Genomic DNA, 57671 nt, shown 5'->3' with positions numbered 1-57671 from the left:
AGATGCTGGAGCACCACCTTAAGCACGGCAAAAAAGGGAACAGCCAAAATCAGGCCCGGTATCCCCGCCACTTCTCCGCCGACGAGCAGCGCAAAAATAATGAGCAGCGGATGCATATGTAAGGTCCGTCCCACAACCTGAGGAGATATTACGTTTCCCTCCAAAATTTGCACAATCGTATTGACTACGATAACAAGCAGGAGCATTTTTACGGAAACCGTCGCCGCCATAATAACAGCCGGAGCCGCCCCGAAGAACGGGCCCAGATAAGGAATAATGTTAAAAACCGCAACGAGCCCTGCCAGCAGCAGCGCATACGGCATCCCGATGGCCCAGTAACCGATATAAGCCAGCACCCCGACGATAACGCAAACGAGGAACTGCCCCCGGATATAGTTGCCCAGCGCCGTGTCGATATCGACCAGCACCTTGACCACCTGCCTGCGCCGCGATTTCGGAACAATGGCCAGCACGGTTTTCTCGATCAATTGAAAATCCTTGAGCATATAAAAAGCGAGAAAAGGAACGATGAAAGCGGTCAGAAGCATATTGATGGTGCCTCCGATGCCATGAATCGTGTCCGAAATTTTGAGAGACAGATTTTTTTGGAGTTTAAAAATCGCATCGTGGATACCCGACCGGACCGTATCCGGAAGGAGCTGGCTGTTTTTCATGCCGTCCACAAGCGATTGGGCCCTGATCGTCATTTCAGGCATATGCTCGTTCAGTTCCCCAAGCTGCTTGACGAACATCGGAGTCACATTCATAAAAATGACCGTAAGCGAGGTCAGAAACACGGCATAAATGAGCAGAACGGCAAACGTCCGGGGAACTTTGCGCGTACTCAGCAGATTGACGACAGGGTTGAGCACATAGGAAATAATCATCGCCATCAGAAAAGGGGTCAGCACCGCTTTCAAGAAATGAAAGACACTCCCCAGAATCGGTCTTATCTGCAGCAGGAAGAACAGGACCAGTAGTCCGAGAAGCGTATAAATCAGGCCGGCAAACCAGCCGTTTTTAAAAATCGAATTCATGGCGTTCCCTCCTGTTGACGCTGACAGACTTCGGCGAATGAATGTCCCTCTCCATTTCTTCAGTATATGTACTACCTTGGCAATTAATCCAAGCTCCTTCGGCACCGGAAGGTTCTCTTGTATCGGCCCAAACCAAAAAGCACCGCTCCTGCAGGGCCGAAGCGGTTAAGCTTGTCCCTGCAGAGGCAGTGCCTTTTATTTATTTCTCTTATTTCGGCTAATCAAGTTGTAAACCCTTATTGGGCATGAATTTGCGGCATTTCTTCTTCAAAAAACAGATCGTCGAGCGAACTCAGCGTACCGTCTTCCTCCACTTGATAAACGGACATTTTCTCCCCGTTCACAGCGAGTTCAATGAAGCAGCCCCAACAATAGAATTGATGGGATCCGATTTTACCGATATCCTTGGAACTGCAATTTGGACAGCGCATCATGTGCAATTTTCACCCTATTCTTCTTTAGATACGAAGATTTCCTCCGCCTCAAGCCGGGAGTTAAGCGGAACAATCACCGCATCCTCACCAATCGTTAGCGATACCGGCATTGGGAGCCACTTGCGACCTTCCATTAAATCGGATACGAAACCTTCGGACAGTTCAAAACCTATTATCTTTGTACCCAATTGTTCAAGCAAATAAACGTCCTCGATCGTTCCCAATTGCTGACCGTTTGCCGTAATTACGGGGAGTTCTTTGAGCTTGTGCTTGCCGCCGTTCAGCGGGATCAGCCCCAGGCTCTCCGCTTCCGCATAACTTCGTACGGATTTCATGTCGGCAATCGTGACCGCATCTTGTCCGCAGGCCGTAATTTCACCGGCAGGAATATACCGGCAAGAAGAATACCAATGCTGTGCGTCCAGCAAAACACCGAGAATCGTCCATTCACTGTCGAATAGAACGTCTCTCACCGTTCCTGCACGTTTGCCTGTGGACAAGCAGAATACAGGCAATCCGATAATGTCGCGGGCTTTACGCAAGGGGAATATTAAACCTCCTCGTGACAGCTTGCCGCCGCCAAAGGGCACGCCCTTCTCTTATCTACGAATCCGCTTCACAATGGTTGCGGTTTTACGGGCCGCCGTCTCAATTTGGTCTATAGAATTCCCAAAACCGAAGCTAAAACGGACAGCCGACTTGCATACAGATTCTGGAAGGTCCATGGCCCGCAGGACATGAGAAAGTTCAAGAGAGCCCGACGAACAGGCGGACCCGCTGGCAGCCGCGATACCTTCCAGATCGAGATTCATGAGCAGGGTTTCCGTATGACTACCCGGAAAGCTCACGTTAAAAATATGGGGAGCGGACACATCAGGATTGCCGTTGACCACAAAACCGTCAGGCCCTAGTTCCTCCAGGAAAATCCGCTCCATATGTTGGCGGTACTCGGAAGTTTGAATGTTGTATTCTTTGTAATTATTGTTATATATTTCCAACGCTTTTGTAAAACCGACCACTCCGGCCACATTTTCTGTGCCGGCTCTTTTTTTACGTTCCTGCGAGCCTCCCAATACTTGCGGAGCCAATTGAAGCTTACGGGAAGCAAAGAGAGCGCCGATGCCTTTGGGCCCGTTGATTTTATGAGCGGAGAAGCTCATGAGGTCTACGGGAAGCACGGACAGGTCGATCGGAAGCTTCCCCAGCGCCTGAACCGCATCCACATGAAAAGCGATGCCGCGGCTTCTGGCCAACTGTCCGATCTCTTCGATCGGCTGAATGGTGCCGACCTCGTTGTTCACGTACATTACGCTGATCAGAACGGTCTCGGGCCGGATGGCTTCCTCCAGGTCTTCCATTCGGATAAGACCGGTCATATCTACTGGCAGAAATGTAACGTCGCAGCCCATTCGCGCCAGACGTTCTGCCGGATGCAGCACCGCGTGGTGCTCGATCTGGGTTGTAATCACGTGAGCGCGTCTGCCCCCGAAGGTTTCGACGATCCCGTACAAAGCTGTATTGTTGCTCTCGGTTCCCCCGCTCGTAAACAGCAGATCGGCCGGTGAACAGCCGATTGCCGCCGAGAAAGCGCTCCTCGAACGGTCGAGCGCCGTCTTGGCGGCCCGGCCGTAGCTGTGGATGCTTGAAGGGTTGCCGAAATAGTCCGTATAGTAAGGCATCATGGCTTCCAGCACCTCCGGATGGAGAGGAGTTGTAGCGGCATGATCAAGATATATTCCCATAGTGGTCACCCTGCAATCAAATATAGAACATATAGCTGTCGCGTTTGCCTTCTTCTTGATAAGAAATCAAAGAAGCCAGAGTTGTGGAATCCAGAACCTCCGCGATGCTGTCCCGGATACGAATCCACAAATCCCGCTTGGCCGGATCGTCTTCTTCCGTAAAATCGACCGGTGAAATCGGCCCTTCCAGGACTCGGATCACTTCACCCGCGGTAATTTCTTCCGCGTTCTTCGAAAGGATATATCCGCCGTAGGCGCCGCGGATACTTTTAACAAGACCTGCGTTTCTCAGAGGAGCTACGAGCTGCTCCAGGTAATGTTCGGATAGTTGATGTTTCTCTGCGATACTTTTAAGCGAGGTCGGCCCTTCCCCGAATCTTGCGGCCAGTTCCATCATTATAGTGAGACCGTAACGGCCTTTTGTTGAAATTTTCAAATTAACACCTCTTCTACCCCTGCTTATGTGTAAGATTACTAGCTCTAGGGTAACCTATTTCTCTATGATTCATTCCATTTAGGCATGTTCTTTACTATGTTATCACAATTCCGATTAATTTGGTTACAAAACCATGACATCTTGATGAAATATTTTCACTTTGCGAAAAGCGCGTTATAATGGGTAGAACCCTGAGGTTCATACAGGTGTCACCAGCCACTTTTGGCAAGAAAGGATTAGAACCGGCCATGAGCAAACAGAGAGTCATTCTCGGTATGTCGGGCGGGGTGGACTCTTCCGTAGCGGCTCTGCAGCTGAAAGAGCAGGGCTATGACGTCATCGGCGTCTTTATGAAAAACTGGGACGATACCGACGAGTTCGGCCATTGTACCGCCGAGGAAGACGCGGAAGACGTACGGAGAGTCTGCGACCAGATCGACATCCCGTTTTATACGGTTAATTTTGAAAAAGAGTACTCCGAGAAGGTGTTCCAATACTTCCTGGATGAATACAAAAGCGGGCGCACCCCGAACCCGGACGTTATGTGCAACCGGGAAATCAAGTTCGGCGAGTTTCTGCAGAAAGGTCTTGATCTGGGCGCCGATTTTATCGCGACCGGCCACTATGCCCGCCTAGAGGAACGCGACGGCGAGTTCGTTCTGCTTCGCGGAAACGATTCGAACAAGGATCAGACTTACTTCCTGCACGCGCTGAACCAGTACCAGCTTTCGAAAGCCATGTTCCCTATCGGGCACATGCCGAAGCCTCAGGTCCGCGAAATCGCGGCGGCTGCAAGCCTTGCGACCGCCAAGAAGAAGGACAGTACGGGCGTCTGCTTTATCGGGGAACGGAACTTCAAAGAATTCCTGAGCCAATACCTGCCCGCCCAGCCGGGAGACATCCAGACGCTGGACGGTGAAGTGAAGGGCCGCCACGACGGCTTGATGTATTACACGCTCGGTCAGCGTCAGGGACTCGGAATCGGCGGATCGGGTACCGGCGAGCCTTGGTTCGTTGCGGACAAAGACCTTGAACGCAACATTTTGTACGTCGTTCAAGGGGACAAGCACCCGCGCCTTTACAGCAAAGGCCTGTCCGCCACGGACGTGAACTGGATCAGCACGCGGAGACCTCAGGGTGAGTTCGCCTGTACGGCTAAATTCCGTTACCGTCAGCCTGATCAGGGCGTTACGGTAACACTGGGCGAGGACGGGGCGGCCGAAGTGGTATTCCACGAGCCGCAGAAAGCGATCACGCCCGGCCAGTCCGTCGTTTTCTACGACGGCGAAATTTGCCTGGGCGGCGGAATCATCGATAAGGTGCACCGCTAAGATGGACCTTATCGGTCCGCCGGGCTCGCAAAAGCGGCCGCATGGCCGTGTACCCTGACGGAAGCATTCGCCCGTTGAGCAGCGGCGGCTCACGGAATGCAGACAGAACATGCCCTCCGGAATGTTGCCTGGGCGGCTCCGCTGCACCGCGGCCGCTCCGGCTTCAATCGGGCCCGGCTATCTGCTTGCGCGGCAGTTGCAGTCTAAACAGACTGCCTGCTCGGCAACGGCAGCAAAAAGAACGCGAATCCCTCCAAAAGGGATTCGCGTTCTTTTTGTAAGTACATGTATAGACCAAGCCTACTCACAATAGGTGCAGCATTGATTACCTGGGAAATAATTCACCCCGTTAGCTGTTCCGGCTCCAAAGCTGTGCTCACAGCCCTTTCTCGGGCGTAAGATCGGCAGGTTTGATGGTGGGGGATTCCTCATAAAAGATTTTCTTGACCTTTTCCCTCATCGGCTTCGAAACGAGCGTATACAGAAGGTCCCCTTCGATAAGCTCCGTATTCCCGTGAGGCGTTATAATTTTTCCTTTTCGGACGATGGCCGTAATGAGAACTTCTTCCGGAAGATTCAGGTCACTGATCAGCCTGTTGTTGACCGGACCGTTTTCCGTCACTTTAATTTCGATAATTTCCGCATTCGCTTTCCCGAGAGCCAGAAGCTCAAGGGTGTGGGCATCGTTCTTCGCCGACCCTTCGGTAAGACCGAGTTTTTTGGACAGGACGGAAATCGTTGAACCTTGAATCAGCGTCGATAGAAGCACGATGAAGAAAACGATGTTAAAAAACATGCGTCCGTGTTCCAGTCCCGCAAGCAGCGGATAGGTGGCGAGTACGATCGGAACGGCTCCCCTGAGACCGGCCCACGAGATCAGCAGCTTTTCCCGGTATTGAAATCCGGTGCCGAGCATGCTTCCGAATACCCCCACAGGTCTCGCAACGAACATCAGAATAAGGGCAAGAGCTACTCCCTGCCAGGCAATACTGATAAGATCGTCGGGGAACGCCAGCAGTCCGAGCAGCATAAACATCAGGATCTGCATCATCCAGGCAAACCCTTCATGAAACCTCGTGATCGAGAACCGGTAGGCAAAATCCGCGTTTCCGAGCCGCAGGGCCATCACATAGACCGCCAGCAGTCCGCTCCCGTGAAGCAGCGCCGTAGACCCGTATGTAAAGATGGCAAAGGCAAGCGCCAGAACGGGATACAGCCCGGAAGAATCCAAATCGATTTTGTTGAGGCTCCAGACGGCCAGACGGCCGATGACCAGTCCCAGCACAAGCCCCAAACCCATCTCCCATAAAAAACTGCCGATCAGAAGAAGGATGCTCGTGTCCGGCATTTGAATAAGCTCGATGAGGGAAACCGTCAGAAATACGGCCATCGGGTCGTTCGTGCCGGATTCCGCCTCCAGCGTCGAGGTCAGCCTTCTCTTTACGTTCTGATTGCCGAGAACGGCAAATACCGCCGCGGCGTCCGTAGACCCGACAATGGCACCAAGGAGAAGCCCTTCCTTAAGCGATACCTGCAAAATCCAGTAGGCGCTCAACCCTACGATAACCGTAGTCAGCAGTACGCCTACGGTAGCGAGCATCAGGGAAGGCCGGATCACTTCCTTCACGTGCGTCCACTTCGTGTGCATGCCGCCGTCGAACAGAATAACGATAAGCGCCATCAAACCGAACCACTGCGTCAGTTGGGCGTTGTCGAAATAAATAAAACGATTGAGCCCCATGCCCACCAGCATAAAAAAGACGAGAGCCGGAAGTCCGAAACGGGACGAAAATTTGGACATAAGCACGCCGGCGAACAGCAGGACGGCAATGAGAAAAATATATTTCTCCGTCATAATCGGTCTCCTTCAGCTACCTGCAGTTCCTGCCGGAAGCCGCAGGCTCTTCTAGAAGGGTCATCGGTTCCGGCGCTGCTGATTTATTTTCATCTTCTCTTCCATACCCTGTTCCGTGGCATTAAAAAACACCTCGCCCTCCAATTGTTCCGGCAAATACGCTTGTTTCACGTAATGACCCGGATAATTGTGGGGATACATGTAGCCTTTATGCCCTAATTGTTCCGCTCCCTTGTAGTGGGTATCCCTGAGATGCAGCGGAACCTCCGCCTTTCCGATGCTGTCCATGGCGGACATCGCACGTCCGATGGCAAGCGGGATGGAGTTGGATTTCGGACTCTCCACAGCGAACAGAATCGCCTGACAGACGATATATTTCGCCTCCGGCCAGCCGATCTTGTGGTAGGCCTCCATCGCCGAAACCGCCTGAACCATAGCCTGCGGATTCGCCAGGCCGATATCTTCGCTGCAGGCGACGGTCAGACGCCGGATAAACGTCATCGGGTCCATGCCGAGCTTCTCCACGGCGTATAGGAACCAGAAGAGAGCGGCGTCGGACGACCCCCGAACGCTCTTATGGAACGCGGAGAGGACGTCATACTGCGTCGACTCGTCCGCTTTGACGGTCGGCCGGCGGATGGATTCCTCTGCGATGTCCAGCGTGATGCGGACGACGCCGTCCGCATCCGCCGAGGTCGTCAGCGCGGCGATTTCCAGCGCATTGAGCGCACGGCGGATATCTCCGCCCGCCATGAACGCGATATGCGCAAGCGCCTCTTCTTCGGCTTCGATGTTCAGAAAGCCGAGTCCGCGCTCTTCATCGGAGAGGGCGCGCTCCATCGCGATGCGGGCATGCTTCTCGGTCAAGCCGTGAAGCTGAAACAGCGTGGAGCGGGAGAGCAGAGCCCCGTTCACGTAGTGGAACGGGTTCTCGGTGGTCGCTCCGATGAACACGATCGTGCCCTGCTCCACGGCGGGCAGCAGGGCGTCCTGACGGGCCGAGTTGAAACGGTGGACCTCGTCGAGGAACAGGATCGTCCGCCGGCCGTACAGCGCCTTGGCCGACTTGGCCTGCTCGATCACCTCGCGGACATCCTTGACCGAAGCGTCCACGGCGTTCAATCTTACGAAATCGCCGGACGTCTTCTCCGATATAATGTGCGCGAGCGTGGTTTTACCGCAGCCGGGAGGCCCGTACAGCACGATCGACGTGATCTGGTCGGCCTCGATCGCCCGGCGCAGCAGCTTGCCGGGACCCACGATATGTTCCTGGCCGATATATTCATCAAGAGTGCGGGGCCGCATCCGGTCCGCGAGAAGCTTTCCGCGGGAATCGTTCTCGGCAGCGGCACTGAATAAGTCCATTTCCATCTGCAATTCCGCCTTTCAACAGCATGTAGAGTATCTATCTATTATACTGTCGGCGCCTCATATTTGTCGAAGTACCCGGCCTAATGCGCCGTTCCCGCGGAGTGGATACGGACATGAGTGTCCACTTTGAATGTCAGCTTAGGGTATATTTTTTGCCAGTCTTCCCATTCCGATGCGTTATCCCAACGGCGGGACATATAATGCAGGCCGAAGCCGATCGGGTCCGTCTCATGTTTTTGGAGCCTCTTCAGGAATCGTTCCACCTGTCCGTTTATTTCCTTTGCCGTTGCGTCTTCGATAGTATCCAGAACAGACCGGGTCATGTTCTCATGGCTCTCGTTTTCTTCCAAAGTCGCTTTGATGTGAATTTCGTACGCGAGTACCGGCTCTTCTCCCGGCCGTGCGTTTATTTTATAAGATGCCCGCGAGCTTTCCAGATTCAGTTCGTACAAGTTTCCTTCCATTTTACCGCTCAGGTTCGTTTTTAAGTTTTTGGTCGTCAGCAGGTTATACAATTTCGTTTCATTGGGACTCAGCTCAATTCCGATCCGGTGTTTTTTCATGAGCGCCAGCTGATCGATTCTAAAATGATCTCCTTCGGCTTTGACGATCGGAAGAATGGGATCCATCCCTCTTTCCTCGAGCCGCCGCTGGTAATCGAATAAATACTCCGTTACGATGTAGGGCGATTCCGTTCCGCTTTTGGAAAGGCCGAGTATAAGGGCGTTGGAGGGAATACGCTCGGACTGGGGCTTGATTTTCTGGACGTCTAAGGCTGTTGGCTTGGCAATGGCCAGCAGCGTAATGAGCTGAATATCCCTGCGCCGCACCCCCCAGTTGATAATCTGATAAATATCATCGTGAGCCATATTTTCCCCGATCAGAAACACCTTCATATGACCGAAATCCAGCTCTTTGTCCACCTTGGACTTGGCTTTCCTTACCGCGTCCGCAACCGTCTCGGTTTCCTCGACTATAATGTCGAATTGCTCGGTCCCTTCTTTGGGATTCCCTTGGGGAATGGCCAGTTTCAGGCTGACCCGAAGGTTGTTTTTCTGATCATCCAACTTGTCTATCCCCATCGAGATCACAAAAATGCGTTTGTCGATGTCTTTGAAGTTGCAACCGCCGAGGAGCAGCGGGAACAGCAGAGCCGGAATAAACAGCAGCAGCTTGTACCTCACTTCTTCTTCTCCTTCCGATACATATAGAAAATCAGCAGCACGAAAATAAATTCAGCCACGAGCCTGATTTCAAGAAAGATCTCTCCGGATCTTATCAGCCCTTCCTGATTGAATTTGAGCATCCACATACTGGCTGTAGCGAAAACGACAACGATTCCTAATGGAAGATATTTAGACCCGCGCGCAGCGGCGGGAAACCGGATCAACCCCCTGGCCAGGTTCTGCGCCACATGCCAATGTACGATCGTGCTGATCAGAAAAAGGGAAATGTAAACCAGGTAAAAAACGAAAACGAGCCGTTCGACGAGGAACATATCGATCCGGATGGAATCCGCCAATGAAAACCACGGATACACGTACGTGGATACGCCCATGGAACCGTGCATTCCGATCGGCACGATCATCGTAAGCAGCAGAAGCAGCAGACCCGACAGCGAAATAAGCAGACAGCCTCTCATATAAAACTTTTCGAATACTCGGTTAAACACAACCAGATTGATATAACCGGTAAAAAGAAAAGTCGCCGCAGCCACCGCCTGAAACGAGGGCCACTGCAGACTGAATGTGAAGGTTTGCAGCACCGCGTCCCAGTCGAACATGGGTGACGTTATGGCCCGGATGATGAAGAACGCGACAATCGGACAATTCAGCACGAGCAAAATTTCGAGCCCGAACAAAATGGAAGCGGGATTGAGCGTACAGGCCCAGCACACCACAATCAAATAGCCGAGCATAACCAAAAAGGCGGGAACGTCCGGACTTATGTAACGGAGGGTGATATCCACAAAAGACAAAAGCGTAATGGCCCCGGCAAAAAACCAGAGCCCGATCATAAGCAGCTGGACGGACACGTTCAGCCACTTTGGCAGATACTGCTTCATCATTTCCGGAAACCCCTGCCGGGTGAAAGAAGCCAGCATGGTCGTGAACCATCGGATCAGCAGGTAGCTGATGACGACCGAGAGGAGAATCGAGGTCCACGCGCCGTCGAACCGGTGCTGCAGCAAAATTCTCGGCACATAAATGATAATGCTGATTAAAGCATTGATGGCGATCAAGTAGTACACATATCTATTGGTGACCATCCGTACCTCCGCTGCGCTGCTCGCGTATATGAAAGAGCCGCATGTAAGGGCGCCCGAAGCTGCGAAGATTGCATAAGTATAAAATACTGCCGATGACCCCGACGACTACGCCGAGCAATCCGAAAATAGCGGCCAGCAAGACGAACCAGTACTTCGCGAAACGGACCGAAAAGCTCATCATGTTGATCGGAATAACAAAGTTGGAGATGGCAACCGCGGCCACGAGAATAATCATGATGCTTCCGACCAGTCCCGCTTCCGTGGAAGCCGTCCCCAGAATCAGACCGCCGACCGTCGTCGCCGTAGGTCCGATGGCTTTCGGCAGCCGCAAGCTCGCTTCGATCAGAAATTCCATCATAACGAGCATAATCAAAACCTCGACAAAAGAAGGGTACGGCACGCTTGCCCGGCTTCCCGCGATAAGCAGCGTCAAGTTCATTTTCAAAATTTCGGGATTATAGGAAGTGAAGGCCACGTAAAGAGCAGGCAGGGTCAAGGTCATAAACAGGCCGACATAACGGAGAATGAGCAGAAAAAAACCGACGAACGGGAGCTGCACTTTATCGTCCATAGCCGTAAAAAAGTCAAAAAAGGTGGACGGCAGAATAAGCGCAAAGGGACTCGTATCGATCAGAATGATAATTTTGCCCTCGCTCAAGTTATCGATGACCCGGTCGGGCCGTTCCGTCGTCATCATCGTAGGCACCAGCCGGAAGCCTTGCGGACTCAGCGCTTTCTCCAGCTCGCCGGAAGATTGAATCTTGTCTACCTTCAGCTGCGAAAATTTATCTTTAACGTCGGTAAGGATACCCTTGTCGACTTTTCGGTCGTCGTAAACAAGCGAGACTGCGGTTTGGGACAAATAGCCCACCGTTGAATTTTCGATTTTCAGATTGGAAGATTTATAACGACGGCGGACCAAGTTCAGGTTCGTAAAAATGGATTCCGTAAAGGCGTCCTGAGGGCCCTGCACGATCGCTTCCACCGTGGCGTCCCCCACACTGCTCTTGACGTCCTGCAAGGCTTCCAGCAGGTATATTTTATCGTCTACGAACAGAGCCACTGACCCCGATAAAATTAAATCGAGTGCTCTGACCACATTCGTAAACTCTATGCCGCTGGGCAGGGACGAAATATACTGCACATAGAGGTCCACCGAACGGATTTCAAAAAACGGGGCGATAAAAAATCTCCGAATCATTTTCGAATCGCACAAGCTTTTCATGTAAATCAGCCGCATCGTCCTGCCATCCGAAGTAAGCTCGCAATTTTCCAGGTCGGCGGAAAGCGCCAGCTTCTCAGCCAGCCATTGTTCGATCTGCTCCGTCGTCGCATTCGTGCCGGTCATCCGTTATTCCCCTCCCTTCCTCTCTTATCCGAACGGTTCTTTGGTTTACGTTGCCCAGCTTACTTCCATGTCATTCCAAGGCTTCGTATTTGCAGCCTGCCGAACAAGCATAACCGAACACTCGGGGCGGACCGTATTTTCGGCCGTTTGTCTTGTTACACGCAAAAAAACGAGTGTCCCCCTACGTCTACCTTGCGGCAGAACGCAAAAAAGCCCTCATCCCGCCGGGAAAGCGGAATGAAGGCTAACGCTTCAAAAACATTCGAACGTGTTCAACAGGTTTATTTAGGAGAAGAGAAGCTGACGGAGAAGCCCTCAGTCTTCTTCCAGCGCCAGAATTCCCTTGGCCTTGCTGACGGATAACCGCAGCTTCTCCCCTTTGTCCGTCACGGTAAACAGGTAGCGGTCGCTCTCCTCCCGCTCGAACAGACCGGAGCCCGCTTTGTAATACCGGGCCACAATTCCCTCCGCCTCTTCGCGGGTGAACGGCTCCGTAAGCTTCTCTTCCTCGCGGCCGCCGATGACCCAGTTCCCGTTTCGTTTGAGCAGCGTATACGTCAGAAAGGCCGAATCCGTGTAGGCCCCTTCCGGCCTCTTGCCCCGGACTTTGACCCTGTCGTCCGTCACGCTGACGATTTTAAACGAAGGCACGGGCATCGATACAGCCGGAAAAATGGCCACGGCTTCGTAGATTCCGCCCAGATGGCGCTCATAGAAAGTTTTCCAGCTTCCCGGGTCCGCATAATAACGGCTCAGGGCCGGCTGGATCGCTTCAAATGGCGGCTTCGTACGGGAAGCCAGTTCATGGTCGAAGAGGCTCAGAAACAGCTCCGCCGTCTTCTGCTCGCTAAACCTGATCAGGCTTGCCGCCTTGTCCGCCGTCAGGGGCTGCGCCGCTTTAGCCGCGCGCTCCCCGGCCGTCGCCTCCAGGAGTGCCAGCGCCCGCGAAACAAGCGCAGCCGCATCGCCGCGGGTCATGACGCGCTTCGGTTCGTAGCTCGCGCCCGAATCGCTGCGCAGCCCCAGCGCCATGATGTTGTGCACGGACGCCTGTGCCCACGCATCGGCATCGCCCGCGCTCGGGCCGGGTGCAGCCGCCGGGGCATCGACGCCCCGGGCCTCCAGCCAGCGCCACACCATCGCGGCGGCGGCCTGGCGGGTTACCGGCTGCGCGGGCATGAACTTGACGGCCGTTACGCCGTCAACGAGGCCTGCCGCATAGGCAGCCGAAATATACGGCGTCGACCACGCGGACACGAGGTCGACGAAGGGGGTCGGCCCTTCGGACGTTCCGAGTCCGAAGGCGGATGCGAGCAGCTTGGCAAACTGCTCGCGGGTCAGCGCTCCGTCCGGATCGAACCGGCCGGATGCCGTTCCTTCGATGAGGCCCCGCGCAGCCAGATCCGCAATCGCGTCCGCGTTGCGGTTATCCGGGGCCACATCGGCGAAGAGGCGGCCTGCGGCCGGGCCGGCTTCCGCCCCCGCTGCCTGTCCCTCCCGCGGCGCTTCAGCCCGGCTCCCGCCGGCCCGTTCCGCCTCCCGGTGCTCCGCCGCGAAGGCCTGTCCGGCTATCGAAGTAAGCACGGCAGCCGCGGATAAAGTGAGGAGAACCTTTTTCCAAGCCATACCTTTCCTGCCTCTCTAGGTGCTATTGTGACTTCGCAAGGGTAGTTAAACGTCAATACCGGCGTTGTGCAGCAGGTCTTTGACGCATACACTGACCATGATCAGACCCGCAACGGGCGGCACAAAAGCGTTGCTCGCCGGAGGCTGCTGCGCTTTGCGGATTTCCGGCGCGTTCTCCGGAACGATACGCTGAGTGACATCTTCGCGCGGTTTCTTCGGCTCTTCCGTCGAGAAAACCACTTTCACGCCTTTTTTGATGCCTTCCTTGCGGAGTTTCGTCCGGACGACCCGGGCAATGGGGTCCATCGTCGTTTTGGAAATGTCCGCGACCTGGAACTTCGTCGGGTCCATTTTATTCGCCGCGCCCATGCTGGAGATCATCGGGATTTTACGGTCCAGGCACTGCTTGATGAGATGAATCTTATAGGAGATGGTATCCGAAGCGTCCAGAACATAGTCCGGCTTGTAGTCAAACAGCTGCTCGTACGTTTCCTCCGTATAGAACATCCGCAGCGCAATGGCGTCGCATTCGGGATTGATGAGCTTGATCCGCTCCTGCATAAGCTCGGCTTTAGGTTGTCCTACCGTCGTCGTAAGGGCATGGATCTGACGGTTCACATTCGTAATATCCACCACATCTTTATCGATCAGTATAATTCGTCCGACTCCGGTCCGGGCCAGGGCTTCGGCCGCTATGGAACCGACTCCGCCGATACCGAGAACGGCTACTGTGCTGCCTTTCATAACCTCAAGGCCTTCGGGTCCAATGGCAAGTTCCGTCCGGGAGAATTGATGAAGCATTCGGAATTTCCTCCTCTGTCAGCTAACAATATGATAGGTTTACGCTAAGTTTGACCTGATTCGGTAGCTAATGTCAAGTCGTGCGCTTGGTTTTACCTCTGCGACCCGAAAAAAAGGGACCCGAAGGTCCCTCCCTGTTTCGTCTATTTTACCCTGCGGCCTGTAAAATTTACACGGCCGGAGAGCGTGGCGGCTGCCGAACTTAAGCTTTGGCTGCCGGTTGTTTCAACGCGATGCGGATGGAAAGCTGTTCAAGCTGCTTCTCGTCGACTTCGCTCGGCGCATCGGTAAGCGGATCGGATGCGCTTGCCGTTTTCGGGAAGGCGATCGTTTCACGCAGGTTCGTGCGTCCCGCAAGCAGCATCACCAGACGGTCGAAGCCGTATGCCATTCCGCCGTGCGGAGGCGTGCCGTATTCGAAAGCTTCCAGCAGGAAGCCGAATTTTTCTTTGGCTTTTTCAGGCGTGAATCCGAGCGCTGCGAACATTTTTTCCTGCACCTCGCGCTGGTAAATCCGCATGGAACCGCCGCCTACTTCGTAGCCGTTGAGCACGATATCGTAGGCCTGGGCGCGCATTTGGCCCGGGTCCGTTTCGAAGAGATGCAGATCTTCGTCCTTCGGACGGGTGAACGGGTGATGCATGGCGACATAACGCTTCTCGTCTTCGTCGTACTCGAACATCGGGAAGTCGACGACCCACAGGAATTTGTAGGCTTTGTCGTCGATCAGACCCAGATCGCGGCCGACTTTCAGGCGAAGGTTGCCCAATACGTCGTATACGACTTTCGGTTTGTCGGCGGAGAAGACGAGCAGGTCTCCCTCTTCCACGTTCAGACGCTCGGTCAGCGCGGCGATCTCTTCTTCCTTGAAGAATTTGACGATCGGCCCTTTCCACTCGCCTTCCTTCACGGTGATCCAGGCGAGACCTTTGCCGCCGTAGCGGGATGCGAACGGCTGAAGATCGTCAAGTTCTTTGCGGCTCCACGTCGCGCCGCAGCCCTTGGCGTTCAAGGCTTTAACGATGCCGCCGTTTTTGGCGACCATGTTAAATACTTTTACGTCGCTGTCCGCCACGATATCGGTCACCGTGGACAGCTCCAGACCGAAGCGCAGGTCCGGCTTGTCGGAGCCGTATTTATCCATCGCTTCCGCGTACGTCAGACGCTGGAACGGTGTCGGAATCTCCGCTCCGACCGTTTCGCGGAACAGACGCACGATCAGTTGCTCCATCATGTCCAGAAGCTGATCCTGGGACAGGAAGGACGTCTCGATGTCCACCTGCGTGAACTCCGGCTGACGGTCGGCCCGCAGATCCTCGTCGCGGAAACAGCGCGCGATCTGGTAGTACCGCTCCAGTCCGCTCACCATGAGCAGCTGCTTGTACAGCTGCGGAGATTGCGGGAGCGCGAAGAACTCGCCCGGGTGCACACGGCTCGGCACGAGATAGTCGCGCGCGCCTTCCGGCGTGCTGCCCGTAAGAATCGGCGTCTCGATATCGAGGAACCCGTTCTCGTCGAGGAAGTTGCGGAAAATCCGGGCCGCTTTGGCACGCAGCATCAGAGTCTGCTGCATTTCCGGACGGCGAAGATCCAGGTAGCGGTGCTTCAGGCGCAGCGTCTCGTCGATTTCGATGCCGTCTTCGATGAAGAACGGGGGATTTTTAGCGGCGTTCATAATTTCGATTTCCGTGATCCGGACTTCGATTTCACCGGTCTGCAGGTTGGTGTTTACCGTTTCGGCGTCCCGTTCGACGACGGTCCCTTTTACGGCCAGTACGTATTCGTTACGGGCGCGGTCGCCGATCGCCAGCGCTTCTCCCGAGAAATCCGGGTTGAAGACGATCTGCACAAGACCGCTGCGGTCTCGCAGGTCGATGAACAAGACGCCTCCCAGGTCGCGACGGCGCTGTACCCAACCGTTCAGAATAACCGTTTCTCCGATGTTCGCTTTCGTTAATTGCCCGCAATGATGTGTTTTGAGCATCATAATGACTGAACCCCTCCATTTTCGTTTCCGGATCTTGTCCGTTTCAAAATCGCTTCCGCAAAATCCTCCAGCTTGATCGTTTCCTGCTCGCCGGTGGCCATCGTTTTGACCGTAATTTCACCGCGCTCCAGCTCGTCGTCCCCCAGAATGGCGACAAAACGCGCCGCAGAGCGGTCAGCCGATTTCATCTGCGTTTTCATTTTGCGACCCTGGTAATCCTTCTCCGCCAGAATGCCGTGCGCACGCAGCTCGTAGAGCCGCTTCACGATCTCGTCCTCGGCCGCCTGACCGAGTCCGATCAGGTACACGTCCAGCCCGGGAGGCTGAGGAAGCTGCACGCCCTGGGATTCCAGGACGAGCAGAACGCGCTCGAGGCCGAGGCCGAAGCCGACGCCGGGCTGATCTTGACCGCCGATCTCGGAGACGAGGCCGTTATACCGGCCCCCGCCGCCGATCGTATCGATGGAGCCGATGCCCGCCGCTTTATATTCGAAAGCGGTATGCGTGTAATAATCGAGCCCGCGCACGAGGCGGGGATTGATCGTAAACGGAATCTCCATCGCGGTCAGATGGCGTTTCACCGCTTCGAAGTGCGTCCGGCACGCTTCGTCCAGATCGTCCAGCAGTTCGGGTGCCCCGTCGAAATACTTCTGGTCGACTTTGCAGTCCAGAATCCGCATCGGGTTGCGGTCGAACCGCGACTGGCAGTCCTTGCAGAGCTTTTCCTTAAAAGGCTCCAGGAACGCCTGCAGTCTCTGTTTGTAATTTCCCCGGATCTCGGGTGTTCCGACCGAGTTAATCTCGACGGACACGCCCGTCATCCCCAGTTCGCGGTAAAATGTGTAACCGAACGCGATGACTTCGGCATCCAGCGAAGGATCCTCCGAGCCGAACGCTTCGATCCCGAACTGGTGAAACTGCCGATAGCGTCCGGCCTGAGGCTGCTCATACCGGAACATGGGTCCGATGTAAAACAGCTTGCTGATATCCGGCTCGCCGTACAGTTTGTTTTCCACATACGCGCGTACGACGCCGGCCGTTCCTTCCGGACGGAGCGAAATGCTGCGGTTACCTTTGTCCTGGAACGTGTACATTTCTTTCTCCACGATATCCGTCGTCTCCCCGACACCCCTGGAGAACAGTTCGGTGTGTTCGAAAATCGGTGTACGGATTTCCCGGTAACGGAACCGGCTGCACAGGTCGCGGGCTTTGCTTTCCAGCGCCTGCCACTTTTCTACGGAACCCGGCATAATGTCCTGGGTGCCCTTCGGCTTTTGCATGCTCATGCGAGCTTCCTCCTTGCTTTCCTTGTCGACTTCCCCGTCGTCTTGACATCTACGGCTGGTTCTTTTTTGCCATTAAAAAAGTCCCCCATCCCTAAAACCGCAAAAACGGTCAAAGGGACGAGAGACGTCAGTAACTAACCATCACCCGTGGTGCCACCCACATTCCGAAAATCGGCGGCCTGCGGCGCGGAAAGTCCGGCCCGGCTGATTTTCGCTTCATACGGTTAACGCCCGTCTACGCAAATCGGCTAATGAGATACGGTCTGCACGGCATGTTGCAAGGAACAAGCACCGGCAGCCCTCTGTTCACCGATTGTCCTCCGGGAGGTCTTACGCTCGGCCATCATAAGGAAGCTTGCAGCCAGGGCTTCCCTCTCTGAGTACGTGGAGTCGAACGACTTCATCCCTTCAGCGGATCAAAGTTTTTCAGGGTTGTATTAGAGATGATTGTAAACGGCTCTACCGGCAAAGTCAAGCTTTTCCCTTACCAAGTTTCCGCCCATTTTTGCAGCTCGTCCATAACCGGTTCGAGGCCCTTGCCTTTCTCGGTCAGTTCGTATTCGATCCGTACAGGCGTCTCCGGGTAAACGTGCCGGATCAGAATGCCCGCCGCCTCCAGCTCTTTGAAGCGTTCGGACAGCATTCTGTCGCTCATGCTCGGAATCATATCGGATATATCTTTAAAACGCTTGGGACCGCTCAAAAGGACCCGGATGATCAAGCCTGTCCAACGTTTTCCAAGCAGTTCAAACGCATTCTCGAATTTGGGACATAAATGAAAATCTGCCATGCGACATCATCTCCTTAGTTACATCTTACCATAGTGACTTGTCAAAAGTAAGTCTATTCAGCTAATATCCCGCCGATGGCCCGGTTTATGTCTTCACCTGCGCATGCGCCTACGGGCTGTCATTTCTTTAAACCTTTTTCGGGCATTTGAAAAATGCGGGTTCTACTCTAGCGCCTCCCTCATAGAATAGGATCATAGAGTTCAGAATCATAGAGCCGAACAGACAGGAGGTTGGCTATGCTTCCCCGGTTTTTCACCCGAATAGACAAGCTGCTTGCGATTTACGGCGCCGTTGCGGCCGCCAGTTTTGCCGTCACCCTGCTCTTCGCCCATCAGTCCGGAGAAAAAGGCCCGCCCCCTCCTGCTTACGCCTATGCGCAAATAACGGCGCCCAACGGGGTCGAGCTGCATGTGGCGAAAACCAAACCCGAACGGATCGCGCTCAAAGCCGTAAAAGGCAACATCATGGAGCTGTCGGAGTTCGGGATCAACGGCGGCTTTTTCTGGCAGGGCAACCTGCTCAGCATCGCCGTTATGAACGACCAGCCGGTCAAGGGGGCGCAGGGCGAATACGGATCGGGCTGGTTCAATACCGGCCATAAGCGGGGAACCCTCGTCTGGGACGGCGCGGCCCGGCAGTTTACGGTCCAGCAGGCGTCCGACGCGGCCGAGCTGAAGGTAGCGGACCGCAGCCGCTACTGGGCTCAGGGCGGGATCTCCATGAGCCTGCAAAACGAAGCCGACTGGCGCAAGCTCGCCAAGGAGGAGAACATGCCGGCCCTGAACGAAGCCCGCATGCGGACCGGCATCGTGTACGACAAAAGCAACGCCGTCTGGCTCGTCGTAACGCCGACGCCGTGCACCGGCGAGCAGTTTCGCTCCGCAATCGCGGGATCGCTGGGCAGAAGCGGACTCGTAGACGGCGTATTCCTGGACGGAAACGGCTCCTCCCAGCTCAAAGTGGCGCAGGCTTCCCTGCCGGGCGACAAGAGGCAAATCTATCAGATGATTGCCCTGCATTGACAATCCGTTTCTCCGGGAAATTCGGCCGTAAAAAGAAAAGAGCCTGCAGCACAAAGCTGCAGACTGTCCATGGATATCTATATCGTAAAGGGGGTCGATATTTAGTATAGGGCGCGAACATTAATCCCAGATGAAAATCAAGTTACAATTTCGTTACAATCTCGGACAATCTTATGACGCCGCAGGTTTTGCGCCTTTGCTTTCGGCGTATTTATGCAGATCCATGATCAGCATAAAGGTATCGCCGTTCGTCAGGTTCTCCTTGTCCTTGATTGTCGCGAGCGACGATTCCTGCACGATTCCGCGCTTGGAAAGCTCGGCTAGAGCGGCATCCTTCGAGACCGCGATGCCCAGTCCCTGCGTCATCGTATAGGCAGCTTGATCCAGTGTCAGCGCGGACTTCTTGCGAGCTTCCTCGTCGATTCCTTTCAGCGAACCGCTCGGGTCGCCGCCGTAAGCCGACGGAATGATTTTCTTCATCCGGGTGATATAGTTCACCATGCGCTGCGGGTTTGACACTTTGTCCAGCTCAAACTCGTTCTTGTAGCCGCCGCCTACGAGAGACATGGACACGGCTGCTTTGAGACCTTCATACTGCTTGTGGGTCATAAACGGCTGCGGCTTCATGCTGTAAGGCTTAAGATCCACACCCTGTTTGTTCAGCATGTCCTGGAGCTTCGCAATATTCTCCTTCGAAGCGGCAAGCTCGCGGAAACTCAGCCCCGCATCTTTGGCGAGTTTGGCTGCGGCGCCTGCGGCTTGACCCTCGGCCATGCCGACCGGGATGACCCGGGCGCTGCCGTGCGGAAGCGTGTCATAGGAAGCCGCCCGCCCGATGACGAGCAGCCCGTCCACCTTCTTGGGCACGATGCTCCGGAAAGGAATCGCGTACTGTTCCGGCTGCGTGACGACCATTCCGGTGTCGGTCGGAGCCAGACGCTGAATATCGACCGGATATGAGCCGAACGCGATCCGATCCCACTGGTCGCGGTTTTCCAGCAGGTCGATAATATTCAGGCGGTATTCCCCTTGAATATGGCGCGTCTCCCTAACGTACAGCTCCGGAGCTGTCCCCGCCAGTTCGACACCCGCGAATTCGGGGTAGTTCTTTTTCAGGAAAGCGACCACGTTCGGAATTTCCTTCTTCGCGATTTCAAACGCCTCGGCGCGCGACTTCGCGTCCAGACCGTCGATATTGAAAATCTGCAAAGCGTTGATCAGCACCATGTCGCCGTCTTGGCGGCCGATATTCAGACCGCGCATCTTCACGCGTTCCGGGTTAAGCGCCGGGTAGTTGTAAAGCTCTTTGTAGCCCCAGGCGCTGACTTCGTTGGCATCGGACATCGGATCGTCGTCCGTTTTCAAATGCTTGCTGATCTGGGACCAGACTTCAGGCGTCACATTTTTCAGCTTGAATACAAGCGTGACCGCCATTTTGGCGTTTTTGTTGCCCAGGTCTTCCAAGCCATACGTAAAAGGAACGCCGGAAGCGGCGGCGATATCGCCGTCCTGTGTCGCATCGATCACGGCATTCGCGCGGATTTCCTGCTTCGTTCCGTCTTCTTTTGTAAGGGTGATGCCTTCTACGCGGGTTTGCTGTCCCTGATTGGACAAGAGCGGCTCGATGGATTTAAGTTTAAGCATAAGATCGATATTCTTTTCGCCGCGCACCATGTCGTAGAATGCGTTCGCCGCCGTGTTGATGCTGAAGGAATCGCCTTCGATTTTACTGTACCATTCGGAAAAAAGGCCTTTGTTCAGCACGTCGTGCGGATTGAGCACGGACGGATTCGGCACATAGTTCATGTCGATGCTGTTCAGCCAGCCGAGTGTCATCAGGCCGCCGAGAATTTCCCGGCCGTGCCCGTCCACCAGCAGAGTCTTCTGCCCGTTGCGGGCGGCGGACACCGCTGCCGTTACCCCCTCGGGGTCCGTTCCGACGACGATTACATCGTACTGCTTCTCCAGATTCGCCGCCGATTTCACTTCGGACAGCGTATGCTGAGCGATCGGTTTCGGTTTGTTGTGATGGCGGTACTGCCAGTAAAGTGCGGCTGCGGCTGCGATTACGGTCAGCACGATCAGCAGGCACATCCAGACGATCCAGGATTTTGATGCGGCATGCTTCGAATGGTTGCTCTTACTCTTTGTCATGGGGCACCTTCCTCATTGTATTCCAACTGCTTCTTTACTGCTTGCGTCCCGGCATACACCGAGGCGTACCGGATTGATCCGGCGCCTTCCGGTCTGCCGCACAAAGGCGATTACGGCCGGGACAGCGGAGAGTAGGGGAGTTGAACCCGTTATCCGCCTTGGAAGTTTTGTAGGGTCGTGAACTTATTGGAACGCCCGGAAAAGCGGGAAGCTCAAGCACCACTTCTTCTTATACGGGAATGAAGCCGATCGGTCTCCGTCAAACGGCAAATAGCTTCATTTCCTCCTAAAAATGACCATGACTAGTGTAACATATTTTGCAAGGGGGACAAAGGTTTAAAGCTGGCCCGCTCTTGCGTCTGCCTTCTCTGCGCAAAATGAAAACCGGCCTTCCGCTGGGAGGCCGGTCTCGTTAACGGGGCGGCATTTTGGCCGTCCGTTTGAATCTTCCTTGCACGGGGGCGATTTCCCCGCTCGCTTCCATCCCGGACTGCTCGGCTCCGGCTCGTATTCTTTCGGAGTAAGCGGAATGAGCGAGCTGGCTCTCGGGCTGGGTCATTTGCTTTTCTTTAAGGGATCGGCGCATGGTGTAGGAAAGCTCCTCTGTCTAATGGCGCCCCGGAGGAAGTTTCTTCTCCGAAGAGACGGCCCTCCGGCCGGCGGCTTCGACTTTTAGCCTGTCCAAAGAGCTAGCGCATTATGCCAGCCCTGCCCCCGCCCGATTAAGCTTTGCTTTCGAGAATAAGCGTGACCGGTCCCCAGTTGGTGAAGGCGACATCCATCATTTGTCCGAACGCCCCCGTTTCCACATGAAGGCCCTGTTCGCGGAGAAGGCCGTTGAACTTATCGTACAAAGCCTCTGCCTGCTCGGGCCGGGCCGCCCCCATAAAATTCGGCCTTCTGCCTTTCCGGCAGTCCCCGTACAGGGTAAACTGCGAAACGGAAAGCACGCTGCCGCCGATATCTTTCACGGAAAAGTTCATCTTCTCCTGTTCATCCTCGAAAATGCGCAAGCCCGCTATCTTATCCGCCAAATATTTGGCGTCTTCTTCCGTATCTTCATGGCCCACGCCTACCAGAAGCATCAAGCCCCTGTCGATGCGGCCGACGATTTCCCCGTTTACCGTAACCTGCGCTTCCTTGCTGCGCTGTACCACGACTTTCATCACTTCCACTCTCCCTGCCGAACGTGCTTACTGCATAATCCGCTGAACGGAATATACGTCCTCCACCCGCTTGATCTTCTCCACAACGGCATGTAGGTGCTCGATGTTGCGGATCAGGATGGTCATGTGAATCATGGCCATTTTGTTCTTGTCGGAACGGCCGGAAACCGCGGAAATCATCGTTTTGCTTTCCGAAACGACCTGAAGCACTTCGTTCAGCAAACCACGGCGGTCATGCCCCGTGATTTCGATTTCCACGTGGAAATTCGATTCCACGGAATCCGCCCACTCGACCTCGATGACGCGGTTGCCTTCCTCCGTGTTCTCTCCCGGAATGTTCGTACAGTCCGTCCGGTGAACCGACACCCCGCGGCCGCGCGTGATGTAGCCGATAATGTCGTCGCCCGGCACCGGGTTGCAGCATCTCGCGAAGCGGATCAGGAGGTTGTCCACTCCTTTTACCCTTACGCCGCTGACCGGTCTGCTTTTCTTCTCGGGTGGAGCCGCCTTGACTTCCTTGACCTCGTTGGTCAATTCCAGCGCCTGGGCTTCTTCCGCTTCCTTCTCTTTGCGGAGTTTCTCCGTAAGCTTCGTACAGATCTGAGCGGCGGTGATCCCCCCGAAACCGATAGCCGACATCATGTCCTCGATATCGTTAAAAGCGAATTTCTTCGCCGCTTCCATCAGCTTCTCGTCGGTCATAAGCGCCTGCGGATCGAAAGACAGCCGCTTCAGCTCGCGTTCGATGCCTTCGCGCCCTTTTGCCACGTTCTCCTCGCGCTTCTCTTTCTTGAACCACTGCTTGATTTTACTGCGCGCGTGCGAGGACTGGGCGATTTTTACCCAATCCTGACTAGGTCCGTAGGAATGCTTCGACGTCAAAATTTCGACGATATCGCCCGTTTTGAGCTTGTGGTCCAGCGGCACGATCCGGCCGTTGATTTTGGCTCCGATGGTGCGGTTGCCGACTTCGGTATGAATGCGGTACGCAAAATCAAGCGGGACCGCGCCCGCCGGAAGCTCGATAACCTCCCCTTTGGGAGTGAACACAAAAACAAGATCGGTAAAGAAATCCATCTTCATGGATTCCATAAATTCCGACGCGTTGTCTGTTTCTTTCTGCAGCTCGAGAATTTCACGGAACCACTGCATTTTGTCGCTGAACGTTCCCTCGGGGGAGCCGTTGCCTTCTTTGTAGGCCCAGTGGGCCGCGATTCCGTATTCGGCGGTTTGGTGCATCTCCCAAGTCCGGATCTGGACTTCGAGCGGCTCGCCCTTCGGGCCGATTACCGTCGTATGGAGCGACTGGTACATGTTCGGCTTCGGCATGGCGATATAGTCTTTAAAACGCCCCGGCATCGGCTTCCACAGCGTGTGGATAATCCCGAGCGCGGCGTAACAATCCTTAATATTGTCAACGATGACGCGCAGGGCCATCAGATCGTAGATCTCGTTAAACTGCTTGTTGCGCGAAGACATTTTTTTGTGAATGGAATAAATGTGCTTGGGCCTGCCGGAAATATCGCCTTCGATTCCCATTTCGCGGAGCTTGTCCTGGATATTCCGAATGACGTCCTCGATATACTTCTCCCGTTCCGTCCGCTTCTTCTGCATGAGATTGACGATCCGGTAATACTGCTGCGGGTTCAGATAACGGAGTGCGATATCTTCCATTTCCCATTTGATGGCGGAAATACCGAGCCGGTGGGCGATCGGACAGAAGATTTCGAGCGTCTCGTCGGCGATCCGCCGCTGGCTCTCCTCGGACTGGTACTTGAGGGTCCGCATATTATGCAGCCGATCGGCCAGTTTAATAAGAATGACGCGGATATCCTGCGCCATGGCTACGAACATTTTGCGGTAATTCTCATTCTGCTGCTCTTCTTTGGTTTTAAACTTGATCCGCTCCAGCTTGGTCAAACCGTCTACCAGCATGGCGCAGGTTCTGCCGAATTTATCTTGGACGGCCTCAAGCGAAACCGTAGTGTCTTCCACGACATCATGAAGCAGAGCCGCAATTATGGACGTCACGTCCATTTGCATGTCGACCAGAATGTCGGCAACGGCCAGAGGATGTAAAATATAAGGCTCTCCGGATTTGCGCACCTGCCCGTGATGGGCTTGTTCCGCGAACTCGTACGCCTCTTTGATTCGGTTGAGTTCTGTCTCTTTAAAGTACTGTGCCGCCTTTTCCAGCAACTGCTCTATTCCCATGAATAAACCCTTTCTACGAAACATGGATATTTCTATTCATTATGCCTAAATTGTGCGCCTTGCGTCAACTGTCAAGCCCGCTCAAAACAAGAAAATTCGGGAAATCACGACCTTTTTCCGCAAATTCTCCGTCCGGTCCGAAAAAAGCTATAGACGAATCCCGAAAATCTGCTACACTTGTCGATGGAACTCTAGCTATCATCGCTTAAACGCGATAAAGGAGGAAATGTTCGGACATGAGTAACCGTACCATCGGGGTTGAGGAACGGCCATCCCTGGGCAAAACCATTCCGCTGAGCCTGCAGCATTTGTTCGCCATGTTTGGCTCCACTGTTCTCGTTCCCGCGCTGTTTCAAGTAAACCCGGCCATCGTACTGCTGATGAACGGGATCGGGACCCTGCTCTACATCTTTCTGTGTAAAGGAAAAATTCCGGCTTATCTGGGCTCCAGCTTCGCCTTTATTTCGCCGGTGCTCGGCGTGCTCGCCACCAAGAGCTACAATTCAGCGCTCGGCGGCTTCATCATCGTCGGGATCGTCTTCGTTCTTGTCGCCCTCCTGGTCAAGCTAGTCGGGACGAAATGGATCGACGTCGTCTTCCCGCCGGCCGCCATGGGCGCCATCGTCGCCGTTATCGGGCTTGAGCTGGCACCGACAGCCGCAGGCATGGCCGGGTTTCTGCCGAAGGACGGCGCTCCCCTCGACGGCAAAGCGCTGCTCGTCTCCATCGTTACCCTGCTGATCGCCCTGCTGGGCAACGTCCTGTTCCGCGGCTTTATGAAAATCATTCCGATTCTCGTCTCGATCGTAATCGGATATATCTTAGCCGCCAAAGTCGGAATCGTCGACTTCGCGAAAGTTTGGGAAGCGAGCTGGTTCGCTCTGCCCCAGGTGTACACGCCGCAGTTCGACCTGACTTCCATCGTGCTCATCCTGCCTGCGGCCCTTGTCGTGATCGCCGAGCATATCGGCCATCTCGTCGTAACCGGCAACATCGTCGGCAAGGACTTGTCCAAGGACCCCGGACTGGACCGGTCGCTGCTCGGCAACGGGATCTCTACTATCCTGTCCGGTTTCGTAGGTTCTACACCGAATACGACCTATGGCGAAAACATCGGCGTACTTGCCCTGACCCGTGTATATTCTACTTGGGTCATCGGCGGCGCGGCCTGCTTTGCCATCGTGCTCTCCTTCTCCGGGAAGCTTGCCGCACTGATCATGACCATCCCGACTCCGGTGATGGGCGGCGTTTCGCTCCTGCTTTTCGGAGTTATCGGCGCATCCGGTATCCGGATGCTGGTCGAAAGCAAAGTCGATTATTCCAAGGCGACTAATCTGATTTTGACTTCCATCGTGCTTATTATCGGCCTCAGCGGCGCGGCCCTCAAAATCGGTTCCTTCGAGCTGAAAGGCATGGCTCTGGCGACCGTATCGGCTATCGTGCTCAGCCTTTTCTTCAAACTGGTTGAGGTGCTGAAGCTTTCGAATGATTAGGGCTGCTGCGTCGTTTAAGAAAAAAGTCATTTATAAAAAAGCCTGCTCTCCTTTGCGGAGAACAGGCTTTTTTTGTATCAGAACTTAACCTTAGTACTGGATCAAAGTGAAGACATCTTTGCCGGCAGGCAGCTGTTCGCGGCCGTTCAAATAAGTCAGCTCAATCAGGAATGCCGAACCCGCGACTTCTCCGCCCAGTTGTTCGATCAGATTGACGCAGGTTTTGATGGTCCCGCCGGTTGCAAGCAGATCATCGGCAATCAGCACGCGCTGGCCCGGTTTGATCGCATTGTCATGCACCGCCAGCTTGTCTTTGCCGTACTCCAGGGAGTAGTCCGCTTCAATGGTTTTGCCCGGCAGCTTGCCGCTCTTGCGGATCGGCACGAAACCTACTCCGAGCGCATAGGCAAGAGGAGCGCCCACGACGAACCCGCGTGCTTCCGGACCCGCGATCAGGTCGATTTCTTTGTCTTTAACGAAACGGGCGATCTCGTCGATCGCTTCTTTGTATACAGCCCCATTTTGCAGCAGGGTCGTAATGTCTTTAAAACGGATGCCCGGCTGCGGGAAATCTTCGATGACGCGGATGTACTCTTTGAAATTCATGGGGATTCCTCCATTTATGTGGGTTGCGCGGATGACAGCTGCTGCGGTGAACGGCAGCCTGCAATCCAGTCGCTTAATTCTTTGGCGGACGTATACACGCAGACGCGGTCGACTTCCGCGCGCGACAGACGTTCCTGGTATTTTCTCGAGGTCGTCAGGTCACGCTTGGACGGAGCGGCTACCGGGCGGACGACGCCTCCGGCTTTCTCGATGAATCCCAGCTCCTCGAACACATCGAGGACGAAAGAGATCATCGCCGCCGATAAGCCTGACCGGCGGCTGAACGATTGCAGCAGGGCGGGATTGCGCAAATCCCACATGCCCTGCTGCCTGACGGACGCGTAGACCGCTTTGAACTGGTCACGCGTAGGCATCGCGCCGCCGTCCTGCGGCACGGGGTCGGCGAAGACGGCATAGCACCGGCGTATGCCGTCCGCCTGGGCGAGCGCCCGCTCCAGCTGCGCGAGCGAGCGGGGAGCCGTGCAGAGGACAATGTCGGTCATCTCCGGGAACTGAAGTTCCCGGGCCGCTTCATTGTCCGCTGTCAGGCTCCCGTCCGGCAGGCACCGCCACACGGGGCCTGCCGGACGCCCGCCGGCGCCGGGCGCCCGGTCCTCTTCGCCGAAGAGGACAAGGGCCGGCGGCCGGGCGGAGCCGCGCCCCGGAAGGGCGGCGAGCCGCTCGCCGAGCGCGGCCAGGTCTTCGCCGACGCGCGCGGCGGGTTTGCCTCTCCAGTCGAAGACCTGGAGAGCCGGGATGCGCAAGTCCTGCAGCATGAGCTGCGGCTTGCGCACGCCGTTCCACTCATTGACGGAGAGCTCTCCGACAATGTCAACGGGCGCCTGCGGCGTCATCAGGCTGCCAAGCCAGCCCTTGCCGAAGCCCACGGCCTCGACTCCGGCCGCGATCTCGGCGGCGGCATCCGTGAGAACCAGCTTGAGATGCTGGCGCTCACGGCCCATCAGCTTGATTTCATCGAGACGGAGGCCGCTGAACAAAATCTTCGGCGCCGGATTGCCTACTCCGAACGGCGCCAGCTTCTCCAGCTCCTCGATGCATTCGAGGGGCACCTCGCTAAGGCTGCATTCCGCATCGACGGCAAGCAGCGGGATAAAATCTTCCGCGCTGAGCCATTCTCCGGCCAGAACATTCAGTCTCCGTTCAAACTCGGCGATGTTCTCCCTGCGCAGCGACATGCCGGCTGCAGCCTGGTGCCCGCCGTAATGATCCAGGAGATCGGCGCAGTGCGTCAGCGCCTGATACATATCGAAACCCGCGATGGAACGGGCGGAACCTTTGGCCATGCCCGTATCGGGATCTATGCTGAGCACGATGGTCGGCCGGTAATAAGTGTCGACCAGTCGCGAAGCAACGATACCGACGACGCCGACATTCCATTTTTCGCCGGATACAACGAGAAAGTTTTTGGGCGTTTCTCCCCGCTTCAAAGCCCCGTCCTGTTCTTCTTGCACGGCGGCCTTAGCCAGTCCCGTCAGCTCGTCTACAATGAACTGGCGTTCTTTGTTCAACAGATCGAGCTCTTCCGCGATTGATACCGCTTCGGCTTCGTCTTCCGTCACCAGAAGCTTGAGTGCCGTCGAGGCATGCTCCAGCCTGCCGCTGGCATTGATCCGGGGCGCGAGGCTGAATCCGATGTGCGTGGCATTCACTGCGCTCCGGTCGACACCCGAGACGTCCATCAAGGCACGCAGTCCGGGATAAGCCGACTTTCTCATTCTTTCCAGTCCGAGCTTAACGATAAGCCGGTTCTCGTCATGCAGCGGCATTAAATCCGCTACGGTGCCGATTGCGGCAATCTCCAGCAGTTCTTCGGGCAGACGTCCCAGCAGTCCCTGGGCCAGCTTTAAAGCGACCCCAACACCTGCAAGCCCCTTAAACGGATAGGGGCAGGTTTCTTTCTTGGGATTGATCAGGGCAAGCGGCTGAGGCAGCGTACCGGGCGGTTCATGATGGTCCGTCACGATGACGTCCATGCCAAGCCCCTGAATATAAGCGACTTCCTCTACCGCACTTACACCGGTATCGACCGTGATAATCAGAGATACTCCTTGCTCTTTGGCGAGATCAACGGCCCCTTTATTCAAACCGTAGCCTTCTTTGACTCGATGCGGAATGTAGGTGTCGAAATTGGCGCCCAAACCTCGGAGCAGGTGAGCCATAAGCGCCGTCGAGCTGACCCCGTCCGCATCGTAGTCGCCGTAGACACGAATTTTTTCTCCGCTGCCGAGGGCTGATCGGATCCGGCTGACCGCCGTTTCCATGTCTTCCATCAGGAAAGGATCGTGAAAATGACCGCTTCCTCCGCTGAGAAACTGTTCGGCTTCGGGAACGCTGCTAACTCCGCGCAGCACAAGCAGCCTGGCAAGCAGCGGATCGATCCCGAGAGCATCGCAAAGCTGCCCGGCAACGGCCTCGTCTCCAGCGCCCAACCGCCATCTTGCTTTGGATTCCAGCACGTTGTTCCTCCTAAACTTGCATAATCATTTCTTTGCTCATTCGTTAATGAAGCATCTGCTCGCTGTCATTTGCAGCGGCATCAATACCATGTTTGTAAGGATAACCCGAATCGTAAGGGAATACGTGAATCGTGACATCCGAAAGGTGTATAAATTTTTTCATGAGCTGGTACTTGACCGATCTTGCAATATCGTTGCCTTCCAGAACGGAAATGCGCGGATTCACGCTGATTCTGAGCTCCACAATGACATAATGCCCGTGTTCCCGGGCTCGGAGGTCTTCTACGGAAATGACGCCCTTTACGCCTTGTACGGCGTCGATCATATCCCGCGCATCTTCCTGATGCAGGGCACGGTCTATCGTTTTCTGCAGCGCGTCGGTAATAACCCCGTAGCTGTTTTTAACGATAAGAAGGGTAACGGCGACGGCCGCTGCCGGGTCCAGGTAGTACATAAACCCCCAACCCATTTTTTCACCGATCAGAGCGCCTCCTACCCCGGCCAGCGCCATAATCGAGGAATACACGCCGGAACGGTGTTCCCAGGTGCCGGTCACAAGATCGCGTGAGCCGAGCTTTTTCCCGACCCAGTAATTGTACCGGAACATGACTTCTTTGCAAACAAGGGAAGCGATAACGGCAATAAGCGCGTAGCTCTCGGGCGCGTTATGTACGCCGGAAACCATATCCTTCACCGCGTTCATACTGATTTCCACGGAAATGATCGTCATAATGACCGCAATTAGAATTGCGGCTATGGATTCCGCTTTGTCACGACCGTAGGAGCGGCCATGGTCGACGGGAGTTCCCGGCGCTTTCAGACTCCGCAGCGAAGCGAATGAACCCGCTGTATCCGAAGCGGAATGCACGGCGTCCGCCAAGAGGCTCCGGCTTCCCGCCATCACGCCGACCACACCTTTAAGAACCGTAAGACCGATGTTGCCACCTATTCCAATCCACGCGGCGACTTCGGCTTTCTGAAATCGTTCGTCTGACATGTCGACTCTCCTAATGAATAGTTTGCTGGGTGACGCTTCTATCTCATGTCAAGGAAAAGCCGCGGGAACAAGGATTCACGCGGCAGTGAGCTTATTCTTTTGCGGCTGCGGCAGGAGCGGCTTTGCGCTTGTTGCCGAGCGAGTTTCTTTTGAGCAGATACCACAGCGGGCTCGCGATACAGATGGAAGAGTATGCGCCGCTTGTCAGACCGATAATTTTCGCCAAGGCGAATAATTTAATAGATTCGCTGCCGAAAATAAAGAGGCAGACAGCCGCGATCAATACGGTAAGGACCGTGTTGATGTTCCGGGCCATCGTTTGCCAGGTGCTGTCATGGACAAGCTTCTCCAGATCTTCCGGAGTTTTCAGCTTGGCGAAACGAAGGTTTTCACGAATCCGGTCGAAGATAACGATCTTGTCGTTAATCGAGTAACCGACGGTAGTCAGTACGGCGGCTACGAACGGCAAGTCGACCTCGAAACGGAAGATGGCAAACATCGCGACGACGATAAACGCATCGTGAAGAATGGAAATAATGGCGGCTATCGCGAATCTCCATTCAAACCGGATGCTCACATAGATGCTGATCGCGACACTCGCGATGAGAATACCGATGATCGCTTTAATGGCAAGTTCCTTGGCAATATCGGGCGATACGGTATTCACTTCCATGGACACCTTATCTTTGTAAGGGGCTTCGAAAGCCGCCTTGATTTTATCGACCTGATCTTTGCCCAGAATTTCATCGAAACGGGTGGAAACGCGGTCGCCGTTGGCTCCGCCGACCGTGACCGTCTGATCGAAGCCCGCGCCTTTGTAAATCTCTTGCGCTTTCTCTTTGGTAATCGCTTGTCCTACCGAAACGTCGATGGAAGTACCCGCTTTAAAGTCGACGCCGTAGTTCATTTGGAACAGCAGGAGCGTCACGATTCCGGCCAGTACGAGTATACCGGAGATTGCGAAGAAGATGTTCCGGTGTTTGACAAAGTTGAATTTGTTACTATAGTTCACGGATTTCCGCCTCCTTCACGCCAAAATAACCGGGCTTTTTAAACACATTGCCCTTAATGAGCAGGTGAATGAGGAATCTCGAGAAGAACACGTTCGTCAAGATACTCACGACAATACTGAGCATCGTAGTCAAAGCAAAGCCTTTGATAGCCCCGTTACCGATGTAATAGAGAACAAGGCTGGAAATGATGTTCGTAATGTTCGCATCCATAATCGTGCGGAACGAAGCTTTGGAGCCCGCTTTAAGCGAAGACGGAATGCTCTTGCCGCTGCGGATTTCTTCTTTGATCCGTTCGTACGTAATGATATTGGCGTCGACCGCCATCCCGATCCCGAGCACGAGTGCCGCAATTCCCGGAAGGGTCAGTGTCGCGTTGATCCAATCGAACAGCACAAGAAGCAGCCAAGTATACGTGATAAGCGTAAAGGCCGCAATAATACCCGGCAAACGGTAAAGGAGAATCATAAAGACCAGAATGATAACGGATGCGATAATCCCCGCGCGGATCGTTTGCTCCAGAGACATTTGTCCAAGGGAAGCGCCGACTACCTGCGTATATTTCTCCGTCAATTTCAGAGGGAGGGCACCGAGGTTGATCGTGTCGGCCAGCTTTTGCGCTTCTTCGAACTTGAAACTGCCTGTAATCGTAGCTACGTCACTATCGATCGGGGTGTTAACCATGGGCGAGGAGAGCTTTTCCTCATCGAGAAAAATCGACAGGGGCTTTCCTACCATTTTTGTAGTCACATCTTTAAATTTACTGCGGTCTTTCAGCTTGATTTGTACCACCGGCTGGTTCGTTTGATCGTAACCGACCGAGGCTCCGCCTTCGACAAAATCGGTACCGATCAGCATGTTGTTGCCATCGGGATCGCGGAACGTAAGGGATGACGGTTTGCCGATTTTCTGGCGAACTTCGTCTTCGTTCTGAACGCCCGCCAGACGGACGCGGATACGGTTTTCGCCTTCGGCGAGAACTTCCGGCTCCGCTACGCCGAGCTTGTCCGCGCGCTGCGCGATGCTTTCCGCCGCTTTCTTCAAAGTCGCGGGGGTCACTTTCTGACCGGCCGTAAACGGCTCAGCCACGTAGAGGATCTCAAACCCTCCTTTTAAATCCAAACCGAGCTTGATCTTGCCAAGAAGCCCGGGACTCGTCGTTGCGATCACGGCCAGCGTGACAATGACGGTTATGAAAAACGCCGAGATCCGTTTTACATTCATGCCTTGATAATCTCCCTTCCCAACTCAATATTCCTATTATACCCACACGCGAAAAACGAGTCAATTTGACGTTTTTTACCACACCAAACAAAAAAAGGCCCGAAAAGCCGATCAGGACCTTCGATACATGCTTAACGTCAAATAATTCATAAACTGATTAGGTTTAAGCGACAAAATATCGTTGACAACCTGATGAAGCGGCGGCAGACCTTTCTTCTTATACCTGTCGTTTATGCACTCCCAGATTTCTTCCCCCTTGACATGCTCGTAACCGATCATCTGGAACTCCTCCGCCTTGCTCAGGCATAAGCCTTCGATCATCTCGTTGAGTTCCCGGTCGGTGAGACGCTCGGGTTCGGGTTCCTCTTCCGTGCTTGGCGCAACCGGGGTATCAACTTCCCCTTCGACCGCCATGTCGAATGCTGGCTCCGCTTCCACTTCAAACGAATCGGCAGGATCGATCACGACCGCTTGCACGGGTTCCGCAGCAGCCGCCGTTTCATCCATGGAGCTGATTTCCACAACCGTTGACGTTTCTGGCGCCTCGTCTGTTTCGGCTTCACGCCCGGATTCATGCAGCGTTCCGCGGCTTTCTGGCCGTCCGTCCGCGACATCCGCTTCTTTGTCTTCTTCTATTATCTCTTCGGGTTCCAGCATCGTTTCCAGGGACTCCGCTTCGGCCAGCGCTTCCGCTTCAAGAAGTCCTTCCGGCAACAGCGGGGTTTCCGTTTTTTCTTTGGCGTCTTCCGGGGCCCCGGATTGCTCCTCTGCCGCGGCTGATGCCGTCTCCAATTTGTCCGTTTCCGAATTCATATTTATTCCCCCCTTAGCTGCTGTAACGGCAACGTACACGTTCTGTTCCTTACTTGCTATATTCGCTTACAAAAACGGGTTTTCCTGCATCGCCCGGCCCCTATCCCCAAAAAGTTTGGCATGAGCTTGGCCATTGCCCGCATATCCTCTAGTAGAACCCGTTACGGAAGAGGGAGTGAACGTTGACCAAGCAGTCTTTTCTAAAAGGGACGATGATTTTGCTGGCCGCAGGCATCGTAAACCGGATCCTCGGTTTCATCCCGCGGATCACGCTTCCCCGGGTAATCGGCGCCGAAGGTGTCGGCCTCTATCAGATGGGCTGGCCGTTCCTGATCGTTATTCTTACGATTGTAACGGGAGGCATTCCCCTCGCCGTATCCAAACTCGTGGCCGAGGCGGAAGCCGAGCGCAACTACCGCCGTTCGGCGCGTATTCTTAAGCTCGCCCTCACGCTTTCCGTGAGTATATCGGGGATCTTTACCGCAGTCTGCATACTGGGAGCGCGCTGGATAACTTCCCATCTGCTGACGGACGAGCGCGTCTATTTTACTTTTCTCTGCATGAGCCCGATTATACCGATTATCGCCGTATCCTCGGTTCTCCGGGGCTATTTTCAAGGAAAGCAGGACATGATCCCCACGGCGACTTCCCAGACCATAGAGACGCTGGTGCGCATCGTCATGGTTCTGCTCTGCTCCTTCGCCCTGCTTCCCTACGGGATTTCATGGGCAGCCGCCGGCGCCATGATCGGCGTCACCATCGGTGAAATCGCGGGCATGCTCGTGCTCCTCATCCATTACAAGCTGCAGCGCAAGAAAAACATGTCCGTGAACAAGGCGCAGATCGGCACAAACGCCGCGCATGGCCGGATGACCCAACTGCGCCGTCTGCTGACGCTTTCCCTGCCGATTACGGCCAGCCGCCTCGTGGGGGCAGGCTCCTACCTGCTCGAATCCATTCTCATCGCGCACAGTCTTGCGGCCGCCGGTATCGCAACCGCACTCGCGACCGCGCAGTACGGCGCCCTCCAAGGGATGATCATTCCGATCATCCTGCTGCCGAGCGCCTTGACTTCCTCGCTTTCGGTTTCGCTCGTTCCGTCGCTCAGCGAGGCGGCGGCGCGCAAAGATCTGAAGACCATTCACAAACGCATGCATCAGTCGTTACGCCTGGCGCTTGTTACGGGCGCTCCATTCGCCGTCATCATGTATGTGCTGGCCGACCCGCTATGTCTGCTCATGTACGGACAGAAGGATATCGCAGTCATGCTTAAAATGCTGGCGCCGGTCGCGATTTTCATCTACCTGCAGGCTCCTCTTCAGGCCGCGCTGCAGGCGCTGGACAAACCCGGCAGCGCGCTCATCAACACACTGATCGGCTCCCTCGTCAAGCTTCTGCTGATCGTATGGCTGGCGAGCAAACCGGAATTCGGCATACTCGGCGCCGTTATGGCCAGCTGCGTGAACATTGTGCTGGTCACCTTCCTCCACGGGTTGAGTGTGCTGCGGCATCTGAATTTTACACTCCGCGGCAGCGATGTGGCCAAAGTGTCCGCCGCCATGGGCATCGCCTCCTTATGCTGCTACGCCGTTTACCGGTCCATCGGCAGCCTGCCCGCCGGTGTCAGTTTCCTCCTCGCCTCGGCTGCCGCCTTAACGGCCTATCTGGCGGCCGTAACGGTGCTCAAAATCGTTAACAGATCGGACTTGTCCCGATTGCTTACACTCGGGCGGAAAATCATCCGCAAACCTTGATCCGCCGCCGCATACGGAAAAGCCGGTACGCACAGATTCTTGTGCAGTCCGGCTTTTTCATCGTTTAAACCCGGTCCTTTTTATCCACATACAAATAACCCCGGTGATCGACGGAACAGAAGAAAACTTCCTTGAAATCGGCTATCCCTTTCTTCTTAAGTTCGCTCTTGAGCCAGAAACGGGTCTGGCCCACTTTTTGCAGATTATCTTCCTGGACTTTGCCGTCCATGACCAGAGCTACGGGCAGCCCTGCATAACGGATGCGCCCGCTTTCGACCGGTCCCATTTCGGGCTTGCGGCTGGGATGATACTTCTCGACCACACTCAGCTTACCGGACGGCTCTAAGATGGCGAATTCGACATCGGCCACGTTCATAACCTTGTGCTGTCTCAGCTGCATCATCAGATCATCGAGGTTGTAGCGCTGTTTGCGCATTTCTTCGCGGTTAAGCTTCCCGTGTTCGATCAGGACGCTGGGACGGCCTTCGAATAACGTGCGGAAACGCTGGCTTTTGAGCGTAATGAATGCCATCAGCAGTTGAATGAGCACGAGCGTAATCATCGGCACCATTCCGTTAGCCATGGGCATGCGTATGTCTTCCAGCACGAATACGGCTATTTCGGCAATCATAATCGAAATCACCAGATCGAAAACCGAAAGCTTGCCGATTTCGCGTTTCCCCATAATACGGAGCATGACGAAAACGACAAAATAGATCATAACGGTGCGTAAAAAAATCGTCAGCAGTTCCATGGTATCCTCCCGGAAGGTCCGTTCTCGGAGTTTACCTGGTAGTCTGACCGCCCCTCTTCCCCTTCATGCGGCCCCGAAGTCCCTCAATTGTTGCCAAACCAGAATCCGACTAAATACAGGGACGCCAGGGTAAGTGAAAATAGAGAAAACGGCACGCCGATCCGTGCATATTCCCGGAAGGTCAGCCCGTTTTTCCGCGAGCCAGCGACTCCGAAGGCCAGAAGACTGGAAAAAGAACTGAAGCTGGTCGCATTGGCGCCTAAGTGGATGCCCGAAAGCAGGACATACCAGAGCCTTCCCGCATGATCTGGAGAGACGGCCTGCAATTGTTCACTCACAATCTGAACGACGGGAACGGAAAATGCGGTCCAGGCCGTCCCGTCCGAAAAAGCCGCGCCGGCGGCGGACATCCAGAGAACGGCCAGCACGGCCCGCTGTTCGTCTCCCGAGCTTGCCTTCATCAGCCACCCGGCCGCGGTCTCAAGCACGCCTGTCTGGACGAGAGCGCCGGCGATAAGAAGCCAGCCGGCAGTCAGCGCAAGGAGCGGGACAAAGCCGGCCGCGAAACTTTTGAGGCTTCCCCGTCGTTTAATTACCGATCGGAACAATAGGGCTGCACCAGCTCCGGAAATCCAAATCAGGTCAAGACCCGACAGATCGGCACAAATATATGCCAGCAGGATCAAACCCAGGGCGATGGCCGGATTGCGGATATCCCCCTTGCTTCCATCCATGCCGGAAGCCGCGGTTTGAAGCTCCCGGAGCCTTTCCGTGCCTACCTTCAGCTTATCGGCATACACCGTCCGGATCATCAGATAAGCGAGAACAAGCAGAACGGCATGGAGAGGACCCAGCACGAGCCAGACGCCCGTCAGGCCAAGTTCGCCTGCAGTTCCGATCAGCCGCGCCGGCATGGTTCCGGCAACGGAGAGGCCGCTTCCGAGGTTGCAGGCCAGCATCATGCCGATTACGAACGGAGAAGGCGGTATTTTCCAGGCTCTCGTAAAAGCCAAGAGAAGCGGCAGAAGAGCCGCCATGGCGGTTAATGCGTCCAGAAGTGCCGACGCGGCGGCAGTCAGCATCATGGACATGGCCAGCATCTTTTGCGGATTCGCCGAAGTCAGCCGGTAAAATCTTACCGCCGTCAGTTGGAGCCATCCCGCTTCTTCGATTACGGCGGCGATTATTCCCATGGTCAGCGCAAGCGCGAGCGCCCTCCACGGGACGGTCTCTATCACGGCGGCTGGGGGACCCGCAATTCCGGCCGCCAATAAAACAGCTGCTCCCGCCAGCGGAAACCAAGCGCGGCAGCGGACAAATTTCAGACCCAGACCTACCGCCATCAGGGCGACGACTGCAGCCGCTGCGGCCTGCCAGCCGGCATTCTGCACAGCTTCATGCATCTTGTTCCCGTCCCCCTTTCCCACGGAACCGCGTACAAGCGGAACCTGTACTATTCTTATGAACAGGTCCATAGAATGATGATACCGAAATGTTCTTAAGGGAAAGGGAGGATTATGTCATGATTCCGATTAATAAGGTGAGCCAGGTCCGTCTATCTTCACCATTTCTTTCCGGCCTTCTCTATGCGTTCATTATGCTTGTTGCGGGAACTGTATTAACGTCGCTGATTCTGCTTCTCAGCCGTACGCAAGAGTCTTCGCTTTCCACCCTCGCTTATATCACACACGGGGTTTCCGTTTTTGTAGGAGGCTGGGTTGCGGGTAAACGCGCGGGCCGCAGAGGCTGGTATTACGGCGGATTGCTGGGCATTTTCTATGCGCTGATCGTCTGGACTATCGGTTTCCTTGCGGTTGATACCGCATTCGATCTGAAAACGCTAGTCCTGGCCGGATTCGCTTTCGTTGCCGGTGCGCTCGGCGGTATGATCGGCGTTAATTCCAGCAGTAAATAATGGAGCGACCCCTGAAATTGCACACCTACTACTCCGACTATGATATAATATCTTAGTTCTCTTATACCTTTTTGAATTTTAGGGGGAAATGCAATGTATCCGTTACAATCCATGACCCACGCAACCGTATATATTGTGATTTCCATTTACGTTCTCCTGTACTTGTCTTTGCGGAAAAATCCGTTTTTTGTCGCAGGAGCATTCGTACAGGACTTTTTCACAAAGCGGAAGTTTTTCTTTCATTTTGCGGCGGTCATGGCTATTCTCTTTTTCAACAAAGTCGAGCTTTGGGTTGAATCCAAAATGCACTACACAGCCGATTTCACGGCAAAAATACACGGGCTGGAAGGAGACTTCGTAGCAGGTTTCCAGCACTTGTTCTATAACAATACCGTCACTCTGGTTACCAGTATTTTTTATGTGATCGTATTTCCCTGTCTCATGATCGTATCGATTCTGATTTATACGTACCAGAAGAAATACCGTCTTTTTTATGCGCTTTGCTATACGGTCATGATCAATTACATCATTGCCATTCCGTTTTACTTGTTCTTCCCGGTCCAGGAAGTGTGGGCGTTCCATCCCAACGTAAAGCTGCTGATCTTGGAAGTGTTTCCTAAATTCGAAGCGGAATACCGGCCTTTGTCCGGGCTCGACAATTGTTTCCCGAGCCTGCACACTTCCATTTCCGTTTCCATGGCGCTGCTTGCCAGCCGTTCCCGGAACCGGCTTTGGAAATGGTTTTCCCTCCTCAGCTGCGTAGTGATTATCTTCTCGATCTTCTACCTGGGAATCCACTGGCTGACCGACATGTGCGGCGGTGTCCTTCTCGGTGTGTTCGCGGCCCGTCTCGGCCTGAGCATCAGCGAAGAGCGTCCGTTCTTCAGCAGAGTTCTTCTGCCGCAGCGCAGGCTCCAGAAGCAGGAAGTCAGCGAATAATCATGCACGTAAAAAAGGCGAGTTCCTTAGACCGGTCGGTCGAGGAACTCGCCTTTTGTGTATGTGATTCGCTCTTATTTTTTCTCTTCTGCAACCGCGCTGCTCGTTACAACGGTGTTAATCGCGGAACGGTCGAATGTCATTTTGCTCGCATCGTTAACGCGCAGAACGACGATGTCATCGGTAATCTCCAGGATCGTGCCGTGCAGGCCTCCGATTGTAACGATCTTGTCGTTTTTCTTCAAGTTAGCCAGCATCATGTTGCGGGTTTTCGTCCGCTTCTGCTGCGGGCGGATCAACAGGAAATAAAGAACCAGGAACATCAAAATAAGCGGAATGTACGTCACTAAGCTTCCGTACGGACTAGCATTGGCTGCTGCGGCCAGATTGGACATCGTTGAGATCCTCCTTCAGTTAAAAACCTTTGTCGTTGTCGTGAAGACCATACTTTGTAAAAAACTCGTCCCGGAAATCGCCGAGGCGATCTTCGCGGATGGCTTGTCTGACACCCCTCATCAGTTCAAGCAAAAAATGCAGATTGTGGTACGTAGTCAGCCGGATGCCGAAGGTCTCGTCAGCCTTGATCAGGTGACGGATATAGGCACGGCTGTAGTTCGTGCACGTGTAGCAGCTGCACTCCGGATCAAGCGGTCCCAGATCGTCGGCGTGTTTCGCGTTGCGGATAACGAGACGTCCGGCGCTCGTCATCACGGTGCCGTTGCGGGCAATCCGTGTCGGCAATACGCAGTCGAACATATCCACGCCGCGGATAGCGCCTTCGATCAGTGCGTCAGGTGAACCCACTCCCATCAGGTAGCGGGGCTTCCCGGTCGGAAGCAGCGGTGTCGTGCATTCCAGCATCTCATACATGAGGTGCTTAGGCTCGCCTACGCTCAATCCTCCAATAGCATACCCCGGGAAATCCATGGAAGTCAACTGCTCCGCGCTCTGCTTGCGCAAATCGGCGTACATGCCGCCCTGCACGATCGCGAACAGTCCCTGATCGCCCGGACGGGCATGACTCTTCAGGCAGCGTTCCGCCCATCGGGTCGTACGCTCCAGGGAGTCTTTCACATACTCGTAAGTCGCCGGGTAGGGAGGACATTCGTCGAAGGCCATCATAATATCGGAGCCGAGCGCGTTCTGGATTTCCATGGCTTTCTCCGGCGAGATAAAGAGTTTGTCCCCGTTCAGGTGGGAACGGAATTGCACGCCTTCTTCCGTAATTTTACGGATATCGCTCAGGCTGAATACTTGAAAGCCGCCGCTGTCCGTCAAAATCGGACGGTCCCAGTTCATAAATTTATGAAGGCCGCCTGCTTTTTTCACAAGCTCATGGCCCGGCCGGAGGAAGAGATGGTACGTGTTGCTCAAAATAATGTGAGCGTCCATCGCTTTCAGTTCTTCCGGACTCATCGTTTTTACCGTCGCCTGGGTGCCTACCGGCATGAAAGCCGGCGTTTCGATCACACCGTGCGGAGTATGTACGCGACCGAGCCTTGCCCCGGTCTGCTTGCAGGTCTTGATATGTTCATAAGTAACCGCAGCCATAGTTGTCTTCCCTTCTGGATTCAATAAATAAACATCGCGTCGCCGAAGCTGAAAAAGCGGTACTTCCGCTCCACGGCTTCGCGGTAAGCGTTCAAAATGCTCTCCCGGCCGGCCATGGCGGAAATCAGCATCAGCAGCGTCGATTTAGGCAAGTGGAAATTCGTCAGCATCGCATCGACAAGCTGAAACTCCACGCCCGGATAAATGAAAATGCTGGTCCACCCGCTGCAAGCGCGAATGTAAGGCTTCCCGCTGTCCGTATGGACGGAGCCGCCTTGCGCTTCCGATGCCGACCGCGACTGGCGGGCCGCGGTTTCCAGCGTTCTCGTCGAGGTCGTGCCGACCGCGACGATGCGGCCGCCTGCGGCGGTCGTCTCGTTGATGAGGTCCGCCGTTTCCTGCGGAAGCTCATAGTACTCGGCATGCATCTCGTGCTCTTCCACCTTGTCGGCGGATACGGGACGGAACGTCCCGAGCCCGACGTGAAGAGTCACGAAGGCCAGACGGACGCCCCGGCTTTTGAGCTTGTCGAGAAAATCGCCGGTAAAATGCAAGCCGGCGGTCGGAGCGGCAGCGGAACCCGCATGGCGGGCATAGACCGTCTGATAGCGCTCCTTCTCGGGCAGCTGTTCCTTAATATAAGGAGGCAGCGGCATTTCTCCCAGCTTATCCAGGATCTCGTTAAAAATACCTTCGTAACGGAAGCGAACGGTACGCGCTCCCATCTCGCCTTCGGCTTCGACCACCGCCGAAAGCGGTGCTTCCTTCGGAACGACCGGCGTACCGTCCGCAGCTGTCTCCGGCTGTACACCGAACAGCAGCTCGGTGCCGGTTTTAATCCGCTTGCCGGGGCGGGCCAAAGCTTCCCAGCGGTCCTCGCCCAGCGGCTTAAGGAGCAGAAGCTCCACTTTGGCCCCCGTGTCCGCCTTCACGCCAAAAAGCCGGGCTGGAATGACTCGCGTGTCATTCATCACGAGCAGATCCCCGGCTTTCAAATAATCGGCCAACTGTTCAAACGTATGATGAGCGATGGCGCCCGACTGCTTGTCGAGCGTCATCAGCCTGGACTGCGTCCGTTCCAGGAGCGGAGTCTGGGCAATCAATTCTTCCGGCAAATCGTAATCAAAATCTTGTACGTCCATTTATGTCTCTCATTCCTTAGTCGTCCAAACTCCGGTATAGTAAGTTTGTAAAATTTCGGTGTAGGTTTTCCCCTGTTCCGCCAGACCTCTGGCTCCCCATTGGGACATGCCGAGTCCGTGCCCGTTGCCTGTCCCGCGGATCACGAAGCCGGCCGCGCCCGATGCGACGCTGCGCACCTGGCTGTCCGCTCCCATGACGAACAGGTCGGCCCCCGCTTTTTGCGGTTTGGCCTGGGTTCCCCCGATAACCTGGACAGAACCCGCCGTTTGAGCGGCCGGTTTACCGTCTGCACCAACTATAGTATACCTTCCCGGTTCCTCAATTTCAAACAGGGTACTGGGCAAGCCGCCCAAAACATTTCGCAGGTCGTTCGGGTATTTGACCTTCACCACTTCCCCGTTTGCTTTCAGCTCGGTAGCTCGTCCGGACGGTCCTCTTTTGCTTACTTCCAGCGACTGGAGCGGTCCGTTCAGCTTGACTCCTGCGCTTGCGAGCAGCTTCTCCATCTGGGCGCGGTCGTACACCCTGAACCAGCTGTAGGAATTCGACTCCGTCACCTGTTCCAGCAGGGTGACACGCTCCTTGTCCTTAAGCTGGGCGACAGCCGGAGAGCTGGCGCTGTCCGTGCTCGGCAGCGTACGGACATTTACGCCTCCTTGCGTGGATGCGGCTATTTCAAGACCGGCCGCGCTCTTCTCGCCCGTTTTCTTCAGGTAAGTGCCGCTGACATAGCCGGTCTCTCCGGAAAGCAGAGCAACCCGGTACCAGACAGGCTTGCCTTTAGCCGCCCCCTCGTCGGGACTGGCTACGCTTTTCAGATAGGGAACCGCATTGCCCCAGATTTCGGAAGCGTCGGCAGTCTGCCCGCCGGAATTAGAGGAGTACAAAGGATCTCCGATAATCCCCGACTTGTCCACCAGCACTTCACCTTTAGTCGCATCAACCGCCTGACGGACGATCTCGGCTTCGCGGAGCATTCCCCTGTAAGCTTGGTCGGTCGTGGAATCGCTGAGGTGCGCGATGCCGTATTTCATTCCTTTTTTAATCGCAAACGTACGCGCGGCGACCGCCTGCGCTTTCAACGCTTCCAGCGGAAAACTGCCGTCCATCTCGGAGCTGACTACGGAGTACAAGTACTCTTCGAACGGAAGCTCGTTAACAAGTGCGAATTTGCCGTTGTAGCGGCTGATTTCCATGCTGCCCCGGTAGACCTGATTCGACTTTTCGGTTACTTTGATTCCGGCACCGTTGCCGTCAAGCCAGGTTTTCTGCGAGCCCGCACCCGAGAAATAATGGGGAACCGCCGCGGCCGCGGCCGTGGCGTCCGCCCGTTTGATTAGATACGCCGATGCCGTTTCGGCCGGCTGCAGGGCTACGCCCGGCAAAGCCGCTTTGACGGCGGCCAGCCCGGCCTCGTCCGCCTCGCCGCCTACCCATACACTGTACCCGGCTTGTCCCGAAGCATCCGGCGTCAGAACGACGTCGGCGTCCGCTCCCGTCAGAGAGACGGCCGCGGCCTGCTTCTCCGCTTCGGCGGCCGTGGTGTACGTGCCGGCAGACCAATGCAGAGGCCCGGACAGAACCGCTTGCGCGGAGCCGGTAGCCTTAACCGCTTTGGCTTTCGCCGCGTTGGCCGTTTCCTTCGCCGCATAGCTGCCGTAGTATACCTGATACACGGCGGCTCCCTTTTTGGAGCGGCTGATGATGTAGGCCCGGTCGGAAGGCGAGCTCTGGAGCTTGTCGTAAGCGGCTTTCGCTTCACTCCAGTTCGCCGTTTCTAGCACGCGCACCCCGTAAGAGTCCAGGGAGGCTTTCAGAGTTGCGCCGCCCTCCGCCGCAAGGTTCACAACCCCAGCGGGAGTGCGCACTCCCAGCTTAAAGCCTTTGTCCGATGAGAGGGTGACCACCTGCTCGGGAGTACGATAGCTTTCATGTTCGATAAAAAGGCCGACCCGAATCGTATCGAGTTTCGGAACCGCTGCTTGTAGCGGGAGCGCGGCGCTGCCGAACAATCCCGCTGCCAGCACCAGCGCCAGCAAGGCGGCCGTGACCACTTTCCAGCTTATCCGGCTGTTCTTCATAGGTGCAAACAATCCTTTCCGTTTGGGGATATGAGTCTGGTAAATGAATCCAACTCTAGTATTCTATCAACTATTAGACGCAGTTTTCAACGATAAGTTGTGAGAATTCCAAATAAGCCCAAGTTCGATTCCCTGCTCCATCCTTTATATCGGCATTAAAAAAGGCTTTTTCAAGTCCCCGAAGCTGCACGGAAGCAGCTATCGTAAACTGGAAAAAGCCTGGTTGGAAAAATGGCATAAGTTTAGTTAAGAATTTTGCTCCGGAATCGGTAGCCCCAAGTGGCTGTACGCCTGATGCGTGACCATCCGTCCGCGGGGAGTCCGCTGCAAAAATCCGATTTGCAGCAAATAGGGCTCATACACGTCCTCGATGGTCTGGCTTTCCTCGCCGATGGTGGCTGCGATCGTATCGAGTCCGACCGGGCCTCCACGGAACGAAGTAATGATCGCTCTCAGCATTTTGTGGTCGATCTCGTCAAGGCCGAGATCGTCCACCTGAATGTGCCGGAGCGATTCGCGGGCCAGATCGACGGTAATGATCCCGTCTCCTTTGACCTGGGCGAAATCGCGTACCCGTTTCAGCAGCCGGTTCGCGATACGCGGCGTGCCCCTGGAGCGCATCCCGATTTCGCGCGACGCCTCTCCGACGATCTGCACCTGGAGGATGTCGCAGGTGCGGCTGACGATATACGACAGCTCGTCGACGGTGTAGAACTCCAGCCGGCTGATTACGCCGAAGCGGTCCCGCAGCGGAGCCGACAGCAGCCCTGCGCGAGTCGTCGCGCCGATCAGCGTGAAGGGCGGCAGATCCAGCCGTACGGAACGCGCGCTCGGCCCCTTGCCGATGATAATATCGAGCGCAAAATCCTCCATCGCCGGATACAACACTTCCTCCACCGTCCGGTGGAGGCGGTGGATTTCGTCGATGAACAGCACGTCGCCTTCCTGCAGATTCGTCAGAATCGCAGCGAGATCGCCGGGCCGCTCGATAGCGGGGCCGCTCGTCGTGCGGATATTGACGCCAAGCTCGTTGGCGATGATATTCGACAGGGTCGTTTTTCCGAGCCCCGGAGGTCCGTAAAGCAAAACGTGGTCAAGCGCCTCTTTGCGCATTTTGGCCGCTTCGATATAAATTTTGAGATTTTCCTTCGCCTGCGTCTGTCCGATATATTCCGCCAGGTACCGGGGGCGCAGGGAAAATTCCACGATTTCGTCTTCCATCATCAAATTCGCGGATATAATGCGGTCTTCCATCGTCATCTCCCCCAAAACTTACATTTGAAACAGAGCCTGGAGGGCTTGTTTCATGATGACATCGGCAGGATCGGTATCCTTGACCTTCGACTGGATGCGGGACCACGCGCGGTCCGCTTCCGCTTCCGTGTAGCCGAGCGCGAGCAGACCCTGCTTGACTTCGCCCCAGACTCCCTGGGTACCGAATTCATCCGACGGGTCCACTAAGCCGAACGATACAGCCAGATCGCGCTCCGTAACCGGCAGTGCGCCCAGCTTTTCTTTCAAATCGAAAATAAGCCGCTGTGCGGTTTTCTTGCCGATACCGGGCAGCTTTGTAAGGAAAGCGATATTCTCCTGCTGGATAGCCGCGACTACCGTTTCCGGGCGGCCTCCGGCAAGAATGCCGAGCGCGACTTTGGGACCGATGCCGCTGACATCGATAAGCTGCCGGAACAGCATCTGCTCCTCCCTTGTCGGGAAGCCGAACAGCAGGTGTGCGTCTTCGCGCACATGGTAGTGAGTATACAGCGTGACATCGGCGTCTTCTTTCAATCCGAACGCGTACGGGTTGGCGCAAAAAACGCGGTAGCCGACTCCATTCACGTCGAGAACGACGTATTCCGTTTCACGCGCAGCTAGTTTGCCTCTTAAGAAATCAATCATCGTTTGGTAACCTCTTTGATTTTATCGTGCAGCGTGGATGAATGCGCGTGGCAGATCGCTACGGCGAGCGCATCGGCCACGTCATCCGGCTTCGGTATCGCGGACAGCTTAAGAAACATGCGGACCATTTCCTGCACTTGGATTTTCTCCGCTTTGCCATAGCCGACAACGGCCTGCTTAACCTGGAGCGGCGTGTATTCGCCGACGGGTATTCCGCGCTGAACGGCTGCGAGTATAATCACGCCGCGCGCCTGGCCGACGGTAAAGGCCGTCGTGACGTTCCGGTTGAAGAACAGCTTCTCGACGGCCATCGCGTCGGGTTTATATTTGTCTATGAGCTGGCAGGCCGCATCGTAAACCTGCTTCAGCCGAAGACCCGGATCGGTATGGGCCTCGGTTTGTATACAGCCGTACTGAACGGGCGTTAGTTTGCTGCCGGTCTTGTCGATAAACCCGAAACCGACGATCGCAATGCCCGGGTCGATTCCCAGAATACGCAAAAGAAGTTCTCTCCCATCCCCTGTATGCCCCAAAAAGCGAACATATGTATCGATTTCCATTATAGCAAATTCTCGCCGAAAGGGATAGCGTGTTTAAAGGCGGGACAAGCCGTAAATATTCACCGTCTTGTTCGCGGTCTGTCCGCCGGCTGAATTACAGGTATGTTCAGGAACATCTTGGGTCCAATCCTGAACTAAATGAAAGTCCCGCAAGTACCTGCCGCTCTTGCAACAATAAAAACGGCTCCCTCGCGGAAGCCGTCTCGTTTCGCTGTTAAATTACGCTTGGACAACATCGATAAACACGTCGATATTGTCCCGTGTAGCCTTCGAGTAAGGACAGACATGGTGTGCGGCGGCGACCAGCTCGTTAGCCGTTCCCATTTCCACTCCGGGAATGCTCACTTTGAGTTCGACAGCCAGCTTGAAGCCTCCGTCCTTCTCGTCCTTACCGATCGTGACGTGAGCCGTCACCTGTGTTTCGGAACGGATCTGTTTTTGCCGCATCACAAGGTTCAGGGCGCTGTCGAAACAGGCCGCATAACCCGCCGCAAAAAGCTGCTCGGGATTCGTAACCGCTCCGCCCGGACCGCCCAGCTCTTTCGGCATTTTGACCTCCAGGTTCAGCACGCCGTCATCCGAAGTTACTTTCCCGTTCCGTCCGCCTTGAGCCGTTGCAACCGCTGTGTATAAATGTTCCATGGTCAAACACCATCCCTTTAAAAGTTTGAAGTGAGGCGCCGCAGGAGGCGCTTCGTTGTATGATTGAATCATAACACACTATTACATTGTGTACAATATAATTTTACAAAATATATATTCATACAAAAAAGCTCCGCCTTTAGAGCGGAACCTTTTTAAAGAATTTGTTGAAAATGCCGGCCTGTCCCGTAAAAGCTTTAGTAATTGGGCGACATCGCCTTTTCGCTCTCCTGTACGGCATAATCGCTGAATGTGGACAAGACACTGTTGAACTCCGCCACATCCGACACCCGTATTCCTTCGTGAAGCTGATGGACCGTTTCTTTGGGCAGGGTGCTTTCGAGGTATTGGATATTGAGCTGGAAAAAAGTACGGATCACTTTATCATTGGCCGGCAGTCCGTCAAACAAAGACAAGTTACCGCTCTCGTCTACGCCGAAGTAAGCGCTCTGTTTGCATTTCGGCGACAGATCGTCGATATGCTGGGTAAAGATGACACTTCCCCCGGAATTCAAGCTTAAAATCCAGTCGGGATGTTCTCCGTTCAAAGCCGTAATCTCCTCGGCGGATTTCAGCCCCAGCTCCTGCTGTTCTTCTCCGCATACATACGAGCGCTGTATATAAGTCAGCCGCTGACCGCCTTCAGAGCGGATTTGCCGCAGCGTTTGTTCCTGCTGCGCTTTCAGAACCCGATCGATTTCCGGCGCGGCGGCTTGTCCGAGCGGTGCGCCGGCTTCCCGGTAAGCCGGCTTGGGGAATTCATAGGCAACCAGCAGGTATGCGGCTGCGGCAAGCAGAACGTAACTGCCGAATATCAGCCGTTTGCGTTTAAGACGGATTTTTTTCTTCAATTGCTTCAGCAAGTTGAAAACCATCACGGCAATCCCCTTCTATCCTCTGTTTTCCCTTATTGTTCCCCCCGCCGAAAAGCTTATACATGTATTTCCAGCGGGCAGGATGCGAGGCTGGGGCCGGAAATTCCAAGACCTTTTCGTTGTATGCATAAAAGAAAAACTCCGGCGTCCCAGAAGGAATCGCCGGAGCGGAAGCTCACTATTGCTTGATACGCAAAGCCTGTAAGCAAAGGTCTTAAACATTCATCCAAGGAACATTTGCACTAACCGCCTGTTTGGGCGCACTGCGACCCGCTTTGCGGATGACCGTGCGTGCGGAGCTCTTGGAAGTTTTGGCCTTCTTGGGAGCGGACGTTTTCTTGGCCCTGGCCTCAGGTTCGAAGAAGGAGCCCGATTCCTCTTCCTCATCGACCAGATGAATCCGGGCTTCGTTTTCTCCGGTTCCCTGTGCGGATTCCCGGAGGCCCTCTATACGGTTAGCGGTCTCCTGATCCTGCGGACCCGAAACGGCGTAAGCCGGCTGAGGAAACTGGGCGTAGGGATTCACCGCTCCTTCCTGCTCGGTCCCGTAGCCGTACGGGGCAAGAAACGCGGGCGGGCAGATCCGTTCCCAATCCGGTTGGCCGTAACTTGTAAACGGCGTGTACGGCGATTGCTGCGCGCCACCGGCATAAGGAGCGAAGCCGGACGGGAATGTCTGGAAGTTAGCCTCTTCCGGTGCCCGACCGTGCCCTTTCTTGGCTCCCCCGCACCCGCAGCCGCAATCTTTCTTGCCCGTCATTGGAGGGATAGACGCCAGACCGGCCGTAAAAGCCTGCGGCCCGTAAGGCTGCGGCGCAAAGCCTTGCGGCCACCCGCCTCCCTGCTCATAGCCTCCGGGCATGTATTGGCCATGATCCGGCTGCTGCGGCGCAAAGCCCTGCGGCCATCCGCCTCCCTGCTCGTAGCCTTCGGGTGCATACTGGCCATGCTCCGGCTGCTGCGGCGGCGCAAAGCCTTGCGGCCATCCGCCTCCATGCTCGTAGCCTCCGGGCGCATACTGGCCATGCTCCGGCTGCTGCGGCGGCGCAAAGCCTTGCGGCCATCCGCCTCCCTGCTCGTAGCCTCCGGGCGCATATTGGCCATGCTCCAGCTGCTGCTGTGGCGCATAGCCCTGCGGCCACCCGCCTCCCTGCTCGTAGCCTCCGGGCGCATATTGGCCATGCTCCAGCTGCTGCTGTGGCGCAAAGCCCTGCGGCCATCCGCCTCCATGCTCGTAGCCTCCGGGCGCATACTGGTCATGCTCCGGCTGCTGATGCGGCGCATAGCCCTGCGGCCACCCGCCTCCTTGCTCGTAGCCTCCGGGCGCATACTGGCCATGCTCCGGCTGATGCTGCGGCGCATAGCCCTGCGGCCAGGCGCCCCCATGCTCAAAGCCGCCAGCCGCATACACGGCTTGCTCCGCCTCCTGCGGGGATGCGTAGCCCTGAGGCCAGACGCCTCCCTGCTCGTAGCTCTGCGGCCATCCGCCTACGTGACCGTGACCTTCATGCTCAAAACCCCCATGGCTGAATGGCGCGTATGGCTCGGGCCAGCCCGGCTGCTGTCCGAATACCGGTTTTTCCGGACAATAGGCTCCGTCCGTGTAAGGGGTATTCAAATCCGGGCCGGCTCCCGCGCCTCCGTACAAACCGGGCTGGCTCGGAAACCACGGCTGGGACGGGTAGGGCTGTACCTGAATCTGCCCGGTCGGCTGGATGAATTCTTCTTGGGCAGCGACCATTGCCTGATAGGACGGAATGCCCTGGGGAATCTCCACATTCGGATACGGCAGCGTCTGCGGATGTCCCCAGCCTCCTTCGTATGCTCCGTGATGGCCATAAGGGACGGGCAGTTCACCTTCGCATCCGCACGGTTCTTTTTTCCACATATCATGATGATGCCCGTATGGAGACACAAAAGGCGCATAAGGAGGGCACGGCTGAATCATCGGAAGAATTTCCGGATAACCTCCGCAGTCCGGAATAGCCTCCGCCTCTTTTACATAAGCGGGATAAGGAGCCGGAACAACGGGCTCGCAAGGGTGCTGGGGCGGAGGCTGCGGTGTATAAGACGGCAGCTCGATCTGCGGCAGCACCAGTTGGGGCAGCAGGTATTCAGGCACCGGCGGCTGCGGAGCCGGCTGCAAGGGAGGCTGTTCGATAACCGGCAGCTGTACCTGAGGCTTAGGCTGTACGGGAAGTTCGATCTTCACTTCCTCTTTGTGCTCTGTCACCTTCGCCAGATTTAAGTTAATTTCCGTTATCTTCGTTATTTGGTTAATTTCCGGTAATTCGGGAATTTGAACGGCTTCCGGCTTTTGCTCGACTACTTTGGGTGCGGGCACAGCCGGCTGGATTGGGGCAGTATTCTTCTTGCCGTGAGCTGTCCCTCCGTGATGAGGCTGATACCCTTGAACGCCTTCTTGCTCTTTGTGACCCTTTTTCGGAATATAGACGGTTTCACCGGTCATCAGTACGCTCGGGTTTTTCAGTTGGGTGTTGGCCTCAATCATTTCCTTCAGCGGAATTCCCCATGCCTTCGAGAGCTTCCACAGCGTATCTCCCTGCTGCACAATGTGCTTTACCAGATGATGCTGCCCTTCATGATGGTGTCCTTCATGATGATGCCCTTCGTGATGATGCCCTTCGTGATGGTGCCCTTCATGATGGTGCCCTTCGTGATGCTGCCCGTCATGATGATGCCCTTCGTGATGCTGCCCGTCATGATGATGCCCTTCGTGATGCTGCCCGTCATGATGATGCCCTTCGTGATGGTGCCCTTCATGATGATGCCCTTCGTGATGCTGCCCGTCATGATGATGCCCTTCGTGATGCTGCCCTTCATGGTGATGGGGCTTCGTCGGCGTTCCCGGAATTTTCACCTTTTCGCCGACGTTGATTTGGTGCGGGTTCGCGATCTGAGGATTCGCTTCGATCACTTTATCGAGATCGACGTTGTATTTTTGGGCGATTTTATGCAGCGAATCCCCTTTTTTAACCATATGGATTTTCAACGGGTCTTACCTCCTTCTTCTAAGTACATATCCGTCTTCCCCAATCCGATTGACATTACATCTTATGCAGACCCATGGGCATTTGACATCCCCGGACGAAAAAAAGCCGCGGAAAATTCCGGAGGACAGACGCAAATACAGCAATTCCGGGCATAAAAAAAACCGCTGCCGCAGGAAGTGCCCCTTCCCCGGAAACGGTTTTCTGAGAGTTTAATGAGTCGTTTTGGCAAAAAACGGTTCAACCGATAGAAAGTCGGCACCGATCATGAATTAAATGAAATGAAACGAACCGTACTTGACGGCCTATTCGTAAACTTTAACCCCGTCGACAGTCACTATGCTGCGGAATTCCTGCAAAAGTTTCGTCGTAATCGGGCCGGCTTTGCCTTCCCCGATAATACGGCCGTCCACTTCGCGAACCGCGATAACTTCGGCGGCTGTGCCTGTAAAGAACACTTCATCGGCCACATACACGTCATGAAGGGTAAACGGCTCTTCCTTCAAGGTATAGCCCTTGCGCTCGCAAATCTCGATGATCGCCGCGCGCGTGATGCCTTCCAGCGCACCGATGTAGCAAGGCGGTGTGAATACGACGCCTCTTTTTACGATAAAAATGTTATCCGAAGAACCTTCGGCTACATATCCCTGCGAATTCAGCATGATCGCTTCGCCCACGCCGGCCAGGTTGGACTGGATTTTGACGAGAATGTTATTCAGGTAGTTGAGCGATTTTATTTTCGGATTGACCGCATCGGGAATGTTGCGGCGGCTTGAGACCGAAACGGTTTTGAGACCGTTGATGTAAGCTTCTTCCGGATAAATCGACAGCTGTTCGACGATAATGATGACGCTGGCTTTCGGGGAACGGCGCGGATCGAGTCCGAGGTCGCCGGGACCGCGGGAAACGACGAGACGGATGTATCCGTCACGAAGCTCGTTGCGGCGGATCGTCTCCACCAGAGCGTCCTGCATTTCCTGATAGCTCAATGGAATGTTGAGCATAATCGATTTGGCCGAATCGTAAAGGCGGTCGAGATGCTCCTTGCATTTAAAAATGTTGCCGCCGTAAATGCGGATGCCTTCAAAAATTCCATCCCCGTACAAAAAACCGTGATCGTAGACGGATACTTTGGCTTCTTCCTTGGTAACGAAGCTCCCATCCAGGTAAATCCACTGCTGTGCCATAATTCGTTCTTACACCTCCGGGGTTTGGGTTTCGTACTGGTACGTCGGGTAGCAGCCCAGAATCCGCACCTGGCAGCCAATCGCTTCGATTTCTTCAAATGCGGCGCGGACGAGAACCGATTCCAGTGAGCCTTCTACATCGATATAAAAATAGTACTTGCCGAGCTTGCGTTTCGTCGGCCTGGATTCCAGTCTCGACAAATTGATCCGGCGCCAGGCGAAGGCCGACAGCACCTGGTGCAGCGCTCCTGGATAATCCTCGGGCGCTGTGACCAGAATGGTCGTCTTTGTATGGCCGGAGACCGGCAGGTCAAGCTTTTCACGCCCGATCAAAATAAAACGGGTCGAATTGTCGGGGTTGTCCTGTATTTTCGACGCGAGAAGCTCCATTCCGTACATGCCGGCGGCGTTTGTCGTCCCGATCGCCACCACGTTCGGGTCTCCCAGCTCGCTGACAAGGCGGACGCTCTCCCCGTTGGAACCCGTCTGCTCGATCTCGGCCTGCGGCATATACGTGCGCAGAAACTTGCGGCATTGGGCAAGCGCGACCGAATGGGACAGCACTTTGGTAATGCTCGACCAAGAGACGGGCGGGGAGCTTGCCAATTCCCCGTTCTCCAGTCTCGCCAAGCCGTTCTTGTCATCGGCCGCCCGGTGGGCACTGCCGGGCAGACCGATCAGGTTCATATCTATAGGATAAACCCATTCCACCTGCATCGGCAAATCCACCTCGTGGACGAGCCAATCGATATGCAGGGTAACGGAACCCTCGATCGTATTCTCGATGGGAATGACGCTGTAATCCGTTTCTCCCGAAGCGGTCGCCAGGAATACGTCGGAGATAAGCTTGAACGGCACATATTCGTACCGGTCCCTCCCGAGGAAATGGTGCACGCTCTCTTCGGAGAAGGTGCCCGGTCCCAGCATCGCAATCCGTTGCTTCTTCGCCATGGCTATTCCGCTCCTCCCGCAAATTCCTCGAAGGACGGTTCTCCGCCCGCCAGCTTCCTGACGCGGACGCCTTCGCGGGATGGCTTCAACCATCTCGTTTCCGCCTCGATTCCCTCGGCGCGGAACGTTTCCCGGAGGAACGCTTCCAGTTCCTTCTGGCGTCCCTCGCTCTTATCGGCGAACGCGATAAGAGTCGGTCCCGCTCCGCTCAGCGCAGCTCCCAGCGCGCCGTGATCGGCCGCTTCCCGGAGAATCTTCTCCATCCCGGGAACGAGAGCCGCGCGATACGGCTGATGCAGCGCATCCTTCATCGCGTGCCGGATCATGCCCAGCTCGCCGGCGGCAAGGGCCGCGACGAGCAGAGACGAGTGGCCGATGTTGAAGACGGCGTCTTTCATCGGCACCTGATCCGGCAGCACGCGGCGCGCATGCTCCGTGGAGAGCTGGAACGCCGGTACGGCGACCAGCGCCTCCAGGCGCTCGTGCGGCTCGATGCGCACGTGCTTCGCCTCACGGCCGTCCCAGTAGGCCGCGATAATGCCGCCGAACAGCGAGGCGCCGACGTTGTCGGGGTGCTTTTCCATACCGGAGGCGATCTGGAAAAGCTCGTCCGGCGGAAGGTCCGCTCCGCTCAGCGCATTTGCCGCGGCAAGCGCTCCTACGATAGCGGAGGCGCTGCTGCCCAGGCCGCGCGTGAGCGGAATGTCGCTGTCCATGCGGATACTCAGCTCCGGCATGGGCAGACCCGCGTGGTCGTACAAGGTGCCGGCCACTTTATAGATCAGGTTCGTCTTGTCCGTCGGAATTCCTTGCATATTGCTTCCGAAAAGTTCGATCTGTGTCCGGTCCGCTTCACTCATCTCAATCCGGGCGTACAAATCAAGGGCCATGCCGAGCGCATCGAAGCCCGGTCCCAGATTGGCGGTGCTGGCCGGAACGCGGACGCGTACCGCAGCGGGGGCCATTAGCTGCCCACCTGCTCCAACTGCCGGATCGCGTCCATCACGGCCGCTTCCGAATCTTCCACGACGAGCGGCTCGGCTTTTACGCTCTGAATCGCGTTGTGCGGATCTTTAAGGCCGTTGCCGGTCAGCACGCACACGACGGATTGTCCTTGCCGGAAGTGTCCTTCCCGCTTCAGCTTGATAACGCCGGCAAGGGATGCCGCCGACGCCGGCTCGGCAAAGATGCCTTCCTGCGAAGCAAGCTTACGGTAAGCCGCCAAAATTTCGTCATCCGTGACATAGTTGACCTGGCCGCCGGATTCGCTGGCCGCGTTTACGGCTCCGTCCCAGCTGGCCGGGTTTCCGATCCGGATGGCGGTCGCCACGGTTTCCGGATTGAGGATCGGCTCTCCCTTGACGATCGCCATGGCGCCTTCCGCTTCGAATCCGATCATTTTAGGAAGGGAAGAAGATTTGCCTGCCGCCTGATACTCCTTAAAACCTTTCCAGTACGCCGTGATGTTGCCCGCATTGCCGACCGGAATCGCCAGATAATCCGGCGCTTTTCCGAGCTGGTCGCACACCTCGAAAGCGGCGGTCTTCTGGCCTTCAATCCGGTAGGGATTGACGGAATTCACGAGCGTAATCGGCTGCTTCGCCGTAATTTCGCGGACGATCTCCAGCGCCCGGTCGAAATTGCCTTCGATGGCGATCACTTTCGCCCCGTAAATGATGGCCTGCGCCAGCTTACCGAGCGCGATGTTGTTGTTCGGAATAAGCACGATGCAGTTCAGCCCGCCGCGAGCCGCGTAGGCGGCAGCGGCCGCCGACGTATTGCCGGTGGAAGCGCACATGATCGTGGAGCTTCCCTCTTCGATCGCTTTGGCCACGGCCATCACCATGCCGCGGTCTTTGAACGAACCCGTCGGGTTCAGCCCTTCATATTTGACGTAAAGGTCAAGGCCCAGCTCCTCGGACAATTTTTCCGCGCGGATAAGCGGAGTGTTTCCTTCGTGCAGGGTAAGCAGCGGGGTTTTTTCCGTAACCGGAAGGTAGGATTTATATTGATGCAGCAAGCCCATGTATCTCATTTTCTTCTGCAGCCTCTTTTCTTGAAAATATTATAATTTAGCCTTCGACGCGGTAAACGCTCTGGATCGTCTGGATGACATCCAGGCTTTCGAATTCGGCCAGAACTTTATTCATGCCGGCCTGGCTGGCGTCGTGGGTAATGATAATGATTTCCGCTTTCGGATTATGCTCGTTCGGATGCTGGAACACGGACTCCAGACTGACTTCGTGCTTGGCGAAAATTTGTGTGATTTGCGCAAGAACGCCCGCTTTGTCTTCCACATGGAGAAGCACGAAATATTTCGAAGAAATTTGCTCGTCCGTTTTCAATTTCTTCTCCAAGTAAGGCGCCGTGCTGTGCTGGCCGTTTACACCCAGGTTCAGGTTGCGCACGACAGCCACGAGATCCGCCACGACGGAAGTCGCGGTCGGCATTTCACCGGCACCCGGCCCGTAGAACATCGTCTCGCCCACGGCTTCGCCGTACACGTACACGGCATTGAACACTCCGTTGACTGAAGCGAGCGGATGCGACGTTTTGACCATCGTCGGCTCGACCGATACGGAAATATGCTCGTCATGCTTTTCCGCAATGCCGAGAAGCTTCACTTCGTAGCCGAGCTTTTTGCCGTACTGGATGTCTTCTTTGCTGACCTTGGAGATCCCTTTGACCTTCACGTCGGTCAGCGCCACTTCCGAATGGAAGCCCAGCGTGGAGAGAATGGTCATTTTACGGGCGGCGTCCAGCCCTTCCACGTCGGAAGTCGGATCGGACTCGGCATAGCCCAGCATCTGTGCTTCTTTGAGCACGTCCGCATAGGCGGCGCCTTCCTGGCTCATTTTGGTCAGGATATAGTTCGTCGTTCCGTTGACGATCCCCATGATTTTCGTAATCCGGTCCGAAGAAAAGCCCTCCACCAGCGTACGAATAATCGGGATTCCCCCGGCCACGCTTGCTTCATAGAATACATCGCAGCCTTTTTCGGCGGCTTTGGCAAGAATCTCGGGACCGTGCATGGCCATCAGATCCTTGTTCGCGGTCACGATGTGCTTTCCTTGCTCCAGCGCTTCCAGAATGTACGCTTTCGTATCCTGAACGCCGCCCATCACTTCGACGACAACGTCGATTTCAGGGTTGCGGATAATATCCCAAGGCTGGTCGGTAAGTTTGTCGCGGTCGACGGTAACGGAGCGCAGCTTGCTCAAATCCTGCACCAGCACCTTCTCCACTACGATGGCGGAGCCCGTCTGCTTTTCGAGATCTTCCCGGTGGCCTTCCACAATCCGGACGACGCCCGTTCCGACGGTTCCGAGTCCCAGCAAGCCGATTTTAATAGGTTTTTTCATAGTCACAATTCCTCCCGTATACGTGCTGTTCTTTTTCTGTTTTCTAGCTTTACGTTAAATCGAGCTTCCCTGTCCGATCACGGCGGCTTTTTTGACCCCGTCCTGCGATTCCAGCAATTGAACCAGCTCTTTCGCTTTATCGCCCATCAGGGACGTTTCCACGGAAATGACCACGTTCGCCATTCCCTGCAGTGGAATGCTCTGATTGATCGTCAGCACATTCCCTTCCTGTCCGGCAATAAGCGCCAGCACCCGGGACAAAATGCCCGAGCGGTGCTCCAAATTCATGGAGATGGTGACAATGCGCTCTTTATCCAGCTTATTCAGGGGAAATACGCCGTCTTTGTACTTATAAAACGCGCTCCGGCTCAATCCTACCTGCTCAACCGCCTCGTGGATCGTTTTTACTTCTCCCCGGGCCAGCAGTTCTTTGGCCTGCACCGTTTTCAGAATGCCTTCGGGCAAAATCTGCTCGTTTACGAGATAAAAGCCGGACTCGCTCCAACCGGCGGCCTGTTTAGGTTCCATCACAGAAAGTCCGTCCTTTCCAGAAAGACGTTTGTTCTTATATAGAGGACATTATACTTCAACTCTACAAATTTCGGCAATAGGAAAATGGCATCCTTCCTTTTCGTCCTGCTTTCACCGGTTTCAAAATGAGAAACTCCCCGCCGCGGCTTCGATCCGACCGGGCACTCAGGCGCTGATTTTGCAAGATGATCTGCGTTCATTCTTCGTTATAGCCGGAAAAATTTCAGGCGTCTCTCTTATTATCGGTTTTTCTGTCATCCGTTTGAAAAAAGAACGCTCCGCTAAGATACGGAACGCGTCAAAATGCTTTCCGGGCGGGGGTTTGCTTGTCCTTCTCCCCCTATGGTAAGCTGAAAATCAGCAAGGAGGCGACACGTTTTGATCACGTTGCGATTAATATCCGCGGCTCTTTTGTTCAACGCCCAAGGCGAACTGCTTATGATGAAACGATCCATGAAAAGGACGCTCTCGCCCGGTATGTGGGCGGCCGTAGGCGGCCATCTGGAAAGCTTTGAAATGGCCCGCCCCCGGGCAGCCTGCCTGCGTGAAATCGAGGAAGAAACCGGAATACGCGAGGACGAAATTTCGGGACTCCGTTTGCAGTACATTCTAATAAGGTTAAAAGATCACGATATCCGGCAGCAGTTTATTTATGTCGGACACACGGATGTATCTCCCCGAATCCGGACCTCCGAGGGCGATCTGCACTGGATTCCCCGTACCGAGATTCTGAACCGGGAGCTTCCGTTTATTTTCCGCTATGCGCTTGAACATTATTTGTCTTACGGAGACACTCCCCATACATGGATCGGAACGGCTGTTCCAGGCTCCTCCGGCATTCCCGAAGTGAGCTGGACTCCGCTCCAAGATCCCGAAAGAACCTGAGTCAGCAGACCCGGAAAGGACGAAGCCCCTTGAATCGGATACACGCGCTTCTCGATAAGCAGAGAAACTTTTTCTCAACAGGTGCGACCAAACCGCTGAACTACCGCACGGAACAGCTGCGCCGGTTAAAAGCCATGATCC

Annotated in this window: 51 protein-coding genes (2 of these 51 cut by a window edge); 8 read left to right on the top strand and 43 right to left on the bottom strand. The window is 55.2% G+C overall.

Annotated features, from left to right (window positions below; all coding sequences use genetic code 11):
• From ABH899_RS00800 to cymR, 5 genes are all read right to left on the bottom strand, one after another.
• A protein-coding gene (locus ABH899_RS00800; protein ID WP_369993168.1) for an AI-2E family transporter crosses the window boundary here: on the bottom strand, positions 1-1037 show its 5' portion. The gene continues 34 nt to the left of window position 1, outside the view; the window shows 1037 of its 1071 coding nt (coding positions 1-1037); it begins with the start codon at positions 1035-1037; its stop codon lies beyond the left edge, outside the window.
• Positions 1038-1273: 236 nt separating this feature from the next.
• Positions 1274-1471, bottom strand: a complete 198-nt coding sequence (locus ABH899_RS00795) for a hypothetical protein (RefSeq protein WP_009676575.1) — start codon at positions 1469-1471, stop codon at positions 1274-1276.
• A gap of 14 nt (positions 1472-1485) precedes the next feature.
• Complete coding sequence (locus ABH899_RS00790; protein WP_369993165.1) at positions 1486-2013, bottom strand: PRC-barrel domain-containing protein; 528 nt, start codon at positions 2011-2013, stop codon at positions 1486-1488.
• 57 nt (positions 2014-2070) lie between these two features.
• Positions 2071-3213, bottom strand: coding sequence for a cysteine desulfurase family protein (locus ABH899_RS00785; protein WP_369993164.1), 1143 nt, complete (start codon positions 3211-3213; stop codon positions 2071-2073).
• A gap of 16 nt (positions 3214-3229) precedes the next feature.
• Positions 3230-3649: a cysteine metabolism transcriptional regulator CymR gene (cymR, locus tag ABH899_RS00780; protein ID WP_009676580.1), complete on the bottom strand. Its 420-nt coding sequence runs from the start codon at positions 3647-3649 to the stop codon at positions 3230-3232.
• Positions 3650-3897: 248 nt separating this feature from the next.
• Between cymR and mnmA the strand changes: the two genes are divergently transcribed.
• Entirely contained in the window at positions 3898-4980 is a 1083-nt protein-coding gene (gene mnmA / locus ABH899_RS00775; RefSeq protein WP_369993160.1) for a tRNA 2-thiouridine(34) synthase MnmA, read from the top strand.
• A 376-nt stretch (positions 4981-5356) separates the two neighbouring features.
• Here mnmA and ABH899_RS00770 read toward each other — a convergent pair whose 3' ends face one another.
• From ABH899_RS00770 to ABH899_RS00725, 10 genes are all read right to left on the bottom strand, one after another.
• On the bottom strand, positions 5357-6835 hold the full coding sequence (locus ABH899_RS00770) for a potassium/proton antiporter (RefSeq protein WP_369993158.1): 1479 nt from the start codon (positions 6833-6835) through the stop codon (positions 5357-5359).
• A 60-nt stretch (positions 6836-6895) separates the two neighbouring features.
• Positions 6896-8200, bottom strand: coding sequence for a replication-associated recombination protein A (locus tag ABH899_RS00765; RefSeq protein ID WP_369994063.1), 1305 nt, complete (start codon positions 8198-8200; stop codon positions 6896-6898).
• Between the two features lie 86 nt (positions 8201-8286).
• Entirely contained in the window at positions 8287-9390 is a 1104-nt protein-coding gene (locus ABH899_RS00760; RefSeq protein WP_369993156.1) for a Ger(x)C family spore germination protein, read from the bottom strand.
• Entirely contained in the window at positions 9387-10475 is a 1089-nt protein-coding gene (locus ABH899_RS00755; protein ID WP_369993153.1) for a GerAB/ArcD/ProY family transporter, read from the bottom strand. The genes ABH899_RS00760 and ABH899_RS00755 overlap by 4 nt, the downstream gene beginning before the upstream one ends.
• Positions 10462-11823, bottom strand: a complete 1362-nt coding sequence (locus tag ABH899_RS00750) for a spore germination protein (protein ID WP_369993152.1) — start codon at positions 11821-11823, stop codon at positions 10462-10464. Before ABH899_RS00750 ends, ABH899_RS00755 begins: the two co-directional genes overlap by 14 nt.
• Positions 11824-12138: 315 nt before the next feature.
• Positions 12139-13449: an S-layer homology domain-containing protein gene (locus ABH899_RS00745; protein ID WP_369993150.1), complete on the bottom strand. Its 1311-nt coding sequence runs from the start codon at positions 13447-13449 to the stop codon at positions 12139-12141.
• 45 nt (positions 13450-13494) lie between these two features.
• Positions 13495-14250 carry a tRNA threonylcarbamoyladenosine dehydratase gene (locus ABH899_RS00740; RefSeq protein WP_009674276.1) on the bottom strand — a complete coding sequence of 252 codons (756 nt, stop codon included), beginning with the start codon at positions 14248-14250 and terminating at the stop codon, positions 13495-13497.
• A 202-nt stretch (positions 14251-14452) separates the two neighbouring features.
• Positions 14453-16237, bottom strand: a complete 1785-nt coding sequence (aspS, locus tag ABH899_RS00735) for an aspartate--tRNA ligase (RefSeq protein WP_009674288.1) — start codon at positions 16235-16237, stop codon at positions 14453-14455.
• On the bottom strand, positions 16234-17523 hold the full coding sequence (gene hisS, locus ABH899_RS00730; protein WP_369993147.1) for a histidine--tRNA ligase: 1290 nt from the start codon (positions 17521-17523) through the stop codon (positions 16234-16236). Before hisS ends, aspS begins: the two co-directional genes overlap by 4 nt.
• A gap of 484 nt (positions 17524-18007) precedes the next feature.
• A complete protein-coding gene (locus tag ABH899_RS00725; protein ID WP_009674280.1) occupies positions 18008-18313 on the bottom strand; it encodes a winged helix-turn-helix transcriptional regulator in 306 nt (101 codons plus the stop codon).
• Between the two features lie 237 nt (positions 18314-18550).
• Between ABH899_RS00725 and ABH899_RS00720 the strand changes: the two genes are divergently transcribed.
• Positions 18551-19336, top strand: coding sequence for a phosphodiester glycosidase family protein (locus ABH899_RS00720; RefSeq protein ID WP_369993144.1), 786 nt, complete (start codon positions 18551-18553; stop codon positions 19334-19336).
• A 171-nt stretch (positions 19337-19507) separates the two neighbouring features.
• Here the strand turns inward: ABH899_RS00720 and ABH899_RS00715 are convergent, their stop codons facing one another.
• The 4 genes from ABH899_RS00715 to ABH899_RS00700 form a co-directional block, all read right to left on the bottom strand.
• Positions 19508-21490, bottom strand: a complete 1983-nt coding sequence (locus ABH899_RS00715) for an FAD-dependent oxidoreductase (protein WP_369993143.1) — start codon at positions 21488-21490, stop codon at positions 19508-19510.
• A gap of 412 nt (positions 21491-21902) precedes the next feature.
• The gene (locus ABH899_RS00710) at positions 21903-22076 is read right to left on the bottom strand and encodes a hypothetical protein (protein WP_317952866.1); all 174 of its coding nucleotides are present in this window, start codon (positions 22074-22076) and stop codon (positions 21903-21905) included.
• Positions 22077-22212: 136 nt separating this feature from the next.
• On the bottom strand, positions 22213-22656 hold the full coding sequence (gene dtd, locus ABH899_RS00705) for a D-aminoacyl-tRNA deacylase (protein ID WP_042230397.1): 444 nt from the start codon (positions 22654-22656) through the stop codon (positions 22213-22215).
• A gap of 27 nt (positions 22657-22683) precedes the next feature.
• Complete coding sequence (locus ABH899_RS00700) at positions 22684-24870, bottom strand: RelA/SpoT family protein (protein WP_369993139.1); 2187 nt, start codon at positions 24868-24870, stop codon at positions 22684-22686.
• A gap of 236 nt (positions 24871-25106) precedes the next feature.
• On the opposite strand from ABH899_RS00700, the gene uraA reads away from it, so the two are divergent.
• Positions 25107-26363, top strand: coding sequence for a uracil permease (gene uraA / locus ABH899_RS00695; protein WP_369993137.1), 1257 nt, complete (start codon positions 25107-25109; stop codon positions 26361-26363).
• 90 nt (positions 26364-26453) lie between these two features.
• Here the strand turns inward: uraA and ABH899_RS00690 are convergent, their stop codons facing one another.
• The 6 genes from ABH899_RS00690 to ABH899_RS00665 all read right to left on the bottom strand — a co-directional run bounded on the left by ABH899_RS00690 (position 26454) and on the right by ABH899_RS00665 (position 33490).
• Positions 26454-26969, bottom strand: coding sequence for an adenine phosphoribosyltransferase (locus ABH899_RS00690; protein ID WP_009671930.1), 516 nt, complete (start codon positions 26967-26969; stop codon positions 26454-26456).
• Between the two features lie 14 nt (positions 26970-26983).
• Positions 26984-29446: a single-stranded-DNA-specific exonuclease RecJ gene (recJ, locus tag ABH899_RS00685; protein ID WP_369993134.1), complete on the bottom strand. Its 2463-nt coding sequence runs from the start codon at positions 29444-29446 to the stop codon at positions 26984-26986.
• Positions 29447-29489: 43 nt separating this feature from the next.
• Entirely contained in the window at positions 29490-30443 is a 954-nt protein-coding gene (locus tag ABH899_RS00680; RefSeq protein WP_369993132.1) for a cation diffusion facilitator family transporter, read from the bottom strand.
• Positions 30444-30534: 91 nt separating this feature from the next.
• On the bottom strand, positions 30535-31455 hold the full coding sequence (secF, locus tag ABH899_RS00675; protein WP_369993130.1) for a protein translocase subunit SecF: 921 nt from the start codon (positions 31453-31455) through the stop codon (positions 30535-30537).
• A complete protein-coding gene (gene secD / locus ABH899_RS00670; protein WP_369993127.1) occupies positions 31445-32677 on the bottom strand; it encodes a protein translocase subunit SecD in 1233 nt (410 codons plus the stop codon). The genes secF and secD overlap by 11 nt, the downstream gene beginning before the upstream one ends.
• A 111-nt stretch (positions 32678-32788) precedes the next feature.
• Positions 32789-33490, bottom strand: coding sequence for a post-transcriptional regulator (locus ABH899_RS00665; protein WP_369993124.1), 702 nt, complete (start codon positions 33488-33490; stop codon positions 32789-32791).
• A 182-nt stretch (positions 33491-33672) separates the two neighbouring features.
• Here ABH899_RS00665 and spoVB point away from each other — a divergent pair, with 182 nt between their 5' ends.
• Positions 33673-35244, top strand: a complete 1572-nt coding sequence (gene spoVB, locus ABH899_RS00660; RefSeq protein WP_369993123.1) for a stage V sporulation protein B — start codon at positions 33673-33675, stop codon at positions 35242-35244.
• Positions 35245-35308: 64 nt separating this feature from the next.
• On the opposite strand, the gene ABH899_RS00655 is transcribed toward spoVB, so the two are convergent.
• Both ABH899_RS00655 and ABH899_RS00650 read right to left on the bottom strand, forming a co-directional pair.
• Positions 35309-35998 carry a DUF421 domain-containing protein gene (locus tag ABH899_RS00655; RefSeq protein ID WP_009671932.1) on the bottom strand — a complete coding sequence of 230 codons (690 nt, stop codon included), beginning with the start codon at positions 35996-35998 and terminating at the stop codon, positions 35309-35311.
• An 83-nt stretch (positions 35999-36081) separates the two neighbouring features.
• On the bottom strand, positions 36082-37401 hold the full coding sequence (locus ABH899_RS00650) for an SLC13 family permease (RefSeq protein WP_369993120.1): 1320 nt from the start codon (positions 37399-37401) through the stop codon (positions 36082-36084).
• A 119-nt stretch (positions 37402-37520) separates the two neighbouring features.
• Between ABH899_RS00650 and ABH899_RS00645 the strand changes: the two genes are divergently transcribed.
• The gene (locus tag ABH899_RS00645) at positions 37521-37913 is read left to right on the top strand and encodes a TIGR04086 family membrane protein (RefSeq protein ID WP_369993117.1); all 393 of its coding nucleotides are present in this window, start codon (positions 37521-37523) and stop codon (positions 37911-37913) included.
• A gap of 93 nt (positions 37914-38006) precedes the next feature.
• The gene (locus ABH899_RS00640) at positions 38007-38852 is read left to right on the top strand and encodes a phosphatase PAP2 family protein (protein WP_369993115.1); all 846 of its coding nucleotides are present in this window, start codon (positions 38007-38009) and stop codon (positions 38850-38852) included.
• 74 nt (positions 38853-38926) lie between these two features.
• Here ABH899_RS00640 and yajC read toward each other — a convergent pair whose 3' ends face one another.
• The 16 genes from yajC to ABH899_RS00560 form a co-directional block, all read right to left on the bottom strand.
• Complete coding sequence (yajC, locus tag ABH899_RS00635) at positions 38927-39247, bottom strand: preprotein translocase subunit YajC (protein WP_369993112.1); 321 nt, start codon at positions 39245-39247, stop codon at positions 38927-38929.
• A 19-nt stretch (positions 39248-39266) separates the two neighbouring features.
• Positions 39267-40403, bottom strand: a complete 1137-nt coding sequence (gene tgt / locus ABH899_RS00630; protein ID WP_042230423.1) for a tRNA guanosine(34) transglycosylase Tgt — start codon at positions 40401-40403, stop codon at positions 39267-39269.
• A 20-nt stretch (positions 40404-40423) separates the two neighbouring features.
• Complete coding sequence (gene queA / locus ABH899_RS00625) at positions 40424-41545, bottom strand: tRNA preQ1(34) S-adenosylmethionine ribosyltransferase-isomerase QueA (protein ID WP_369993111.1); 1122 nt, start codon at positions 41543-41545, stop codon at positions 40424-40426.
• Between the two features lie 9 nt (positions 41546-41554).
• Positions 41555-43627 carry a SpoIID/LytB domain-containing protein gene (locus ABH899_RS00620; RefSeq protein WP_369993110.1) on the bottom strand — a complete coding sequence of 691 codons (2073 nt, stop codon included), beginning with the start codon at positions 43625-43627 and terminating at the stop codon, positions 41555-41557.
• A 246-nt stretch (positions 43628-43873) separates the two neighbouring features.
• Positions 43874-44881 carry a Holliday junction branch migration DNA helicase RuvB gene (ruvB, locus tag ABH899_RS00615; RefSeq protein WP_218228233.1) on the bottom strand — a complete coding sequence of 336 codons (1008 nt, stop codon included), beginning with the start codon at positions 44879-44881 and terminating at the stop codon, positions 43874-43876.
• An 18-nt stretch (positions 44882-44899) separates the two neighbouring features.
• Positions 44900-45526 carry a Holliday junction branch migration protein RuvA gene (gene ruvA / locus ABH899_RS00610; protein WP_369993108.1) on the bottom strand — a complete coding sequence of 209 codons (627 nt, stop codon included), beginning with the start codon at positions 45524-45526 and terminating at the stop codon, positions 44900-44902.
• Positions 45523-46026, bottom strand: coding sequence for a crossover junction endodeoxyribonuclease RuvC (gene ruvC, locus ABH899_RS00605; protein ID WP_009671937.1), 504 nt, complete (start codon positions 46024-46026; stop codon positions 45523-45525). The genes ruvA and ruvC overlap by 4 nt, the downstream gene beginning before the upstream one ends.
• Positions 46027-46305: 279 nt before the next feature.
• A complete protein-coding gene (locus ABH899_RS00600; protein ID WP_369993106.1) occupies positions 46306-46728 on the bottom strand; it encodes an organic hydroperoxide resistance protein in 423 nt (140 codons plus the stop codon).
• 197 nt (positions 46729-46925) lie between these two features.
• Entirely contained in the window at positions 46926-47603 is a 678-nt protein-coding gene (locus ABH899_RS00595) for a BofC C-terminal domain-containing protein (RefSeq protein ID WP_218228231.1), read from the bottom strand.
• A 214-nt stretch (positions 47604-47817) separates the two neighbouring features.
• A complete protein-coding gene (locus tag ABH899_RS00590; RefSeq protein WP_369993104.1) occupies positions 47818-50616 on the bottom strand; it encodes a LysM peptidoglycan-binding domain-containing protein in 2799 nt (932 codons plus the stop codon).
• 303 nt (positions 50617-50919) lie between these two features.
• Positions 50920-51801 carry a branched-chain-amino-acid transaminase gene (ilvE, locus tag ABH899_RS00585; RefSeq protein ID WP_369993102.1) on the bottom strand — a complete coding sequence of 294 codons (882 nt, stop codon included), beginning with the start codon at positions 51799-51801 and terminating at the stop codon, positions 50920-50922.
• A 9-nt stretch (positions 51802-51810) separates the two neighbouring features.
• Positions 51811-52752, bottom strand: coding sequence for a prephenate dehydratase (locus ABH899_RS00580; protein WP_369993101.1), 942 nt, complete (start codon positions 52750-52752; stop codon positions 51811-51813).
• A gap of 2 nt (positions 52753-52754) precedes the next feature.
• On the bottom strand, positions 52755-53717 hold the full coding sequence (gene thrB / locus ABH899_RS00575) for a homoserine kinase (protein ID WP_369993100.1): 963 nt from the start codon (positions 53715-53717) through the stop codon (positions 52755-52757).
• A complete protein-coding gene (gene thrC, locus ABH899_RS00570; RefSeq protein WP_369993098.1) occupies positions 53717-54787 on the bottom strand; it encodes a threonine synthase in 1071 nt (356 codons plus the stop codon). The genes thrB and thrC overlap by 1 nt, the downstream gene beginning before the upstream one ends.
• Positions 54788-54824: 37 nt before the next feature.
• Positions 54825-56114 (bottom strand): homoserine dehydrogenase, encoded by a 1290-nt coding sequence (locus tag ABH899_RS00565; RefSeq protein ID WP_009675463.1) that lies wholly within the window; start codon positions 56112-56114, stop codon positions 54825-54827.
• 54 nt (positions 56115-56168) lie between these two features.
• Positions 56169-56642, bottom strand: a complete 474-nt coding sequence (locus tag ABH899_RS00560) for an ACT domain-containing protein (protein ID WP_009675461.1) — start codon at positions 56640-56642, stop codon at positions 56169-56171.
• Between the two features lie 381 nt (positions 56643-57023).
• On the opposite strand from ABH899_RS00560, the gene ABH899_RS00555 reads away from it, so the two are divergent.
• Positions 57024-57530 carry an NUDIX hydrolase gene (locus tag ABH899_RS00555; RefSeq protein WP_369993096.1) on the top strand — a complete coding sequence of 169 codons (507 nt, stop codon included), beginning with the start codon at positions 57024-57026 and terminating at the stop codon, positions 57528-57530.
• Between the two features lie 29 nt (positions 57531-57559).
• Positions 57560-57671, top strand: the 5' end (the start) of a protein-coding gene (locus tag ABH899_RS00550; protein WP_369993095.1) for an aldehyde dehydrogenase. Its footprint extends 1259 nt past the window's final position; only the first 112 of its 1371 coding nucleotides appear in the window; it begins with the start codon at positions 57560-57562; the stop codon falls past the right edge of the window.

Source organism: Paenibacillus sp. RC84, from assembly GCF_041260495.1.
Classification (GTDB): Bacteria; Bacillota; Bacilli; order Paenibacillales; family NBRC-103111; genus Paenibacillus_F.
Note: the sequence above shows the minus strand (reverse complement) of the source record. Positions and strands in the feature narration are given on the sequence as shown.

What these genes read in the sequence shown, in the direction of transcription:
- ABH899_RS00795 (WP_009676575.1), bottom strand. Translation starts at nt 1,471, where the DNA reads ATGATGCGCTGTCCAAATTGCAGTTCCAAGGATATCGGTAAAATCGGA.
- ABH899_RS00785 (WP_369993164.1), bottom strand. Translation starts at nt 3,213, where the DNA reads ATGGGAATATATCTTGATCATGCCGCTACAACTCCTCTCCATCCGGAG.
- mnmA (WP_369993160.1), top strand. Translation starts at nt 3,898, where the DNA reads ATGAGCAAACAGAGAGTCATTCTCGGTATGTCGGGCGGGGTGGACTCT.
- ABH899_RS00770 (WP_369993158.1), bottom strand. Translation starts at nt 6,835, where the DNA reads ATGACGGAGAAATATATTTTTCTCATTGCCGTCCTGCTGTTCGCCGGC.
- ABH899_RS00765 (WP_369994063.1), bottom strand. Translation starts at nt 8,200, where the DNA reads ATGGACTTATTCAGTGCCGCTGCCGAGAACGATTCCCGCGGAAAGCTT.
- ABH899_RS00755 (WP_369993153.1), bottom strand. Translation starts at nt 10,475, where the DNA reads ATGGTCACCAATAGATATGTGTACTACTTGATCGCCATCAATGCTTTA.
- ABH899_RS00750 (WP_369993152.1), bottom strand. Translation starts at nt 11,823, where the DNA reads ATGACCGGCACGAATGCGACGACGGAGCAGATCGAACAATGGCTGGCT.
- ABH899_RS00745 (WP_369993150.1), bottom strand. Translation starts at nt 13,449, where the DNA reads ATGGCTTGGAAAAAGGTTCTCCTCACTTTATCCGCGGCTGCCGTGCTT.
- ABH899_RS00740 (WP_009674276.1), bottom strand. Translation starts at nt 14,250, where the DNA reads ATGCTTCATCAATTCTCCCGGACGGAACTTGCCATTGGACCCGAAGGC.
- aspS (WP_009674288.1), bottom strand. Translation starts at nt 16,237, where the DNA reads ATGATGCTCAAAACACATCATTGCGGGCAATTAACGAAAGCGAACATC.
- hisS (WP_369993147.1), bottom strand. Translation starts at nt 17,523, where the DNA reads ATGAGCATGCAAAAGCCGAAGGGCACCCAGGACATTATGCCGGGTTCC.
- ABH899_RS00725 (WP_009674280.1), bottom strand. Translation starts at nt 18,313, where the DNA reads ATGGCAGATTTTCATTTATGTCCCAAATTCGAGAATGCGTTTGAACTG.
- ABH899_RS00720 (WP_369993144.1), top strand. Translation starts at nt 18,551, where the DNA reads ATGCTTCCCCGGTTTTTCACCCGAATAGACAAGCTGCTTGCGATTTAC.
- ABH899_RS00715 (WP_369993143.1), bottom strand. Translation starts at nt 21,490, where the DNA reads ATGACAAAGAGTAAGAGCAACCATTCGAAGCATGCCGCATCAAAATCC.
- ABH899_RS00710 (WP_317952866.1), bottom strand. Translation starts at nt 22,076, where the DNA reads ATGCGCCGATCCCTTAAAGAAAAGCAAATGACCCAGCCCGAGAGCCAG.
- dtd (WP_042230397.1), bottom strand. Translation starts at nt 22,656, where the DNA reads ATGAAAGTCGTGGTACAGCGCAGCAAGGAAGCGCAGGTTACGGTAAAC.
- ABH899_RS00700 (WP_369993139.1), bottom strand. Translation starts at nt 24,870, where the DNA reads ATGGGAATAGAGCAGTTGCTGGAAAAGGCGGCACAGTACTTTAAAGAG.
- uraA (WP_369993137.1), top strand. Translation starts at nt 25,107, where the DNA reads ATGAGTAACCGTACCATCGGGGTTGAGGAACGGCCATCCCTGGGCAAA.
- ABH899_RS00690 (WP_009671930.1), bottom strand. Translation starts at nt 26,969, where the DNA reads ATGAATTTCAAAGAGTACATCCGCGTCATCGAAGATTTCCCGCAGCCG.
- ABH899_RS00680 (WP_369993132.1), bottom strand. Translation starts at nt 30,443, where the DNA reads ATGTCAGACGAACGATTTCAGAAAGCCGAAGTCGCCGCGTGGATTGGA.
- secD (WP_369993127.1), bottom strand. Translation starts at nt 32,677, where the DNA reads ATGAATGTAAAACGGATCTCGGCGTTTTTCATAACCGTCATTGTCACG.
- ABH899_RS00665 (WP_369993124.1), bottom strand. Translation starts at nt 33,490, where the DNA reads ATGAATTCGGAAACGGACAAATTGGAGACGGCATCAGCCGCGGCAGAG.
- ABH899_RS00655 (WP_009671932.1), bottom strand. Translation starts at nt 35,998, where the DNA reads ATGGAACTGCTGACGATTTTTTTACGCACCGTTATGATCTATTTTGTC.
- ABH899_RS00650 (WP_369993120.1), bottom strand. Translation starts at nt 37,401, where the DNA reads ATGCATGAAGCTGTGCAGAATGCCGGCTGGCAGGCCGCAGCGGCTGCA.
- ABH899_RS00645 (WP_369993117.1), top strand. Translation starts at nt 37,521, where the DNA reads ATGATTCCGATTAATAAGGTGAGCCAGGTCCGTCTATCTTCACCATTT.
- ABH899_RS00640 (WP_369993115.1), top strand. Translation starts at nt 38,007, where the DNA reads ATGTATCCGTTACAATCCATGACCCACGCAACCGTATATATTGTGATT.
- yajC (WP_369993112.1), bottom strand. Translation starts at nt 39,247, where the DNA reads ATGTCCAATCTGGCCGCAGCAGCCAATGCTAGTCCGTACGGAAGCTTA.
- tgt (WP_042230423.1), bottom strand. Translation starts at nt 40,403, where the DNA reads ATGGCTGCGGTTACTTATGAACATATCAAGACCTGCAAGCAGACCGGG.
- queA (WP_369993111.1), bottom strand. Translation starts at nt 41,545, where the DNA reads ATGGACGTACAAGATTTTGATTACGATTTGCCGGAAGAATTGATTGCC.
- ABH899_RS00620 (WP_369993110.1), bottom strand. Translation starts at nt 43,627, where the DNA reads ATGAAGAACAGCCGGATAAGCTGGAAAGTGGTCACGGCCGCCTTGCTG.
- ruvB (WP_218228233.1), bottom strand. Translation starts at nt 44,881, where the DNA reads ATGGAAGACCGCATTATATCCGCGAATTTGATGATGGAAGACGAAATC.
- ruvA (WP_369993108.1), bottom strand. Translation starts at nt 45,526, where the DNA reads ATGATTGATTTCTTAAGAGGCAAACTAGCTGCGCGTGAAACGGAATAC.
- ABH899_RS00600 (WP_369993106.1), bottom strand. Translation starts at nt 46,728, where the DNA reads ATGGAACATTTATACACAGCGGTTGCAACGGCTCAAGGCGGACGGAAC.
- ABH899_RS00595 (WP_218228231.1), bottom strand. Translation starts at nt 47,603, where the DNA reads ATGGTTTTCAACTTGCTGAAGCAATTGAAGAAAAAAATCCGTCTTAAA.
- ilvE (WP_369993102.1), bottom strand. Translation starts at nt 51,801, where the DNA reads ATGGCACAGCAGTGGATTTACCTGGATGGGAGCTTCGTTACCAAGGAA.
- ABH899_RS00580 (WP_369993101.1), bottom strand. Translation starts at nt 52,752, where the DNA reads ATGGCGAAGAAGCAACGGATTGCGATGCTGGGACCGGGCACCTTCTCC.
- thrB (WP_369993100.1), bottom strand. Translation starts at nt 53,717, where the DNA reads ATGGCCCCCGCTGCGGTACGCGTCCGCGTTCCGGCCAGCACCGCCAAT.
- thrC (WP_369993098.1), bottom strand. Translation starts at nt 54,787, where the DNA reads ATGAGATACATGGGCTTGCTGCATCAATATAAATCCTACCTTCCGGTT.
- ABH899_RS00565 (WP_009675463.1), bottom strand. Translation starts at nt 56,114, where the DNA reads ATGAAAAAACCTATTAAAATCGGCTTGCTGGGACTCGGAACCGTCGGA.
- ABH899_RS00560 (WP_009675461.1), bottom strand. Translation starts at nt 56,642, where the DNA reads ATGGAACCTAAACAGGCCGCCGGTTGGAGCGAGTCCGGCTTTTATCTC.